4 protein-coding genes (2 of these 4 only partly in view) are annotated in these 57,671 nt (G+C 71.8%); all 4 read left to right on the forward strand.

Annotated features, from left to right (window positions below; all coding sequences use genetic code 11):
- A protein-coding gene (locus WS92_RS05440; protein ID WP_059931878.1) for an SDR family NAD(P)-dependent oxidoreductase crosses the window boundary here: on the forward strand, positions 1–11,638 show its 3' portion. The gene continues 3,314 nt to the left of window position 1, outside the view; the window shows 11,638 of its 14,952 coding nt (coding positions 3,315–14,952); its start codon lies beyond the left edge, outside the window; its stop codon occupies positions 11,636–11,638.
- A 105-nt stretch (positions 11,639–11,743) separates the two neighbouring features.
- Positions 11,744–35,752 carry a non-ribosomal peptide synthetase gene (locus WS92_RS05445; protein WP_059931974.1) on the forward strand — a complete coding sequence of 8,003 codons (24,009 nt, stop codon included), beginning with the start codon at positions 11,744–11,746 and terminating at the stop codon, positions 35,750–35,752.
- A 56-nt stretch (positions 35,753–35,808) separates the two neighbouring features.
- Positions 35,809–50,307 carry an SDR family NAD(P)-dependent oxidoreductase gene (locus tag WS92_RS05450; RefSeq protein WP_059931880.1) on the forward strand — a complete coding sequence of 4,833 codons (14,499 nt, stop codon included), beginning with the start codon at positions 35,809–35,811 and terminating at the stop codon, positions 50,305–50,307.
- Between the two features lies 1 nt (position 50,308).
- Positions 50,309–57,671 carry the 5' portion of an alpha/beta fold hydrolase gene (locus WS92_RS05455; RefSeq protein ID WP_059931882.1) on the forward strand. 1,814 nt of this gene lie beyond the right edge of the window, so 7,363 of the gene's 9,177 nt are visible here — the first part of the coding sequence; the start codon lies at positions 50,309–50,311; its stop codon lies beyond the right edge, outside the window.

The following is a 57,671-nucleotide window of genomic DNA, read 5'->3' on the forward strand; positions in this document are numbered from 1 at the left end:
ATTGCACGCTGCGTTCGACGCGCTTGGCCCGTCGGGCGACTCGACGTCCGACGTCGCGCCGGGCGTTGCGCGCGCGTCCGAAACGGGTGTCGCGGCGCGGCGCAGCGCAGGCTCGACGCGCATCGCGAGCGGGGCGGAGCGTGAGGCGGCGTTGTTGCGTGAAGTCAAGCTGCGTTACGCGCGCGTGCTGGCAATCGACCCCGACACGCTGTCCGAATCCGAGGAGCTCGAACGATACGGTCTCGAATCGATCGACATCGTGAACCTGACCGTCGAACTCGAGCGGCTCGTGCCGGGACTCGCGCCGACTTTCCTGTTCGAGCATCGCACGCTGCGCGACGTGGTGCGCGCGCTGATCTCCGAGTACGGCGCGGCGGCGTCCGGGCTCGCGCCGGCGCCGGCCGCGACGCCGCCGCGCCAGGCGGTGCATCCGGAGCGGCACGATGCACATGACGCGCCAGACGCGCATGAGGCGGACGAAACCCGCGACGAGATCGCGATCATCGGACTGCACGGCGTCTATCCGGGCGCGAGCGACATGCACGCGTTCTGGCAATTGCTGCAGGCGGGCGAGAGCCGTATTGCGCCGATGCCCGACGCGCGGCGGCAGTTGATCGATCGGGCGCTGCCCGGAGTCGCGGCGACGTTGCACGGCCACGTGGACCGCGCCGGCTATCTCGACGGCATCGAGCGTTTCGAGGCGGATCTGTTCGGCATCACGCCGAAGGAAGCCGAGCTGATGGACCCGCAGCAGCGCCTGTTCCTGCAGGTCGTCTGGGGGCTGCTGGAGGATGCCGGTTATACGCGGCACACGCTTGACCGCGCAACCGGCGTGTTCGTCGGCGTGCTGTCGAACGACTACGCGATGTATGCGAATCTGCATGCGCTGCGGCAACCGGAACAGTATCGCCATACCGACTACTATCAGATCGCGAACCGCGTCTCGTACCACTTCGATCTCAGCGGGCCGAGCATGTCGATCGATGCGGCCTGCGCGTCGTCCGGCACGGCGTTTCACCTGGCCTGCCGGGCGATCCGCCACGGCGACTGCGAGGCCGCGATCGTCGGCGGCGTCAACCTCATTCTGCATCCGAGCCGCCTGATCCAGTACACGCAGACCGGCATGCTTTCCGGCCGCGGCAGTTGCACGCCGTTCGGGCGCGACGCGGACGGCACGTTGCTCGGCGAGGGCGTCGGCGCGGTGCTGCTCAAGCCGCTGTCGCGCGCGCTCGCCGACGGCGACAACATCCATGCCGTCGTGAAGGCCTCATCGGTCAACAGCGGCGGCAAGACCAACGGCTTCACCGTGCCGAATCCGAATGCGCAGGCGAGCCTGATCGCGGGCGCGCTGCGCGCTGCGCGCGTGCCGGCGGCGCGGATCGCCTATGTCGAAGCGCACGGCACCGGCACGGCGCTTGGCGATCCGATCGAGGTCAGCGCGCTCGGCCGGGCGTTTCGTGAGCTCGGCGCAACGGGTGAGCGGCGCATCGGCTCCGTGAAGGCGAACGTCGGCCACGGCGAGTCGAACGCGTTCCTCGCGAGCCTGAGCAAGGTGCTGCTGCAATTCCGTCACCGCCGCTGGGTGCCGACGCCGACCTCCGCGGAGGACAACGCGGCGATCGATTTCGCCGCGGCCGGCTTCGCGGTGCAGCGCACGCTGGCCGACTGGTCCGAGACGGGGGACGAGGGGCCTGTTGCCGCCTGCATCAGCAATTTCGGCGCGGGCGGATCGAACGCGCATGTGGTGCTCCAGGCGTGGCCCGCGAGCGTCGCGCAGGGCTGCGCGGGCCGCCATCTCGTGCCGCTGTCCACGCATCGGCCGGAGTTGCTGCCGCGCCTCGCGGGCCGCTTGCGCGAGCGCTTGTTGCACGACGCCGCGGCCGAGATCGATCTCGGCGCGCTCGCGTACACGCTGCAGGTCGGCCGTCAGCATCTCGATCATCGCGTCGTGTTCCTCGTTGACGACCGCGACACGCTGCTCGATGCGCTCGAACGGTTTCAGGGCGGCGCCGCCGCCGATGCGCGTTGGATGTGCGGCAGCACGGCCTCGCGCAACGCGCTCGGCGACTTCCTCGACGGGCAGGCGGACATGCGCGAATTGCTGCGCAAGTGGGCGCGCGAGCACGAACACCATCGGATCGCGCAGGTGTGGCTGCACGGTTTCAGCATTCCCTGGGAGGCGCTCCACACGGCGCGCAAGCCGGCGCGGATCAGCCTGCCGACCTACCCGTTCGACGGGCGTCCGCACTGGCTCGAACCCGGCGAGGCCATGCCCGGCCTCGCCGCAGCGCCGGCCGCCATGCCCGCCGGCGACGCCGTGCTGTTCGCTCCGGTCTGGGTCCGTGCGGACCTGCCCGCCGCGCGCGAGCCGGCGCCGAGCGTCATCGCGCGCCACGTCCTGTTCTGCGGGCTCGACGCCGCTGCGCGCGAGGCGTTGCGCGCAGCGAGCCGGGCGAGCGACGCGTCGATGCATTTCCTCGCGTTGTCCGCAGGGACACGGGAGGATGCTTATGCCGATTGCGCGGCCGCGCTGTCGACCTGGCTGCGCGAACTGCTCCGCAGCGGCCTGCGCGAGCCGCTTCGCGTGCAGGTCACGGCGGCCGGAGCGCGGGACGAGGTCTGGACGGGCCTCGCGGCCTTGCTGAAATCGGCGATGCAGGAAAATCCCATGTTGTCGGCGCAATTGATCGAATTCGACGATGCGCCGGATGCGGCGGCATGGTTCGCGATACTGAACGACGAGATGCGCGAAGGCTGCGACGTGTCGGTCCGCTACCGCCCCGGGCGGCACGTGCGGGCCTGGCATCCGCTGGCGCCGCCGGCACGGCCGGCCGCGTCCACAGGCGGCGCGGGCGTCTACCTGATCACCGGCGGCTCGGGCGCGCTCGCGCTGCAATGCGCCGAATGGCTCGGCGCGCGCGATCGCGGCGCGACGATCGTCCTGCTGGCGCGTCGCGACGAGGCCGCGCTTGCCGGCTCGCCGCGCGGGCATCGTCTCGCCGCGCTGCGCGAAGCCGGGATGCGGATCGTCTATCGCAGCGTCGACGTCTGCGACGGGCCGGCGCTGGAGGACTGCGTCGCGACGATCGTCGCCACGCACGGGCCGCTCCGAGGTGTACTGCATTGCGCGGGAATGGTCCGCGACACCTATCTGATCCACAAGTCCGAAGACGATTTCCGGGCCGTGCTGGCGCCGAAGGTGGCCGGCACGCTGAACCTCGACCGCGCGACGCGCGGCCAGCCGCTCGCGTTCTTCGCGCTGTTCTCGTCGATCTCGGGCGTGCTCGGCAATGCCGGCCAAGCCGACTACGCGGCGGCCAACGCGTTCATGGACGCGTTCGCGCACCGCCGCGCCGCGCGCGTGCGTGCCGGCGAGCGGGCGGGGCACAGCGTTTCGATCAACTGGCCGCTCTGGCGCGACGGCGGGATGGCGCTCGACGCCGAACTCGCGGCGCTGCTGCGCGAGCATCACGGCCTCGACGCGATCGCGAGCGAGGCCGGGATGCGCGCGCTCGATCGGGCGCTCGCCGGCGCCGCGCAACAGGTGTTCGTCGGGACGGGCGCCGGCGAGGCGGTGGCGCGCACGCTGGCGGCGTCGGCACGCCGCCAGCCGGACGCGGTCGCCGGCGCGCCGGCGACCGCAACCGCCGGTGCCGCGCCCAGCCCGGCGGCGCTGTACCCGTATCTCAAACGCGTGCTGGCGGACGCGACGAAGCTCGACCCCGCGACGATCGACGAACATCGCCCGCTCGCGGACCTCGGCCTCGATTCGATCCTGCTCGCGAAGCTGAACAAGGCGTTGGCCGCCAACTTTCACCAACTGCCGAGGACGTTGTTCTACGAATACCCGACGCTCGAGGCGCTCGCCGCGTACCTGGCCGAGCAGATCCGCCTCCAGGGAATTCCGGCCGACCGCTTCGTGCCCGTGTGCGGCGAGGCGCAACCGGCCGCGCCAGCGCGCGCCGCGCATGACGCGGCGCCGGCGCCGAAGCCGGCGTCCGCGGCCGTCCACGCCCCGGGGGACGCGGCGCGCGACATGCCGATCGCGATCATCGGCATCGGCGGGCGCTATCCCAATGCGCCGTCTTTCGACGCGCTCTGGCGGAGCCTGAAGAATGCGTCGAGCGAGATCGGCGAACTGCCGGTCCGCCGCTGGCACGGCCCGCACGCCGATGCCGGGCGCGATCTCCATCCGGCGCTGCGCGGCCGCAAGGGCGCGTTCCTCGACGACTTCGCCCAGTTCGATCCGGCGTTCTTCCAGATCGCGCCCGTCGATGTCCACGCGATCGATCCGCAGGAGCGGATGGTGCTGATGTCGTGCTGGGCCGCGCTCGAAAGCAGCGGCTATACGCGCGAGCGGATCGCGGCGCGGCATGGCCGCAACGTCGCCGTCTGCGTCGGCGCGACCAAGAGCGGCTTCAATCATTTCTCGTCGGGCGCGGCGGCGCACGCGGATGTCGGCGTCGGCGCGCGCGAGGCCGTCACCTCGACCTCGTTCGCGAACATGGCGAACCGCGTTTCGTACTTCCTCGACCTGCGCGGGCCGAGCATCGCATTCGACACCATGTGCACGTCGTCGCTGACGGCGATCCATCACGCCTGCCAATACCTGCGGCAAGGCGAAGCCGAACTCGCGATCGCGGCCGGCGTGAACCTGCACCTGCATCCGAACGACTATCTCGTGCTGGAGCGCCTCGGCATGTTGAGCAACGAGGCGGACGTGAACTGCTTTTCGCTTGGCGGCAACGGCTTCATTCCCGGCGAGGCGGTGGGCGCGGTCGTGCTGAAGCGGCTCGACGCGGCGCTCGCCGACGGCGACCGGATCGACGCGGTCATCACCGCGACGGGCCTCAGCCACAGCGGGCACACGCATGGCTATACCGCGCCGAGCCTCGCGCAGCAGGAAGCGTTGATTCGCCGTGTCATCGCGCGCGCCGGCCGGCGTGTCGACGACGTCGCCTACGTCGAATCGGCCGCGAACGGTTCCAGCATGGGCGACGCGATCGAATGGGGCGCGCTGAAGAACGTGTTCCGCACGCGCGCGCAGCCGTGCGCGATCGGCTCGGTCAAGCCGAACCTCGGCCATCCGGAGGCGGCAGCCGGCATGGCGCAACTGAGCAAGGTCGTCGCGCAGTTGCGGCATCGCGCGCTCGCGCCGACCCTGGTCGACCCGGCGCGGCTCGACCATGCGTTGCTGGCCGACAGCGGGCTGCGGCTCGTTACGGCGTATGAGCCGTGGCCGGAGCAGGGCGATGCGTCGGCCTGCCTGATCACGGCCGCCGGCGCCGGCGGCACCTACGCCGCGATGGTGGTCGAGCGGGCGCCGGTGATCGGCGCACCGCCGGCCGCACGTGCCGCCGTCGTCGCGATCGCGCTGTCCGCGCGGTCCGGGGATGCGCTGCGGCGCATGGCCGCCGAGCTGCACGACCACCTCGCCGCCTATCCCGAACTGCGCATTGAGGACGTGGCCCGGACGCTGCACATGGGCCGCGAGGCGATGACGGTGCGCGCCGGCTGCCTCGTCGAGAGCCGCCGCGAACTGATGGGCTGGCTGCGCGAGTTCGCCTCGGGCGAGCCGCCGGCCCCGGCCCGCACCGCTGCGCCGCAAGCGCCGGCAAGCGCGGCGGCGCCGTTGCGCGCCCGGCTCGACGAGGCACTGCAGGCCTGGCTGGCCGCGCGCGATGTCGACTGGCCGGCCGCCTACGGCGATACGTGGGCGACGATGCGCGTCGCGCCGCTCGCGCTGCCCGCCTATCCGTTCGATACGCGCGAGTTCTGGCGCGAGACGCCGCGCGCGCGCCGCGCCGGCGAGCGCACGGCCGCCGGCATCGAGGCCGCCTCGACCCCGGCGGACACGGCCGCGCCGCCGCCCGTCGCACTGTCCGCGCCCGGCTGCGCGGCGCCGGACGAGACGGTGGCCGAGGTGAAGGACGCGATCCGCGCGCTGCTGCATGTCGAACCGACCGAGGCGATCGACGACGCGACGTTCTTCGAGCTCGGCATCGACTCGATCCGGATGGTGTCGTTCGTGAACGAGATCGCCGCTCGCTTGGCGCTTCCGCTCGAAGAAACGGTGCTGTTCGATTGCCCGACCGTCGCGCAATTTTGCGTACACGTCGCGCGTCTGCGCGCGGCGTCGAATAGGCCCGACGGTCGCGCAGCCGCATCCGCCGCGCCGCCCGGAACCGGCGTTGCCGCGCCCGCCACGCCTCGCGCGCTTGCCGCCGCGCCAGCCGCGCGCGCGGATCGCGCGAGCATTGCGGCGGCTTCGCACGATGACGACGGCGCGGTCCTGCTGCAGTTGAAGGCCGCCGTCAGGGCGATCCTGGACTATCCCGATTCGGAACGGTTCGACGACGGCGCGACCTTCTTCGAGCTCGGCGTCGATTCGATCCGGATGGTCGGCTTCGTCGCGGCGCTTTCCGCGCGGCTCGGCCTCGAACTCGAGGAAACGGTGCTGTTCGATCATCCGACGCTCGCCGCGCTGGCCGGCCACGTCGCGGCGCAGCGGCGCTCGCGCGTCGGGGTGCCGGGCATGGCGGCGGCCGTCACGGTCGAGATGCCCGCCGATGCGGTCGCCGCCCCGGCGGCCGGGCGGCAGCCGCCGCCGCTCGATCACGCCGCGCTGCTGGACAACCTGCGCCGCCACGGCCGCACCTACGAGGAAATGGTGCCGCTCCAGACCGAAGGCGATGGCCCGCTGCTGTTCTGCCTGCATCCGGCATCGGGCGACGTCGCGATGTTCGGCAAGCTCGCCGCGGCCGTCGGCACGCGCTGCCGCATGGTCGGCATCAAGGCGCGCGGCTTCCTGACCAAGCAGCCGGCCTGCGCCGACGCGTATGAGATGGCGCGCCACCACGCCGAGATCATCCAGGCGGTCGATCCGGCCGGGCCGTATCACGTGATGGGCGCTTCGATGGGCGGCGTGGTCGCCTACGAGGTCGCGCGCGTGCTGCAGAACGCGGGCCGGCGGGTGAGCTCGGTATTCATGCTGGAAACGCCGCTCATCACGTGTGAACGCGATTCGGACATCTTCGCGCTCGACGAACTGCAGAATTGGCTGACGAACGCGAACTTCCTGATGATCGCGATGCTGCACCTCGATCCCGCGTTCCGTCAGCGCAAGCAGGACGGGCTCGTCAAATGGGACGACCTCACGATCACGGCGCCCGAGCTGGGCCTCGACGAGGACGGCGCCCGCGACGCCGAGCGGCTCGAGTCGCGGCTGGTCGAGCTGATCGTCGAGCGCGGCGTGCGTCAGGCGCCGCAGATCCTGAGCACGCGTCTGCGCTCGATGTCGGACACGCATCGCAACAACCTGCGCTGCATGCGCGAATACCGCTGGCAGCCGCTCGCGCGGCCGGACGAAGTCGAGATTCTGATGTTCCGCACGGCGTCCGCGCGGGCGACCTCCGATCAGGTCTACAACCCGAACTACCTCCACAGGCTCCAGCGAGTGCACGGCTCGATGATCCCGCTGCTCGACGCGTGGGTCGAGAGGATGCCGCAAGTGCGAACCGTGGTGGTCGGCGGCGAGGATCACTTCGATCTCTGCAACCGGACCCTCGGCGACGAGGAGGTGATCGGGCCGGTGCTCGCATCGATGCGGCGGCCGCCGGCTGCGCAGCCGGCCGCCGCCGCCGTGGCGGCGGGCGGCGCGGCGACGGCCGGCCCGGGCGACTCGAATGCGGCGAACGTGCCGAACGCATCGAACGCATCGAACGCGCTGGCTGGCGCCGCATCCGACGCGTTGCGCGTGGCCGTGATCGGCATCTCGGCGCGCTTTCCCGGCGCCGGCGACGTCGATGCGTTCTGGCGAGTGCTGGCCGAGGGAAAGAGCCTGATCGGCGCGGTGCCGGCCGGGCGCTTTCCCCCCCGCGATGGCGCGCTGGATCACGGCTGCCTGTTCGAGCGCATCGACGAGTTCGACCACGCGTTCTTCCATCTGAGTCCGAACGAGGCGCAGATGATGGAACCGGCCGAACGGATGTTCCTGGAGGAAGCGTGGCGCGCCGTCGAGGACGCGGGCCTCGTGCCCGACCGGCTCGCGGGCGCGAACTGGGGCGTGTTTGCCGGCAGCGGCGGCGACTATGATCTGCACGTGCAGTCGGTGCTCGGCGTCGCGCCGCAGGTTTCGGCTTCGACCTTGCCGGGCCGGGTCGCTTATCACCTGAATCTGCACGGGCCGGTGATGGCAATCGACGCCGGTTGCGCGTCGTCGCTGCTGGCGGTGGGACAAGCCTGCGACAGCCTGCGGCTCGGCCAGTGCGAGATCGCGATCGCGGGCGGCGCGATGGTGTATTCGACGCGCAACCTGATCGAAACAGGCCACTACTACCGCTTGCTCAGCGAAACGGAACGCGGCGCCGCGCTCGGTGCCGCCGCAACCGGCATGCTGCCGGGCGAGGCGGTCGGCGCGTTGGTGCTCAAGCCGCTGCAGGACGCCGTGCGCGACGGCGACCGCGTCTACGCCGTGCTCGATGCATGGGGCAGCGCCCACAACGGCCGCACCCAGGGCATCGCGGCGCCGAGCGCCGCCTCGCAGGCGGCGCTCTTGACGTCCGTCTACCGGCGCTTCGGCATCGATCCCGCTTCGCTCGATTTCTTCGAGGCCAATGCGAGCGGCTCGCCGCTCGGCGACAAGGTCGAACTGCAGGGCCTTCGCACCGTGTTCGGCGGGCGAGCCGTCGGGCATCCTCCGCTCGCGCTCGGCACCGTCGAGAACAACGTCGGCCACTCGTTCGCCGCCTCGGGCATCGCGCACCTGCTGAAGGTGATCCTGGCGCTGCATCGCGACACGCTGCCGCCGACGGCGAACGTCGATGCCGCGACAGCCGCCGCGGGCGCCGACGGCGGACCGTTCGAGATTCCGGCGCACGCGAGGCCCTGGCCGCGCCGCGCGGGCGCCGCGCGGCGCGCGGGCGTCAGCTCGTATAGCGCGACGGGGATCAACGTGCATCTGGTCGTGTCCGAGGCGCCGCCGGCCGCGGTTCCGACGCCGGCCGCAGGGCCGGCGTTGCTGGCGTTCTCGGCGCCGACGCCCGAGGCGCTGCGGCAGCGCGGCCGGGACCTGCTCGCCTACGTGCGAGCCACGGACGATAGATCGTGGTCGCCCGCGCGGCTGTCGGCGAACCTGCTGTCGCGGCGCCATCACTTCCGTCATCGCTGTGCGCTGATCGCTCGCGATCGTGCCCACGCGGAGCAACTGCTGGCGCGCTTCGTCGCGAACGCGGGCGATTCCGAGGTGCTGACGAACCCGGCCGGCGCGGCATCGAACGACGACGACATCCGCGCGGCGCTGCGCGGCGAGGCGGCGGCGTTCGACGCGGGGCGCGCGCCGCTGCCGCTCGAACGCGCCGCGCACTGGTACATGCAGGACATCGCATTCGACGCGCGCCGCGGCTTCGCGCCGGCCGATCGCGTGCCCCTGTCGCTGCCCGGCTATCCGTTCGCGCGCACGCGCCACTGGCTGCGCGAGGCGCCGGCGAGCGGGCCGGATATGGCTGCGCAGCCGGCCGGCGAAGATACGCAGCGCTGGCTGCTGCGCCAGGTCGCGACGATCACCGGCGAGGCCGCGGACGCAGTGAGCGCTGAAGCGAACTGGAGCGAGATGGGTTTCGATTCGCTGATGAGCCTCCGCCTGCTGTCGGCGATTCGCGAGCGGACCGGCGTCGAGGTTCCGCTTGTCGAACTGCTGGACCGGCGCACCCCGGCGGTGCTGCACGCGCATCTCGAAGCGCTTGGCGCCTTCGCGGCCGCACAGGGCGATGGCGTGACGCGGGCCGACGCGCCGCCGCTGCCGGCGGTGCAGTATCCGTGGTTCGGCGAACGCCTGTCCGCGCTGCGGGCGGCGGAGGAGGTCGTCGCGGTCGCGCTGGCGCAGCAGGCGGCGGCGCCGGCGTCGCGGCAGGATCGCGACCGCGTGCTGGCCGAGCTGCTCGACGCCGGCATCGCGGTGTTCCGCGACACCGACCAGGCGGTGTTGCTGGCGGCGCGCTCGGTCGGCATCGACGCGCATCTGCGGCGGTTCGAGCCGGACGCGCTCGCCGCGGGCCTCGGCGCGCTTGCGCCTGGGCAGCTCTGGGCGCCGCTGTCGCAGGAACAGGCGCGCCACCTGCATCTGACCGAGCGAATGGGCAACACGGCCTGGAACGTGTTCCACGTGTTCCGCCTGTACGCGGCCGAGGTCGATGTCGAGCGCCTGCGGCATGCGCTGATCCTGCTCGCGCGGCAGCAGGACCTGCTGCGCACGCGTTACGTGGCGGTCGGCGACGGCCATGCGCAGTGCGTATCGGAGCTCGTCGGCGTCTCGTTCGATTCGATCTCGACGCGCAGCCGCGAGGATTTCCATCAGTTCATCCAGAGCAGCCGAAGCCATGCGCTGCTCGAGGAGCACGGCGGCCCGGCGATCCGGATATGGCTCACGGAGGCGGACGGCGCATTCCATCTCGGCCTGGTCGCGCATCATGCGCATGCCGATGCGTTCACGCCGGGCCTGCTGTTCTCGCAACTGATGGCGCTCTACGGCGCTTTGGGCGGCGAGGCGGCCGCACGCGACGACGACTGGCGGCAGCCCGATCAGTACTGGCTCTATGCGCTGCGCCAGCACGACGCGCGCGGCGCCGGCGCGGATGCGCACCGCGCCTGGTGGCGCGACGCGCTCGCGGGCGTCGACGTCGAGATGCGGCTGCCGTACCGCCGGGACGTGATGTCCTCCTCCTCGCCGTCGCGCGAGCTCGCCGCGAACCAGATCGTGCCGGTGCCGCCGGCGCTCGGCGAGCGGATCGCGGAACTGGGGCGCGCGCATGGCATCTCGTATCCGCAACTGTTCGCGGCCGTGCTGGCCATCGTGCTACGCGAGTTCTTCGGCAACGATCGCCCGGTGCTGCAGGTGATCCACAACCAGCGCGACAGCGCGGCATTGGCCGCGTGCCTCGGCGATTTCTCGAACGTCGCCTTCGTGCCGTTCGAGCTCGATCCGGGCCGCAGCGTGATCGATACGTTGCACGCGGTGCGCCGAACCCTGCTGACCGCGCTTCAGCACGCGCGCATTCCGGCGGCCGATCTGCTGCGGATCGCCGGAGTGGACGGCGAGGCCGGTTGCGGCGCGATGGTCGGCGATGTCGTGTTCGACAGCGCCGACATCGATACGGCCAGGGTAAGCATCGCCGGCGAGCACGGCGTCTCGACCTACATGGATGCGGTGCTCGAACAGCGCCGCATCCATTTCCTCGATCAGCCGCTTGCGTCGCTGTTCTTCCAGTTCCTGCGGATCGACGGGCGTCTCTACATCTTCCACGCATACCGCCGCGCGCTGTTCGAGCACGAGACGATGCAGAAGCTGCCGCTGCGGATCGTTGAGCTGGCCGACGCGATGCTGCGCGCGCCGGACGCGCCGGTGGCCGGCCTCGTCGCGTCGTTCGCGCCGCGCTTCGACGAACTGGGGCGTGGCGTGCACGCGCCGGCGGCGCGCATGGCGCCGGCAAGCGAAGCGGGACGCGATACGGCGAGTGGTGCGCAGGGGGAGGCGTCGGGCCTGCTCGAACGCTTCCTGGGCGGCGACCTGTCGATCGCGCAGTTACGCAGCACGCTGCGCGCGTCCGGGGGCCACGACGGCATGGGAGCTGTCGCCGAATGATGCGGGGCGAAACGCCAAGGTGGCCCGGCCGGTGCGCGTGCGACACGCGTCGCGGCCCGGGCAAGGGAGAGTGGGATGAAGCGGGAGCGTGACGGGAGCAAATCGATGAGCGAGGCAAAAGGGCTGGCGGCTTCCGGCGGCGGCGGTGCGGCGCGCGCGCTGACGGGGAACGACGTCGAGACATGGCTGAAGCGGCACCTGATGGTCGACGCCGAGGCACCGCTGTCGCGCAATCAGCGGGGCATCTGGTCGCGGCAGATGCTGTATCCGGCGGACCCGCTCTACAACGTGGCCGTCGCCTGCACGGTTGGCGCCAGCTTCGATCGCGCGCTGTTCCGGCGCGCTTGTCAGCGGTTCGTGAATTGCCACCAACTGCTCAACGTGCGCATCGTCGCCGACGGGCGCGAGCTGGTGCAGCGCGTCGACTCCGCCCGCGAACTCGCGTGGCGCGAATTCGATCTCGGCGAGACGCTCGAGGCTTGCCGCGAGCGCGCGCGGCGCGACGCCGACGTTCCGTTCTCGCTCGACGACGGTCCGATCTATCGGATCCATCTGCACGTCGCGGCCTCGGGCGAAACCGTCGTGCTGCTGGCGGTGCATCACATCGTTTGCGACGGCGCTTCGGTCAGCCGCTGGCTCTCGACGATCTGGCAGGACTACCGCGCCATGAAGCGGCAGTGCGCGCCGTCGGCGGCGCCGGACGGCGCGAGCTTCGTCGATTTCGTGAAGCACGAGGCCGACTATCTCGATTCGGCGGCGGGGCGCAAGAGTCTCGCCTACTGGCGCATGCAATGCCCGAACGGCCTGCCGCCTCTCGACGCGGCGCTCGATCCCGCGCCCGCCGCCGCCGATGCCTCCGTGTTCGCGACCGAGCGGCTGTCGTTTGCGATCGATGGCGCGCTGGCCGGGCGCGTCCATGCGTTTCGCAAGACCGGCTCGTCGAGCCCGTCCACGTTGCTGATGGGCGCTTTCGCGCTCGCGCTGTCGGCCTGGCGCGGCAAGCGCTGCTTCACGCTCGGCTTGCCGACGCTCGGCCGCCCCGGCAGCGGTTTCGCGTCGAGCATCGGCAATTTCGCGAATCTCGTGCCGGTGATTTGCGACCTCGATCCGGCGCAGCCGTTCTCGCAATGGCTCGACGGCTGCCAGCGCTACGTCTATCGCGCGCTCGACCATTGGTATCCGTTCGCCGAACTGCTGCGTGCGCTGCCGCGCCATGCCGGTGCGCCGCCGTCGATCCAGGCCGTGTTCGCCTACCAGAAATTCGGCGATGCGATCGACATCGGCGCGCTGCCGGAGCGGCTCGCCGACACCATCGAGCTCGCATTCGCCGACGATGTCTTTCAGCGCGACGAGTATCCGGTGACGTGCGAGGCCGTCGAAGCCGGCGACGCCTGGACAGTGAACCTCAAGTACAAGAGCGCGGTGATCGGGGGCGATGCCGCGCGCGCGTTGCAACGGACGTTCGTCGCCGTGCTGGACGAGGCGCTCGCGGATCCGGACCGGCCGGTGGGCGCGCTGACGGCGCGCGGCGACGTCGGCGAGACAGGCGCGCCCGATGTCCCGCACGGCGACGCCACGCGCGAGCCCGCCGCCTGCGCGGGCGCGAGCCTTGGCGCGCGTTTCGCGGCGCGCAGCCGGCGCGACCCCGCGCGGCGCGCGCTGAGCTTCGCGGGCCGCCACATCGCCTACGGCGAACTCGACCGCGACAGTGACGCGCTCGCGCGGCATCTCGCGGCAAGCGGCGTGCAGCGCGGCGATCTGGTGCTGTTGTGCGTGGCGCCGTCGCCGGCGTTGATCACGGCGATCCTCGCGATTCTGAAGGCGGGCGCCGCCTACGTTCCGGTCGATCCGAGTGCGCCGCCGCAGCGCGTCGCGATCATCCGCGAGGACAGCGGCGCGCGCTTTGCCGTCACGACCTCGGATTGCGAGGCGCCGGTCGCCACCGTCGCGCGGCGCATCGTGCTCGATCGTGACGGCGCGGCGATTGCCGCGTCGGCTGCGCGCGAGCCGGCCCTCGCGCTACCCGAGGTCCGGCGCGACGATCTCGCCTACGTGATCTACACCTCGGGCACCACCGGCAAGCCGAAGGGCGTGATGATCGAGCACGGCAACGTGCTGCGCCTGTTCGACCGCACGGACCCCTGGTTCGGCTTCGGAGAGGACGACGTCTGGACGCTGTTCCATTCCGCGGCCTTCGATTTCTCGGTCTGGGAGATCTGGGGCGCGTTGCTGTATGGCGGCCGTCTCGTGATTCTCGACGCGGCGCAGCGCAAAGACACGGCGCGGCTGCTGGAAGTGCTGGCCGACGAGCAGGTGACGGTCTTCAACCAGACGCCGGCCGCGTTCTACGCGGTTGTGCGTGCGGCCGAGAGCAGCGTGCCGCGGCGTCCGCTGGCGCTGCGCTACGTGGTGTTCGGCGGCGAGAAGCTCGATTTCGCACAACTCGCGCCCTGGATCGCGCGCCATGGCGACAGCCGCCCCGCGCTCATCAACATGTATGGCATCACCGAGACCACGGTCCACGTCACCTACGCGCCGGTGACGGCCGCGGACGTGGCAGGCGCGAGCGCGTCGGTGATCGGCCGGCCGATTCCCGACCTCGACGTGCTGCTGCTCGACGAGCAGCGCGCGCCGGTGGCGGATGGCGACATCGGCGAAATGTACGTCGGCGGCGCAGGCGTCGCGCGCGGCTACCTGAACCGGCCGGAACTCACGCGCGAGCGCTTCGTCGAGATCGCGGGCGCACGCTGCTACAGGACAGGCGACTTGGCGCGGCGCAATGCACGCGGCGAACTCGAGTACGTCGGCCGCAACGATGCGCAGGTGAAGATTCGCGGCTACCGCATCGAGCTGGGCGAAATCGAGGCCGCCGTCAACCAGCATCCGGACGTCGGTCAGAGCGTGGTCGTCGCGCACGAGCATGCCAACGGCACCCGGCATCTCGTCGCCTACTACGTGGCGCGCAAACCGGGGGCTCACGACGACGCGCGCACGCGGGACTTGCGCGCCTTCGTCGCCGGAAAGCTGCCTGACTACATGGTGCCGGCTTTCTTCGTCGCGCTCGCGGAACTGCCGGTGACCGGCAACGGCAAGTTCGATCGGCGCGCATTGAGCCTGAGGCCGATCGTGCTCGCGTCAGCCGGGCACGACGCGGCCGACGCGAGCGAGACCGAGGCGCGGGTCCGCGAGCTCTGGCGGCAGGTGCTCGGCGTCGCGCCGGCGCATCTCGACCAGGGCTTCTTCGAGGCGGGCGGCGATTCGCTGTCCGTGGTGCTGCTCGCGCGCGCGATCGAGCAGGCGTTCGACTGCGCGTTCTCGCCCGCGAACCTGTTCCGCTTTGCGACGGTGCGCGAAATCGCGGGCCATCTGGTGGCGAGCCAGGGCGCGGGCCGCGCGGCGGCCGCCGCAAACGAGGCGGATGCGTCCCCCGTCGTGCCCGACTATTACGACGACAGCCTCGCGATCATCGGCATCTCGTGCGAATTTCCGGGCGCGACGGACCATCAAGCGTTTTGGGCCAATCTGCTGGCCGGCCGCGAGAGCGCGGAACGGCTTTCGCGCGCCGCGCTCGACGAGGCGGGCGTCGCGCCGGACCTCGCGAGCCATCCCGACTACGTGCCGGTGCGTTTCACGATTCCCGGCAAGACGAGCTTCGACGCCGATTTCTTCAAGCTGTCGGCGAAGCTGGCCGAATTCGCCGATCCGCAGTCGCGCCAGTTGCTGATGCATGCATGGAAAGCGCTCGAGGATGCCGGTTATGCGCCGGGGCGGCTCGATGCGACCGGCGTGTTCGTCTCGACCGGCAATAGCGGCTACCAGAGCCTGTTGGACAACGCCGCCGACATCGAGCACAACGACCGATATCTGGCCTACGTCATGTCGCAGGTCGGTTCGACGGCGGCGTTGATCTCCTATCACCTCGGCCTGACCGGGCCGAGCATGCATATCGGCACGAACTGCTCGTCGTCGCTGGTCGCGATCGACGCCGCGTTCAAGAGCCTGCGCGCGGGCGAATGCCGGCAGGCGATCGTCGGCGCGTCGACGCTGTTTCCGCACGCCAATGCCGGCTTCCTCTATCAGCCGGGCCTCAATTTCTCGAGCACCGGCCATTGTCGGACGTTCGACGCCGATGCCGACGGCATGATGGCGGGCGAGGGCGTTGCCGTGATCGTGCTGAAGAACGCGCGGCAGGCCGTGGAAGACGGCGACGCGATCCACGCGATCCTGCGCAGTGTCGCCGTCAACAACGACGGCTCGCAGAAGAGCGGCTTCTACGCGCCGAGCGTGCAGGGCCAGGGCCGCGTGATTCGCGCCGCGCTCGAACGCGCGGCCGGCGTCGAGGTCGCGTCGATCGCCTATGTCGAGGCGCACGGCACCGGCACGCGGCTCGGCGACCCCGTCGAGGTGATGGCGATCGACGAAGCGTACCGGCAGCGAACCGAGGCGCGGCAATTCTGCGCGATCGGCTCGGTGAAGCCGAACATCGGCCATCTCGACACGGCGGCGGGGCTCGCGGGCTGTATCAAGGTCGCACTGGCGCTGCAGCATCGCATGATTCCGCCGACCATCAACGTCGTCACGCCGAATCCGGCGATCGATTGGGCCGCGTCGTGCTTGCGCGTGCAGCGCGAGGCGTCGCCGTGGCCCGAGGGGGCGCATCCGCCGCGCGCGGCGCTCAGCTCGTTCGGCCTCGGGGGCACCAACGCTCATGCGATTCTCGAGGCCGGCCCCGAGCTCCCCGTCGCGCCGCGCGATGCCGATGCGCCGGCGGCCGAACCGCAACTGGTGCTGCTGTCGGCGGCCGTGCCGCGGCTGCTGCCGATCATGGCGCGCACGTTGTCGGCGTACCTCGCCGCGCATCCGAATCTGCCGTTCGGCGCGGTGGCGGCCACGCTGCAGCTCGGCCGCCAGCCGATGAGGCACCGGCTCGCGATCATCGCGGCCGACGCGCGCGAGGCGGGCGCGCTGCTCGAACGTTATGCCGATGCGGCTCAAGGCGCGACGGCGGCGCTGCCCGCCGCGATCGCGTGCTCGCGGCCCGGCGATGCGGCGCCGGAACCGGACGCCGCGAACGCGGCGGCGCCGGCGATTGCCGAAGGCCTCGCGCGTCGCGACTTGGCCGCGCTGGCCGCTCTGTGGGTCGAGGGCCACGACGTCGACTGGTCGCCGCTGCATGCCGGCGCGCCGGTGCGCCGCGTGCATCTGCCGACCTACCCGTTCGCGCGCCGGCACTATGCGGTGGCCGGTGTGCCGGCCGCACCGCGCACAGCCGCCGCGGCTCGGCCGGCGGCCGGCGCGCCGGCCGGTTTGCAGCTCGACGTGCAGCTTGGCGACAACGGCGCGCGGCAGGTCCATGTTCGGCTGCGGCGCGACGATTATTACCTCGACGAGCATCGCGTCGACGGCCGCCGCGTGCTGCCAGCCGTGATGACCTTCGAGCTGCTGCGCGCGGCCGCGATGACCGACGCCGCGGTGCCTGGCGCGGCCTGCCTGCGCATCGAGCGCGTCGTCTGGCTGCGGCCGGTGGTGTGCGACGACGAGACGCTGCCGCTTTGCGTCGAACTGGCCGCGCGCTCCCCCGGCCAGGACTGGCGTGCGCCCGTCCCGTTCGCGCTGACAGGCGTCGATGCCGCAACGGGCGAGCCGATCGTGTTCGCCGAGGGCGGGCTCGCGCTCGACACGCGCGCCGACGCCGACGATGAAGATGCCGCCAGGCGCGTCGCGCCGGCGATGCTGCGGCAGGCGCTCGCGGAGCAACGGATCGACGGGGCGGACTGGTATCGCTGGATCGCGGCAGGACGCGTTCGGTACGGGCCCGCCTACCTCGGCCTCGTCGAGGCCGGATGGAACGACGCCGGACTGACTGCCCGCGTGCGCTTACCCGAGTCGGGGTGCGGCTCGCTCGCCGCCTTCCCGTTGCACCCGGCGCTGCTCGATTGCGCGCTGCAGGCGAGCGTCGCGCTGGATCTGGTCCGGCGCCACGGCGGGAATCCCGCGAAGTGGCCGCGGGCGGCGCTGGCGGAACAGAAGCTGCCGTTCTTCGTCGAGCGTGTCGACGTGTTCGCGCCGCTCGAGGCGGACGTGTGGGTGCGGGTGCAAGATCACGAGACGGCCTCGATGGCGCGCGAAGCGCGGCACGACATCTTCATACATGGCGCGTCCGGCGCGCTGCTGGTCGCGATTCGCCATTTCGTCACGCGCGCGCTGCCGGGCGCGACGGCGCACGAGGCGACGGCCGATCACACTGATCATACTGATGCCGCCGATGCCGCGGCAGCCGCCGAGCTTCGCACGCTGACGATCGGCTGGACCCCGCTCGACGACGCGGACGAGGCCGGCGTCTCGACGACGCCCGTCGTGCTGTTCGGCATCGGCGAAACGCCGCCCGCGGCGCTTGCCGCGTGTTTCGCGGGCCGGCTCGCGCGTTACGTGCCGCTGCGCGCGGAGCCGGACGGCACGGCGCTGGCGGCCTTGCCCGCTGATGCCGCGCTGGTGTTCGCGCTGCCGGCGCTGGCCGCGCGCGTCGACGACGCGGCGCTGATCGACGCGCAGCGCGACGGCGTGATCGCGGCGTTTCGCTGGTTGCAGGCGCTGATCCGCCACGGCTTCGAACACGCCGACCTCGACTGCACTTTCATTGTCGAGCGCACGCAACGAGTGCGCGACGATGAGCCGATCGCACCGGCCCACGCCGGCGTGATCGGACTGGCGCAGAGCCTTGCCGGCGAATATCGGCACTGGCGCGTGCGCCTGCTCGATGTGAGCGCGTTCGCCGCGCTGCCCGCGCTGGCGCGCTGGCCGCGCGCGAGCCAGCAGGTGGTGTTCGCCTGGCGCGACGGCCGTTGGCATGCGCGCGGCCTCGTCGAGACGGCCGCGCCCGCGCCGCGCCCGACGCTGTATCGGCAGGGCGGCCACTACGTGGTGCTGGGCGGTGCGGGAGGCATCGGCCGCACCTGGACCGAAACCATGATTCGCCGTTATCGCGCCCGCGTGGTCTGGCTGGGGCGCAAGCCGCGCAATCGCGAGATCGAAGACGAGATCGCGCGCCTCGGCGCGTTCGGCCCCGCGCCGATCTACCTGCAGGCCGACGCGACCGATCTCGCCTCGCTGCGCCGCGCGCGGCACCGCCTCGCGGAGCTCGGCGTGGACGCGCTGCACGGCGTGGTCCATTCGGCGCTCGTGCTGGACGATCACGGCATCGCGAGCATGAGCGACGCGCAGTTCGCGCGCGCGCTCGACGCCAAGGTCGCGACTTCCGTGAATCTCGCGCGCGCGTTCGGCGGCTGCGACCTCGATTTCATGCTGTTCTTTTCCGGAACGATCTCGTTCGCGAACGCCGCGGGCCAGTCGAACTACGCGGCCGGCTGCAGCTTCCAGGATGCGTACGCGCTGGCAATGGCGGACGAGTGGCGGTGCGCGGTCAAGCTCGTCCACTGGGGGTACTGGGGGAGTGTCGGAGTCGTCGCGACGCCTGAATATCGTCGCCGCATGGCGGCGGCCGGCGTCGGCTCGGTCGAACCTGAACTCGCGATGCAACGGCTGGCTCAATTCATGCAGGACAATCACATGCGGCAAATGGCTGTCGAATCCCGTCCGCGCGCCTCCGGCGCCGCAGTCGCCACGACCCCGCCGGCGGCGGATGCGCCGCACGGCGGCGCCCCCGCGGCCGATTACCGGCAGCATCGGCTCCGGCATGGCGCGAGCCCGCTCGCACGGCGTGCGGACGCGCTGCGCGAGCATAACGGCCTGCGCGATCCGGCCGTCGAGCGCGCAGCGCTGCTGAAGGTGCGCGAGGCGCTCGGCGCGCTCGACGCGCTGCCGGTCGGGCGCGCGCCCGACGGCGCCTGGCTGCCCGCGTCGGGCAGCCGTCTCGCGGCGGCCTACGAGCGCTGGTACCAGGAAAGTTGCCGGCAGTTGCTGCGCTACGCGCTCATCGACGCATCGGGCGCCGTCGCGGCGCAGGCGCTCGACGATGCCGACGAGGCCTGGGCGCAGGTGCGCGACCGCTATCGCGCCCATCCGAGCGTGCGCGCCGGCATCGAGTTGATGGACACGTGCCTGCGCAGCCTGCCGGCGATCCTCGGCGGCGGGATCGCGGCGACCACGGTGATGTTTCCCGATTCGTCGATGCAACTGGTCGAGAACGTGCACCGCAATCATCCGATCGCCGACTACTTCAACGAGGGCGTCGCCGCGACGGTGACCGACTACGTGCGCCACCGCGTGGCGCGCGAGCCGGGCGCGCGGCTGCGAATCCTCGAGATCGGCGCGGGCACGGGCGGCACCAGCAGCAAGGTGCTGCCGGGCCTGTTGCCGTGGCGCGAGCATATCGACGAGTACCGCTACACGGATCTGTCGAAATCCTTCCTGTTCTATGCCGAGGACACCTACGCACCGGCCGCGCCGTTCCTCAAGACCGCGATCCTCGACATCGAGGCGCCGCCCGCGAATGGCCATCCGCATGCGGACAAGTTCGGCAGCTACGACATCGTGATCGCGGCCAACGTCCTGCATGCGACGCGCAACATCGGCCGCACGCTGCGCAACGCGCATGCGTTCATGCGCGACGGCGGGGTGCTGGTGCTGAACGAGATGAGCGAGAACTGCACCTTCTCGCACCTGACCTTCGGCTTGCTGGAGGGCTGGTGGCGCTACGACGACGAGCCGGCGCGCATCCCGGGTTGTCCGGGCCTGTTCCCGGCCGAATGGCAGCGCCAGCTCGAGCGCGTCGGTTTCGACGACGTGCATTTCCCGCTCGACAGTGCGCTGCCGCTCGGCCAGCAGGTGATCGTCGCACAATGCCGGCAGGCGGGCCGCCCGGCTCCGGAGCGCGATGACGCGGCCGGCGAGGCCGTGGCGCGCGACGGCGGCGCGCTCGAGCCGACGCTCGCCGCGCTGCTCGCCGACGTGCTGCGAATGGATGCGGACGGCATCGATCGGGCGCGCAGTTTCTCCGACATCGGGCTCGATTCGATCCTCGCGATCCAACTGACCAACCGGCTCAATGCGTACTTCGGGATTCGGCTCGGCACGATCGAGTTGTTCGACCACAACACGGTTGCGCGCCTCGCCGCTCATCTGGCGGGCCAGCATCGCGTGACGAACGAGGCGAGCGGCGCGACGCAGGCGGCGGCGCCGAGTGTGCCGGGTGCGCCGGCGGGGCCAGTGGCGCTCGCGGCACCGGCACCGGCTCGGCAAGCCGCGCCGGTGGCCGACGACGCACTGGAGCGCATGACGGCCATGGTGCGGGAGCAGGTCGCGAGCGCCGTGCGCGCCGGGGTGGACGAGATTGATCCGCATCGCAGCTTCGCGGACCAAGGCGTCGATTCGATCATCGGCGTGCAACTCGTGAACCGGCTCAACAAGCGGCTCGGCTTGCGCATCGCGACCACCGTGATCTTCGATCACAACACGGTCGGCCGACTCGCGGCCCATCTGTGCGAACGGCACGGCGCGGCGCTTGCGGCGCCGGCCGGGATGGAGCCGTCGCCGCGCGCCGGCCGCGCGGCGGCGCTCGATGTCGCACCCGCGTGCGCGATCGCGAGGGCGCCGGCCGCCGCGCCCGATCCGCTGCCGCGCGTGCCGCCGGCCGACGGCACGCGCACGATCCACGCGGTCACGATCGACGGCCCCGGCGAGATCGAGGACCTGTCGATCGCCAAGGTCGCGCCGCGCGAACTCGCGCACGACGAGGTGCGCGTCGCCGTGCGCGCGTTCTCGCTGAATTTCTCGGATCTGCTTTGCGCGCGAGGGCTTTACCCGAACATGCCGCCGTATCCGTTCGTGCCCGGCAACGAGGCGGCCGGCGTCGTGATCGAGGTGGGCGCGGGCGTCACCGCATTGCGGCCCGGCGACGAGGTCGTCTGCCTGTGCCAAGGCTGCCATGCCGAGCAGCTTGTCTGCTCGGCCGGCCAGGCATTCGGGAAGCCCGCGGGCTGGACCTTCGAGGAGGCCTGCGCGCTGCCGATCGTCGGCATCACGATGATCGATGCGTTCCGCAAGGCCGCGCCGGCGCGCGGCGAGCGGATCCTGATCCAGACCGCGACGGGCGGCACCGGGCTGATCGCGGTCCAGCTCGCCATGCACCACGGCATGCAGATCTACGCAACGGCGGGCAGCGAGGCGAAGCTGCGTCATCTGCGCGAGCTGGGCGTCGCGCACGCCATCAACTATCGCACGCACGATTTCGCGCAAGAACTGGCGCGGCTCGCGCCGGGCGGCGTCGATGTCGTGATCAACACGCTCGGCGGCAACGCGTTGCAGAAGGGGCTCGACTCGCTCGCGCCCGGCGGGCGCTACGTCGAGATCGCGATGACCTCGCTGCGCAGCGCGCGCAGCGTCGACCTCTCGTCGCTGTCGGACAACCAGACCTTCTACAGCGTCGATCTCGCGCGCATGGGCGCGCGCGCACCGCAGCGCATCGCGCAGCACTGGGACGAACTCGTCTCGCTGACGGCGCGCGGCATCATCCGTCCGACGATCTCCAAGGTGGTCGCGTTTCGCGACGTGCACGATGCCTATCGCCGCCTCGCCGACCGCGAAAACATCGGCAAGATCGTGGTTCGCGTGGGCGAGCCGGATGAGCCCGCGCCGCGCAGCCGCGCGCATGGGACGACCCGGCCGATGCGCGGCGATGCGTCGCGCGGCGCGGCCGAAGCGGGCGGGGCCGCGCGTGCCGGCGCGCGCGCGACGCATGACGACGACATCGCGATCATCGGCATGAGCGGGCGCTTTGCGCGTTCGCCGGACCTCGATGCGTTCTGGTCCCACCTCGCGTCGGGCACAAGCCTGATCGGGCCCGTGACGCGCTGGGATCTCGGCGGCGGCGAGGCGCGCTGTGAGACGGGCAGCTTTCTCGACGATCCGTCGTTGTTCGATCCGTTCTTCTTCAAGATCTCGGGCACCGAGGCGCGCTATATGGATCCGCAGCAGCGCGTGTTCCTGGAGGAGGCGTGGAAGGCGCTCGAGGACGCCGGGTATGCGGGCGAGCCGGGCGGCGAGCGGCGATGCGGCGTCTATGTCGGCTGCTCGGGCGGCGATTATCCGTTGCTGTTCCCCGGCCCCGGCGCGCCCGACAGCGACACGCGAGCGCGCCCGCCGATCCAGTCGTACTGGGGCAACGCGGTCTCCATCATCCCGGCTCGCATTTCCTATTTTCTTGATCTGCACGGCCCGGCCGTCGCGATCGACACGGCTTGCTCGAGCTCGCTCGTCGCCCTGCACATGGCATGCATGGCGCTGCGCAACGGCGAGATATCGATGGCGCTGTGCGGCGGAGTGTTCGTGCAGTGCACGGCCGGCTTCTATCAGCAGGCGCAGCGCGCCGGCATGCTGTCGACCACGGGCAATTGCTATGCGTTCGACGCGCGGGCCGACGGCTTCGTGCCCGGCGAGGGCGTCGGCGCGATCGTGCTGAAGCGCCTTGCCGACGCGATCGCGGACGGCGATCACATCGACGGCGTGATCGTCGCATCGGGCATCAACCAGGACGGCAGCACGAACGGCATCACCGCGCCGAGCGCGCGCTCGCAGGAGGAACTCGAGACCGGCGTCTACGACCGCTATGGAATCGACCCGCGCGGCCTGCAGATGGTCGAGGCGCACGGCACCGGCACGCCGCTCGGCGATCCGATCGAATTCACCGCGCTCGCCAATGCGTTCGGCCGCTATACGCAGGATCGCGCTTTCTGCGCGCTCGGCTCGGTGAAGACCAACATCGGACACACCACGACGGCCGCGGGCATCGCCGGCGTGCTGAAGATCCTGCTCGCGCTGCGCCATCGCCAACTGCCGCCGTCGTGCAACTTCGAATCCGGCAATCCGGCGATCGACCTGGACGCCAGCCCCTTCTACGTCAACACACGCCTGCGTCCGTGGAGCGTCGAGCCCGGCCGGCGCCGGATGGCGGCCGTGAGCTCGTTCGGCTTCAGCGGCACCAATGCGCATGCGGTGATCGCCGAGGCGCCGCCCGTCGCAGCCGAGGGCCGGCGGCTCGCGCGCGGCGAGCCCGAACTGCTCGTGCTGTCGGCGCAGACGCGCGAACAGCTCGACCGGCAACTGGCGCGGATGGCCGAGTTCTTGTCCGGCGAGGCCGCACGCGACCTGTCGCTCTCCGACATCGCCTTCACGCTGGCCGTCGGGCGGCGGCAGATGCGCTATCGCTGGGCCTGCGTCGCGAGCCGCGTCGAGGACTTCATCGCGCACTGCCGTGCCGGCGTGCCGGCGTCGCCGTCGTCTTCAGGGCCGGTGTTCCACGGCGACGCCAACGCGTCGTTGTCGCCGCGCGACGCCGACGAAGGCGCGCCAGCCGATCCCGCCGCGCAGGCTTGCCACTTCGTGGCGGGCGGCCGGCTCGATCCGGCGCGCTGGGCGGGCCGCGGTTGTTGCCGCGTGCGCCTGCCCGTCTATCCGTTCGCGTGCGAATCGTACTGGGTCGAGATGCCCGCGCCGGCGCGCAATCCCTGGCCGCCGCTCGAGGCGGGCGAGGCGGACGGTGTCACGCGGCGTTTCTCGCGTCGTCTCGACGGCAGCGAGCCGTTCCTGCGCGACCATCGCGTGCACGGCGAGCCCTGGCTGCCCGCCGTCGTCTATTGGGAAATGACGCGCTGGTCGGTCCGCCAGGCCGCGCCCGACGCGCCCGCGACGGACCAGGTCGTGCTGCGCGACGTGATCTGGCGGCAGCCGTTGTCGCTCGGCGCCGGTCCGCGCATCGTCGAGGTTCGCCTCGATCGCGATGGCGTCGCGGCGTCGCGCTTTCGCTTCGCGATCGAGAGCCGGCCCGACGGCGCGAACGGCGCCGCGGCGGCGCTCACACATTGCAGCGGCTTGGTCGAGATCGCGCGCACCGACGATGCCGGCGCTTCGTGCCTGCTCGATCCGGCTGCGTTCCGCCGTCAAGCCGAGGAACTCGATGTGGCCGATTGCTACCGCGCGTTTGCCGCGCTCGGCATCGAATTCGGCCCGAGCCATCGTGGCCTGAAGAAGCTCTACCGCTACCGTGGCCAGTTGCTCGCGCAGGTCGGCCGCACGGGCATGGCCGGGATCGACGACGGATACCTGCTGTCGCCGACCATCACGGATGCCGCCCTGCAGGCCAACATCGGCAACGTGCTCGGCGCCGAGCCCGACGCGCTGCCGGTGCCGCACGCGATGGACAGTCTGACGATCGTCGACGCGCCGCGCGATCCGAGCTGGGTCTGGGTACGCCCCGGCCTCGACGGCGAGCGCGGCGCGGCCGGCACGCGCCACGACATCGAGGTGTTCGACGACGGTGGCCGACTGCTGCTCGCGATGCGCGGCTGCCGCTCGGCGCCGGCGCGGCGCCGCCGCGGCGCGACGCCGGCGCACCCGCTCGTGCATGCGGCGGCCGACGGCCCCGAGCCGCGCTATCGCAGCGAATTCGACGGCACCGAGTTCTTTCTCGACGGCCACCGGATCGCCGGCATGAAGGTGCTGCCGGCCGCGTGCTACCTCGAAATGGCGCGCTACGTGAATGCGCGCGCGAGTGCGCCCGGCGGCGTGCTGCGCGAGCTCGTCTGGCTTGCGCCGTACCAGGTCCCTGACCTGCCGGACGGCGCGCGGCCCGCCCCCGTCACGACGTGGGTGGATGCGGGTGCCGAGCGGCGCTGCCGCGTCGCGAGCACGCGCGAGGGCGGCGAACAGGTCCTGCACTTCGTGGGGCGCTGGGAGCCGGCGCCGGATGCGGCGCTCGCCGCGGTCGACGTCGATGTCGACGCGATCGCGCGCCGCGCCACCGAGCGTCTCGACCATGACGCGCTGGCCGCGCTCGTCGAGGGAGCCTCGTCGTTCGGCGAGCCGTTCCGGGTGATGACGTGGCTGCGGCTCGGCGTCGACGAGGCGCTGGCCGCGTACCGGCTGCCGGCCGGGCGCAGCGAGCCGTTCCATTGGCATCCGGGGATCCTGAGCGCGGCGTTCGGCGCCGTCGAGATGTGGATCGCGGCGCGCGGCGAGACCGGCGTACATCGTCTGCCGTACGGTATCGACAGCGTGACCGATTACGCACGGCCCGCCGACGCCGGCTATATCCACGTGCGCCGCGTGTCGGGCACGGGCGCGAAGCTTGAACGCTACGACATCGATCTGCTCGATGCCGACGGGCGGATCGCGACGGCGTTGCGCGGCTATTCGGTGCGGCCCTGGCTGCCGGGCGAGCGCCCGGACGCGACAGGCGCCGTTGAGCGCGCCGCCGTCCCGGTGACGACAGGCACGTCACGCTGGTGCGACGCGCCGCTGTCGGCCGCCGCGCCGGCACGCGCCGGCGCGGACGTCGACAGGTTGTTCATTGCGCCGGATCACGACGCGGCGCTGCACGCCTGGCTGCGCGAACTCGATCCGGCGGCGCGGCTGTGCCGGCTGCCGTGCGAGGCCGGCGCGGGCGATGACGACGGTCCGGCGCGCGCCCGCCGCATCGAGGACGCGTACCGGCAGGCCTTCGAGGCGATTCGCGCGATTGCGGATGCGGCAGGTGCGCGCGACGCGCATCTGCTCATGCTGATTCCCGATGCGTCGCACGATGACGTGATGCCGAGCCTGCAGGCGCTCGCCGCGACGGCCGCGCTCGAATACGGCCGCGTGGCGGCGAAGACCGTGCGCTACGCTGCGGCGGGCATTGCCGATGCGTCGGCCGTCGCCTATCGCGAGCGCTTGCGGGGCGAACTGCTGCACGTCGACGCGCACGAGCCGGAGGTGCGCGTCGCGCTCGATGGCGGCCGCCAGGCGCGCCGCGTTGCGACGGCCGCGCTGCCGGATCGGGCGGCGGCCGGCGAGCGCGGCGGCGGCGCACTCGCCGTGCGTCCGCTCGAAGCGGGCGATGTGGTCTGGCTCGTCGGCGGGATGGGCGGCATCGGGCGACATGTGGCGCACGATCTGGCGCGGCGCGGGCTGCGCGTCACGATCAGCGGGCGCCGTATCGATCCGGCGGGATGGGCGGCGTTCACGGCGACGGCCGGCGCGGCGCGCGCGCGGCTCGACACGCTCGCGGTCGACGTCGCGAACCCGCGTGACGTGGAGCGCGCCGTGGCCGCGATCATGGCGAAGCACGGCCGCCTCGACGCCGTGATCCATGCCGCCGGCGTGATCGACGACGCCTACCTGCGGCACAGCAGCGCGGCCGACGCGGGGGCCGTGTTTGCCTCGAAGCTGCACGGCGGCGCGAATCTCGACCATGCGACGCGCGACCTGGACCTGAAGTGCTTCGTGCTGTTCTCGTCGCTGTCGGCGCTGGGCAGCCCGGGGCAGGCCGCCTACGCGGTCGCCAACGCCTACCTCGGCCGGCTGGCCGTGCGCCGCAATCGCGAAGCGCTCGCGGGGACGCGGCGCGGCCGCAGTTTCGCGATCGGCTGGCCGCTCTGGCTCGACGGCGGCATGGCGATGGCGCCGGCCCGGCGCGCAATGATGCGCGAGCGAACCGGACTCGACGCGCTGACGACGGCACAGGGTCTCGCGGTGCTCGATGCCGTGCTGAACGCGTGCCCGGTCGCGACGCCGGAGGACAGCGTGCTGCTGGTCGCGCCGGGCGTCGATCGCAACCGCATCGTGCGCGCGCTCGACGCTCGCTTCGCCTTGGCCGCGGCCGACGCCGGGACTGCCGCAGGGCGAGCGGCGCGGGAACCCGCCGACGTCGATTTCGCGGCCCGCGGAGCTTGCGCCGGTTCCACCCGCGATTCGGCGCCGGAGCCGACGCAGCTTCGTGCGGCCGTGCTCGACGCGCTGAGGGCGACCGTCGCCGCGCAACAAGCCATCGACGCCGCCAAGATCGACGACGGCGCGCTGTTCCTCGATCTCGGCTACGACTCGATCAGCCTGATCGGCCTCGCACAGGATCTCGGCGCGCGGATCGGCTTGACTCTGCAGCCGACGTTGTTCTTCGAATATCCGGTGCTCGGCGCGGTCGCCGACCATCTCGTCGAGACGCAGTTCGACCGGTTGGCCGCGCATCTCGGCGGCCGGCCGGCGCAAGCCGAAGTCGCGGCGGATGTCTCGCCGGCGAGCGATTCGGTGCGGGCGGCGAAGCCCGACGCCGACCCGCAGCCGCCGTTACTCGACGCGCTGCTGGCGATCGTCGCCGAGCGTTGCGGCAACAGCGCGCGGGCCGTCGCGGCCGACAGCAGCGTTCAACGGCTCGGCCTCGCCTCGCTCGACATCATCGCGCTCGCCGCGATGCTGAGCGATGCGCTGTCGATCAATGTGCGGCCGACGCTGTTCTACGAATGCGCAGATCTTCGCGCGCTGGCCGAGCAACTCGCGCACGCCCGTCCGGACCTGCCGCCCGAAACGCTGGCCGCGCTCATCGCTCGCCCGGCACGCCCGGCGCAGGCCGCCGGAGCGGCGGCATCCGTCGAACCCGGGCCGCGGACCGGCGCGGCCACGCCACGGGAGCACATCGCCGTGATCGGCATGAGCTGCCGCTTCCCCGGCTCGAATACGCCCGGCGAATTCTGGCGCAACCTGGTCGACAATCGCGACTTGATCGGTCATGTGGCGGGGCTGCGCGCCACGTCGTCGAGCGGGGCGGCCGCACCGCTCGAAGGGGGCTTCGTCGACGATATCGAGCGCTTCGATCCGCAATTTTTCGGCTTGACGCCGATGGAGGCGGAGTTCATGGACCCGCAGTTCCGTCAGTTCCTGCAATGCGCATGGCGCGCCGTCGAGGATGCAGGCTATCGGATCGGCGATCTGGCGAAGCGGCGCGTCGGCGTGTTCGTCGGCGTGACGACGAGCGACTACCGCGATCTGTGGCTGAGCCGGATCGGCGCCGAATCGGCGGGCCATCTCGGCCTTGCGCACTTCATGATCGCGAACCGCGTGTCCTACCAATTGGACTTGCGCGGCCCGAGCGAGGTGATCGACACCGCGTGCTCGAGCTCGCTCGTCGCGATCCACCGCGCCTGCGAGAGCCTTGCCGGCGGCAATTGCGAGATCGCGATCGTCGGCGGCGTCAACGTGATCGCGAACCCGGCCGTTACCGAGGCGGCGGCGGCGGCCGGCATGCTGAGCCCGGACGGGCGCTGCAAGACGTTCGATCGCAGCGCCGACGGCTTTGGCCGCGGCGAGGGCGTCGGCGTCGTCGTGCTCAGGCGCGCGGCCGAGGCGATCGCCGCCGGCGATCATCTCGACGCCGTGATCGTCGCGAGCGGCGAGAACCACGGCGGGCGCGCGAGCTCGCCGTCGGCGCCCAACCCCGACGCGCAGCGCGAACTGATCGTCGATACCTACCGGCGCGGGGGCATCGATCCCGCCAGCGTCGGCTACATCGAGGCGCACGGCACAGGCACGGCGCTCGGCGACCCGATCGAGATCAAGGCGCTGGTGCGCGCGTTCGCCGAATTGGCCGAGGGCCGGCCCTGCGCGGCGCCACATTGCGCGATCGGCTCGGTCAAGGCGAACATCGGTCATCTCGAGGCCGCCGCCGGCATTTCCGCGTTCATCAAGACCGTGCTGATGCTCCGGCACGGCCGGATTCCCGGCAATCCGCACCTGAAGCAGCCGAATCCGTATCTCGAGCTCGCCGGCAGCCCGTTCGAGCTGGTTCGCGAGACGCGCGACTGGCCCGCGTCGCGCCGGCGCGCCGGCGTCAGCAGCTTCGGGCTGGGCGGCTCGAACGCGCACATCGTGCTCGACGCGGCCGACGCCTACCTGCCGGCGGCCGCGCGCGGTGCCTCACGGTCTGCGCCGGGCCCGGTTGCGATCGGGCTGTCCGCGCGGCGGCCGGCGGAACTCGATGCGATCGTTCACGCGCTGCACGGCTGGCTGTCGTCGACGACGGCCGCCGTGCCGTCGCTGCAGGATCTCGCGTTCACGCTCGATCGCGGCCGCGACGCACATCCGTGCCGGCTCGCGTTCGTCGCAGCCGATCTCGACGAAGTGCGGCGCAAGCTGGCGCGCGCCGGCGCGGGCGGCGACGCGGCGGCGCTGGCCGCGCACGGCATCGCCGTCGGCCATGCCGGCGCCGCGCGTCACGAGGCCGAACTTGCCGCTGCCTATCGCAGCCTTGGCGGCTTCGCAGCCGAGGTGCCGCGCGAGCTGGATGCGTGGGCGCACGGCGAGATCGACACCTGGCGCGGCGCGCTCGCCGCGCAGGGCCGGCGGATCAGCCTGCCGACCTATCCGTTTGCCGGCAAGCCCTACTGGCTGCCCGACGCGCAGCCGACGGCGGCCGAGGGGGCCGCCCGTGTCGACGCCGTTGCCGCGCCGGCCACGCTGCATCCGCTGCTGCACCGCGAACTGCCGGCCGAGGCGGGTGCGCGGCGTTTTGCCGCCACCTTCAGCGGCGACGAGTTTTTCCTGGCCGATCACCGCGTGCGGGGGCAGCGACTGCTGCCCGGCGTCGCGAGTCTCGAAATGGCGCTGGCGGCGGCCTGCTTCGCTGCCGGCGAGACCGGCGAGCACGGTGAAAGCGGTGCCGTGCTGCGCAACGTCGTCTGGTCGCGGCCGCTCGTTTGGGACGCGGCGCGTCCGGGCGTGGTGATGAACCTGTCGGCCGGGAGCGCCGCGCGCGCGTGGCGCTTCAGCTTCGGCACCGGCACCGGCACCGGCGACGACGCCTGCGGCGAGGGCGAGATCGCGCTGACCGGGCCGCTGCCCGCGCGCGCGCTCGACCTCGAGCGGATGCGCGGCGAGCGGGACGGCACGCGCATGCCGGCCGAGGCCTGCTACCGGCGCTATCGCGAGGTCGGCATCGAGTATGGGCCCGGCCATCGCGGGCTCGAAAGGCTTTATCTCGGTCGCGACGACGTGCTGGCCGAACTGGTGCTGCCGGCCGGGCTCGCGGACGGCGCCGGCGCGTTCCGGCTGCATCCCGGGCTGCTCGACGCCGCCTGGCAGGCCGTGATCGGTCTCGCGATCGATCGCGGCCCGCGCGAGGCGAGCCTGCCGTTCGCGCTCGACGAAATGCGAATCGTGCGGCCGCCGCGTGCGTCGCGGCTGTGGGCGTGGATTCGTCCGGGCCGCGACGGCGAAGCGAGCGTCGACATGGATATCGCGTTGCCCGACGGGCGCATCGCGATCGAGCTGCGCGGGCTTCACACGCGCAAGCAACCCGCACCGGCGCCGCGCGAACTCGCGGCCGCGTGCGCGGACGGCCTGCTGCCCGTCGGCGAGGTCACGCTGAGCCCGGTCTGGGAGCCGCTGCCCGTGACGGCGCACGATGCGGCATGGCCGGCCGGACCCGGCGAGCTGTGGGTGTTCGGCGGTGACGACGCGGTGCGCGCCGCGCTGGGCGGCACGCGCGCCGTCGTCTGCTTCGACGGCCTCGACGGCCCGGAAGACGCATTGCACCGCGTCTTGCGCTCGCGTAAGGGGACGGCGGCCGCGCCGCATCTGCTCTGGATCAGCGCCGGCGGCGACGATCCGGGCCTCGATCCCGACGCGCTGGTCGCGCGCCAATCGCGCGGCATCCTGCCGCTGTTCCGGCTGCTCGGCACGCTGATCAACGCCGGATTCGACAGCGCGCCGCTCGCGCTGACGGTGGTCACGCGCAACCTGCACGCGCTTGGCGGCGGTCACACCGACGTGTCCGATGCCGGCATCGTCGGTCTCGCGGGCGCGGTGGCGCACGAGTATCCGCACTGGACGGTGCGGCACTGGGACATCGATGCGCCGGCCGGCGACGATGGCCGTTTCTTCGGCGGGCTGGACGCGCATCTGGCGGCGACGGCGGATGCCGACGGCGACGTGCGCGTGCATCGCGACGGCCGCTGGTATCGCCAGCGTCTCGCGCGCGTCGTCGATGAGGGCAGCGCCGAGCCGGCGTATCGCGAAGGCGGCGTCTATCTGGTGATCGGCGGTGCGGGCGGGCTGGGCCGCACCTGGTCGCGCCGCATGATCGAGCGTTTCGGCGCGCAGATCGTCTGGCTCGGCCGGCGCGCGCCGAACGACGAGATCCGCGCGCATCTCGGCGCGCTCTCGGCGCTCGGGCGCGGCGGCGTCACCTATTTGCAGGTGGACGCGGCCGACCCCGTTGCGCTGAAGCGCGCTCACGCCGAGATCGTCGAGCGTTTCGGCGGGCTGCACGGCATCGTGCACGCGCCGATCGTGCTGGCCGATCGCTCGCTCGCGCAGATGGACGAGGCGCAATTCCGCCTCGGCTATGACGCCAAGCTGAAGACGTGCGTGAATCTGTACCCGCTGTTCGCGCGCGAACCGCTCGACTTCGTGCTGTTCTTCTCGTCGCTGAACGCGTTCTCGCGCTCGGCCGGACAGAGCAACTACGTGGCCGGCTGCACCTTTGCCGATGGCTACGCGCGCAAGCTGGGCACGCTGCTGGACTGCGACGTCAAGGTGATCAACTGGGGCTACTGGGGCGACGTCGGCATCGTGGCCGGCGGGCGTCACCGCGAGCGCGCGCTGGCCTCGGGTCTCGATTCGATCGGCGCCGAGGACGGTCTGCGCGCGGTGGACGCACTGCTCGCGCGGCCCGGCGTGCAGGTCGCTTACGTGAAGACGGCCCGGCCGATCGCTGCGCGCCATTACGATCCGGCCACGGTGATTCGCCGCTATCCGCGCACGATTCCGGCCGTCGCGGCCGGGCGGCTCGCGCCGCGCGCGACGCCTGCGGCCGATCTCGATGCGCTGAGCCGCGAGACGCTGACGTTCCGGCGCCGCGCCGGCGCGCTCGTCGAGCGGCTGATGCTGGCGACGCTGCAGCAGGCCTCGCTCGCTCCCACGAGCGGCGCAAGCGTCCCGGCAAGCCGTTTCGACGCGCAACTGCGCGCCTGCGCGCCGCCGCATGCCGAGGTCTATGCGAAGTGGCTCGCGCAGAGCCATCGGCTGCTCGTCGCGGCCGGTCATCTGGCCGCCGACGGCGACAGGCTGTCGTGCCGCGCGCCGGAGGACTCGCTCGACGCGCTATGGCAGGACTGGCGCCGGCTCGCCGACGAGCATGAGCGCAGCCCCGGCTGTGTCGCGCAGCTTGAACTGCTCGAATCGTGCCTGCGCGCGCTGGGCGAGATCCTGCGCGGCCGCGTCGCCGCGACCGATGTGATGTTTCCGGACGGCGGCATGTCGCGCGTCGAACGCATCTACCGGAACAACCCGGTGTCCGACCATTTCAACGCGGTGCAGAGCGAGGTGATTGCCGCCTACGTCGAGGCGCGGGTGAGGATGCAGCCGGATGTGCAACTGCGCCTGCTCGAGATCGGCGCGGGCACGGGCGGCTCGACGGACGGCCTGCTGCGCCGGCTCGAACCGTGGCGCGCGAATATCGCCGAGTACGGCTACACGGATGTCTCGAAGGCCTTCCTGATTCATGGCGAGACGCGCTATGGCGAGCGTCATCCGTACCTGAGGACGCGGCGCTTCGACATCGAGCAGGCGCCGGCGGCACAGGGCATCGGCGAGGATCGCTACGACGTGGTGCTCGCGACCAATGTGCTGCACGCGACTGCGTCGATGCGCGACACCCTGCGCCATCTGAAGGCGACGCTGCACCGCTTCGGCATCGCGGTCGTCAACGAGGTCAGCGAGGTGAACGTCCTCGGCCATGTCACGTTCGGTCTGCTGCCGGGCTGGTGGCTCAGCGCCGATCCCGAGCTGCGGATTTCCGGCGGCCCCGCGCTGTCGCCCGATACTTGGGCCTCGCTCGGCGCGGCCGAGGGGCTGCGCGCACTGGCGTTCCCCGCGCGCGAACAGCATGCGCTGGGGCAGCAGGTCATCGTGTTTGAGAGCGACGGCGTGGTGCGCGTGACGCAGCCGGCAGCCGCGTCACGCGATGCGGCTGCGTCTGAAACGCAGCCGGCGCTCGCCGCGTTTGGCGAACCGGCGCCGCGCGCGCACGCTCCGGACGACGCGGCGTCGCCGCCGTCGGACGGCGCGCTGTTCGACGCCGCGCTTGCGTTCGTGCAGCGGCTCGTCGCAGACACGCTGAAGCTCGACGCCGACGAACTGACGCCCGACGAGCATTTCCAGGCGCTCGGACTCGACTCGATCCTTGTCGTGCAATTGACGAAGCAGTTGCGCGGCTATTTCGACGACGTCACGAGCCCGCTGCTGTTCCGGGTCTCGACGGTCCGCGCGCTGACCGAGCATCTGCTGCGCACCGAACGGGACAAGCTGCTCGGACACGTGCGGGGCGCCGCGCCACCCGCTCGGGTTCCGGCTCACGCCGCGGGTTCGGCCGCCGGCCCCGCGGCCGAACCCGGCGAGCGCCGCGCCGCCGTCCCGGCGGACGCGGACGACGGCATCGCGGACACCGACGTCGCGATCATCGGCATGAGCGGCCGGTTTCCGCGCGCGCCCGACCTCGCGGCATTCTGGCGCAATCTGCGCGACGGCGTGAACTGCATCGGCGAAGTCCCGCCGTCGCGCTGGCGCTGGCAGGACTACTACGATCCCGAGCCGGGCAAGGCGGGGAAAATCTATACGCGCTGGGGTGGTTTCCTCGACGGCATCGACCGTTTCGATTCGCTGTTTTTCCGGATTTCGCCGAAGGACGCGGAAAAGATGGATCCGCAGGAACGCCTGTTCCTCGAGGAGGCGTACCGCGCGATCGAGGATGCCGGCTACACGCCGCACGGCCTCAGCGAGGCGGGCAGCGTCGGCGTGTTCGTCGGCGCGATGAACGGCGCCTACAACGCGCAGCCGAACTTCTGGTCGATCGCCAACCGGGTTTCGTACTGCTTCGATCTGTCCGGGCCGAGCATGGCGATCGATACCGCCTGCTCGTCGTCGCTGACGGCGCTGCACACGGCGCTCGAAAGCCTGCAATGTGGTTCGTGCGACGTTGCGATCGTCGGCGGGGTCAGCCTGATCGTCGATCCGGTCCAGTACCAGGGGCTGTGCGCGATGACGATGCTCTCGCGCGGCGATCGCTGCAAGGCGTTCGGCGCCGGCGCGGACGGCTTCGTCGACGGCGAAGGCGTCGGCGCGTTCGTGATCAAGCCGCTGCGCAAGGCGCTCGCCGACGGCGACGCGATCCACGGCGTGTTGAAGGGCAGCGCGATCAACGCGGGGGGCAAGACGCTCGGCTACACCGTGCCGAGTCCGGTCCGGCAATCGGACACTTTGCGCCGCGCGCTGGAACGTGCCGGCGTGACGCCAGCCGAGATCGGCTACATCGAGGCGCACGGCACCGGCACGGCGCTCGGCGATCCGATCGAGATCGCGGCGCTTACCGACGTGTTCGGCGGCGAGCAGGGCGGCGCGGGCGCATCGTGCGCGATCGGTTCGGTGAAGTCGAACATCGGCCACCTGGAGAGCGCGGCCGGCTTCGCCGGCGTCGCAAAGGTGCTGTTGCAGTTGCGACATCGCCAACTGGTCCCGTCGCTGCATGCGGCCGAGGGCAATCCGGAGATCGATTTCGGCCGCACACCGTTGCGTGTGCAGCAGCAGCTCGCCGACTGGGCGCCGCGCGTGTCGCGCAGCGGCCGGCCGGTGCGCATCGCGGGCGTGTCGTCGTTCGGCGCCGGCGGCGCGAATGCGCACGTGATCGTGACCGAGGCACCCACGCGCCGCGACGTCCCGGCGCCGCTCGCGAAGGGGCCCGCGATCCTCGTGCTGTCGGCTCGCAGCGCCGATCGCCTGCATCGGAAGGTGGCCGATCTCGTGCATCACCTCGAGACGGACGGCGCCGGCGTGTCGCTCACCGATCTGGCGTTCACGCTGCAAACCGGGCGTGAGCCGATGTCGTGGCGTGCCGCCTGGGTCGCCGACAGCGTCGAGGCGGCGCTCGACCAGTTGCGCGCCTGGCTCGCGCGCGAGGATGCGGCCGGCGCCGACACCAGTGCGCGCGGCTTGCGCGGCGCGGCGCAGGCCGACGTCGATGCGCGGCGCCTCCTCGAGCGGGACGATCCGGCCGCGCTCGCGCGCGCCTGGCGCGACGGCGCGCAGGTCGATTGGGCGCGTCTGTACGACGGCGCGGCCGCGCGGCCGCGCCGGGTCCATCTTCCGACCTATCCGTTCGCTGGAGCCTCGTACTGGCGCGTCCCGGCGGAGCCCGACACGGGACGTTTCGCGGGCGACGGCGGCGGCGCGGACGGCGCGGACGGCGGGCAGGCCCAGGCCTTCGACGAGGATCTCTACGCGTCGGTCATCGACGCGCTGATCGACCGGACCCTGGACTCGCGAACGGCATGGCAGACCGTCCGATCCGGGCGCTGAACACGGCCGCGCGGCGGCCCTTCGGGGCCGGCCCGCGCGCCTCCCACGGAAATCTCATGGCTAATTATCATCTCGACATCTTTGGGCAGGTGGAGCGCAACGGCCTGCCGCGCGATGCGGCGCTCGATCTGCTGCGCCATTACCGGCGTTCGGGCTGCGTCGACGACACGGGCGCGGTGCGCTGGCTGCATGCGCCGCCGGCCGACGCGGCACGCCGCGCGAACGGCGGCGCGCGTGCGCTGCTGTACTGCGCGCTGACCGGACGCGAATTTTTCCTCGCCGATCATCGGGTCGACGGCGTGCGCGTGCTGCCGGCCGCCGCCTACTTCGAATTCGTGCGCGCCGCGCTCCGGCATGCGGGCTTCGCGTCGGCGGAAGGTTTCGCGCTCACGCACGTGAGCCTCGAACGGCCGCTCGCGATCGACGGTGACGGCGACGATGCGGACCGGCTGCTCGTCGTCGAACTGCTGGCCGACGCGCGCGGACGAATCGGCTTCACGCTCGCCTCGACCGGGCGCGCGCTTGCCGAGGTCGCACCATGTCTCGACGCGAGTCCGCGCGCGGCGCTGGCCGCCGACGCGGGCTTGAGCGTGCACTGCACCGGCGTCTACCTGCCGGAACCGATGCCGGGCGTCGATGCCGGTACGGAGGCCGAAACAGGGGCGGATACCGAAGCCGATGCGCCCGACGCGAGATCCGGCGCGCCCGTCTACGACGCCGACGCCTGCTACCGCTTCTTGGCCGCACGCGGCTTCGAATACGGCGCGCGGCAGCGCGCGCTGCAACGTATCGTGCTGCACGGGCCGCACCGACTGCACGCCGATCTCGCGCTGCCGGCGCCGCTCGCGGCGAGCCTGCCTGCCATGTGGCTGCATCCCAGCCTGCTCGACGGCGCGCTGCAGGCCGCCGCCGGCTTCTATCTGGCGGAGCCGGTCGGCGCCGAACCGGGCCTGCCGTTCGCGGTCGACGAGATCGCCGTTTGGCGCGCCTGCGAACCACGGATGCGGGTGCGCGTGACGCGCCACGCGGCGGACGCCGGCGCGACGACGCGCCTCGACGTCGCGCTGTACGGCACGGACGGCCGGCTTTGCGTCGCGCTGAAGGGGCTGACCTCGCGCACCCGGCGCGCGCGCGCCTCGCGCGACGACGCGTTGCTGCTCGCGCGCCCCGAATGGCGCGACGAGCCGCTCGCGGCCGACGCGCGCGCCGCGCGGCAACCGGCGCGGCACCGGATCCTGCTGGTCGGCGATCTCGGCCGGGACGGCGAAGGCATCGCGCCCGGTGAGGCCGGCGCGGCGGACCCGCTCGCGGCAGCGCTGCAGGCGCGATGGCCGGCCGGATCGGCGCGGCCGGAGATCGTCCGCGTCGAGTGCGGCCCGGCCCCGGAATGCGACGATCCGATCGAAACCAGCCTGCGCCTCAAACACTGTCTGCAGGACTGCTTCGCAACGCCGTTGCAGTTATCCGAACGATTGCTGGTGGCGATCGACGATGCGTCGCCGCTCGTGCGCAGCGCGCATGCGATGCTGAAATGCGTCGCGGCCGAATATCCCGAGTGCGAAACGCGGTGCGTCGCGTGGGCAGCGCGCGCCGGCGTCGGCGAGATCGCCGACGCGCTCGTCGACGAGGCGCTCGCGCGCGACAGCGCCGACTACGTGCGCTACGCGGCGCGCCGCGAGGCCAGGCGCTGGGCGCCGCTCGCAGCCGATGCGCCCGCGCATGGATGGCGCGACGGCGGCCGTTACCTGATCAGCGGCGGCGCCGGCCATCTCGGCCTCGCTTTCGCGCACGACATTGCGACATCGGTCGCCGCGCCGCGCCTCTTCCTGCTCGGCCGGGGCGACCCCGACGCGCTCGACGCGCGGCAGCAGGCGCGTCTGCGCGAGATTGCCGACGCGGGCGCCCACGTGACGCGCTACCGTGTCGACGTGACCGATGCCGACGCGCTTGCCGAGGTGGTGGCGCGCATCGAGCGCGAGCACGGCCCGTTGCACGGCGTGCTGCATGCGGCCGGCGTGGCTGAGGACGGCCTGCTCGTGAACAAGACCGACGAGACGTGGCGACGCGTGATGCGGCCGAAGGTGCTCGGCGCCGCGAACCTCGATCGCGTGACGCGACATATGCCGCTCGACTGCTTCGTGCTGTTTTCGTCCGGCAGCGCCGTATTCGGCAATGTCGGACAAAGCGACTACGCGGCGGCGAACGCATATCTGGCCGCGTATGCGGAACGGCGGCACGCGGCGGTCGAGTCCGGGCGCGCGCGCGGCCGATCGCTCTGCATCCACTGGCCGCTCTGGGACGGCGGCATGGCTGCCGCGATGGCGGATGCGGAGCGGCTTCATCGCGCAACCGGCATGCGGCCGATGGATGCCGCGCTCGGCGTCGAAGCGCTGCGCCGTGCGCTCGCGGCGCCATGCGTCGAACTGGTCGCGGCCGCCGGCGATCGCCGGCGGCTCGAACGGAGCCTGACGGGCGCCGCCGATGCGCAGCTCGCCGAGGCCGGCAGCGCGAATGCCGGCGCCGCGCCCGCGCCGGAACGGTCACGCGCCGATGCGGCGGCCCTGCGCGGCGCCGCCGCGCGGCTGCTTCAGCGGATCGTAGCCGGCGAGTTGAAGCTGCCGCCCGAACAGTTGCGGACCGACCAGCCGCTCGACCAATACGGCATCGATTCGGTCGACATGATGAAGGCGACGCGCGAGCTCGAAAAAACGTTCGGTATCCTGCCGAAGACGCTGTTCTTCCAGTACCCGTCGATTGACGAACTCGCCGTACATTTCGCCGAGCGGCATTTCGCTGTGCTGGCCGCAATGGCGGCGCCGGGCGCGGCCTCGCGCACCGCGCCGACCGCCGCGCCTCGCGCGGTCGAGGGGCTGATCGAAACGCCGGCTGAAGCGCCGGCCGAAGCGGCGGCTGAAGCGCCGATCGCCCGGCGCGCCTTCGACGCCACCACGCCGGGCGACGCGGCGCGTTCGGACATCGCGATCATCGGCCTGTCCGGACGCTACCCGCGATCGGCCGATGTCGCCGAGTTCTGGGACAACCTCGCGGGCGGCGTCGACGCGGTCCGCGAGATTCCGGCCGAGCGTTGGGACTGGCGCGCATTTCACCGCGACGGCGACGGCCATCGTCCCGGTGCGCACGCGAGCCGGTGGGGCGGTTTCATCGACGGCGTCGACGAATTCGATCCGCTGTTCTTCAACATCTCGCCGAGCGAGGCGGAGATCATGGACCCGCAGGAGCGCCTGTTCCTGCAGCATGCGTGGGCCGCGCTCGAGGATGCCGGCTACTCGCGCGGCCGCCTCGCGCGTGAGAGGCGTGAGCGCGAGGCGGCCGGCATCGGGACCGGCGCGGGCGAGACGGGCGTCTATGTCGGCGTGATGTATAGCGAATACATCCAGTGCGCGAACAACGATCCGGAACGACTCGTCGGCAGCAGCTACGCGAGCATCGCCAATCGCGTGTCCTACGCGCTCGATCTGCGCGGCCCGAGCCTCGCGATCGACACGATGTGTTCGAGTTCGCTGACGTGCCTGCACCTCGCCTGCGGCGAACTGGCCTCGGGTGGCATCGGCATGGCGCTCGTCGGTGGCGTCAACCTGAACCTGCATCCGAACAAGTACCATCTGCTGAGCCGCGGCCGATTCGTATCGCCGCGCGGCCGCTGCCACAGCTTCGGCGCGGATGGCGACGGCTACGTGCCGTCGGAGGGCGTCGGCGTGGTCTGCGTGAAGCGGCTTGCCGATGCGCAGCGCGATGGCGATCCGATCTACGCGGTGATCCGGGGCAGCGCGATCAATCACGGCGGCAAGAGCCAGGGCTACAGCGTGCCGCAGCCGCAGCGCCAGCAGGACGTGATTCGCCAGGCGCTGAAGCAGGCGCAAGTCGACGCGCGCGCGATCAGCTACGTCGAGGCGCACGGCACGGGCACCTCGCTCGGCGATCCGATCGAGATCGCGGGGCTCGCCGGCGCCTTCTCGCGCGATACGGCCGACACGCAGTTCTGCGCGATCGGCTCCGTCAAGTCGAACGTTGGCCATTGCGAGGCGGCCGCGGGCATGGCCGCGCTCACCAAGGTGATCGGCCAGATGCGTGCCGGCGAGCTGTTCCCGTCGCTGCACGCGCAACGGCTGAATCCGCATATCGATTTCGCGGCGAGCCCATTCGCCGTGGTGCGCGAACGGCGGCCGTGGGCCGGCGTGGCGGGGCGCCGGATCGCCGCCGTCTCGTCGTTCGGCGCGGGCGGTTCGAACGCCCATTTCGTGCTGCAGGACTATGCGCGGCCCGGCGACGATGCCATCGACGACGAAGGCGGCGGCGCCTGCCTCGTGCCGCTGTCGGCACGCACGCCCGAGCAACTGGCGCAGCAGGCCGGCGCGTTGGCCCGCTATCTGGCCGACTGCGCGCGGGCGCCGGGCGGCGCACGTCACTGGCATCGCCCGCCCGCGGGACTCGCGAGCATCGCCTATACGCTGCAGACCGGGCGCGAGCCGTGGGAGGCGCGCGTCGCATTCATCGCGACGTCGCGCGACGAACTGCTTGCGCTGCTCAACGGCTATCTCGACGGCCGGCCTGACCCGCGCCGCGTGTTTTCCGGCACGCGCGCGAGCGGCAGCCGACTGCTGCCGCTGTTCAGCGCGGACCAGGACAGCCACGCGCTCGTCGAAAACTGGTTCGCCAAAGGCAAGCACGCGGAGCTGCTGACGGTCTGGGCCGAGGGCGTCGATCTCGACTGGGCGCGCTTGTATGACGGCGTCGGGCGGCGCCGGCCGCGCCGCGTCAATCTGCCGACCTATCCGTTCGCGCGCGAGCGCTACTGGCTGCCGGTGCCCGACGTCGATACGCCGCATGCGGCGCCGGAGCGCAGCGGCGGCGCCGGCATCGCGGCTGCGCCGAGCCTCGGCTACCGCGTGCCGGACTGGGAACGCTTGCCGGACGCGGCGGCAAGCGACGCGCGCGCGCGCATGGCCGAATCGGAGCCCGACGTGTTGCTGTGCGGTTGGGACGCCGACGCGGCGCAACGGCTCGCGGCGTGCTGGCCGGCGGATTGCGGCCACATCGTCGGCGCTGCGGCTCATGCCGACACCGAGGCCATCGACGAGGCGTTTACGGAGCTGGCGCTGGCGGTGTTCGCCAATCTGCAGGCGCGGCTCGCCGCCGCATCCGGCGCAGCCGTGCGCGTGCAGTTGCTCGTGCCGCCGGGCGAGCGCGGCGAACTGCTGAGCGCGCTGGAAGCGATGCTGCTCAGTCTCGCATTCGAATACCCGGGCTTCGCCGGCCAGCTCGTGCTGTGCGGCGAGGTGATCTCCGATGCCGCAGCGCGCGCGATGCGCGAGCAGGCCGAGCTGGCCGCACGTCATCCGCACGCCACACTGGTCCGCTTTCACGACGGCGAGCTGTCGCGCCGCGTGTGGCGCGAGACTGACGCGAGGGAGCCGGCCGGGTCGCCGTGGCGCGAAGGCGGGGTCTACCTGATCACGGGCGGCGGCGGCGCGCTCGGCATCGTGCTCGCGCGCCATCTCGCGCGTGAAATGCCGTCCGCGACTCTGGTTCTGGTCGGCCGACGCGCCGCGTCCGAACTGGCGGGCACGCCGGCCGGCGCATCGCTCGACACGCTGCGCGCGCAAGGCGTCGCGGTCGAATACCGCGCAGCCGACATCAGCGATCGCGCGGCCTGCGAGCAACTCGTGGCCGACGTCGCGCGCGCGCACGGCGCGCTGCACGGCGTGTTCCACGCGGCCGGCGTGGCCCGCGACGGCGCCGCGTCGCGCAAGACGGCGCAGACCTTGCGCGAGGTGCTCGCGCCCAAGGTGGCCGGCACGGTGAATCTCGATCGCGCGACGCGTCATCTGCCGCTCGATTTTTTCGTGCTGTATTCGTCATTGTCGGGCGCGATGGGCAACGCGGGCCAGAGCGACTATGCGACGGCCAACGCTTTCCTTGACCGCTACGCGGCGCGGCGCGAGGCCCGCGCCGCGGCGGGCGCCTGTCGAGGCCGCACGATATCGATCGGCTGGCCGTGGTGGGACGGCGACGGCATGGCGCCGGACGGGCATGCGGCGCGGCTGCTGCGCGAGGCGGGCATGTTGCCGCTCGGCGCCGACGACGGCATGCGTGCGCTGAAATGCGCGCTCGCGCATGCGGGCGAGCACCTGCTGGTGGTCCATGGCGACGCGGCGCGCATGCGTGCGGCCGCGCAGGCCGGCGAAGCGAGCGCCGTGCCGGCCGGGCGCGGCACATCGCCCGCGGCGCGCGACGGCGCCGATCTCGACGAGCGCGTCACCGACCGGCTGCGCGAACTGCTCGGCCGGCTCTGCAAGCTGTCGCCGCAGCGCATCGACCCGCGCGCCCAGTTCGAGAACTACGGTGTCGATTCGGTCCGCGTGATCCATCTCCAGCAGGCGCTCGGCAAACACTATCCGGGCATCGGCAGCGCGTTGCTCTACGAACACACGACGCTCGCGAGTCTGGCCGCGCATCTGGTCGCGCAGCATCCGGCGCAAAGCCGCGCTTGGGCCGGCGAACCGGAACATGCCGATGCGCCCGCCGCGCCGGAGGCCGAGCCGCCTCGCGCAACGGGCGGCGACAACGTCCGCCGCGCGATCGGCGGCGATGCGGCGCGCGCCGCCGCGAACCCTGGCGACGAGGATCTCATCGCGATCATCGGCATCGCTGGCCGCTATCCGAAGGCCGCGAACCTCGCAGAATACTGGCGCAATCTCGCGGGCGGCGTCGATTGCATCGACGAGATTCCGGCCGAGCGCTGGTCGCTCGACGGATTCTACGTCGCCGACAAGGACGAGGCTTCGCGCACCGGACGCAGCTACAGCAAGTGGGGCGGCTTCCTCGATGGGTTCGCGGATTTCGATCCGCAGTTCTTCTCGATCGCGCCGCGCGACGCCTGGCTGATGGACCCGCAGGAGCGCCTGTTCCTGCAATGCGCGTGGGAGGCGCTCGAGGACGCGGGCTACAGCCGCGAGGCGCTCGTCGAGCGTCATCGGGCGCGCGCGGGCGTGTTCGTCGGCGCGACCAAGACGGGTTTCGAGCTGTATGGGCCGCAATTCTGGCGTCAGAACAAGGCCTTTCTGCCGCGCACCTCGTTCGGCTCGATCGCGAATCGCGTGTCGTACTGCCTCGACCTGACCGGGCCGAGCCTCGCGATCGACACGATGTGCTCGAGTTCGCTCGTTGCGATCCACGAGGCCTGCGAACGGCTGCGCCGCGGCGATTGCGACATCGCGATCGCGGGAGGCGTCAACCTGTACCTGCATCCGGCCAACTACGTCGCGCTGTGCTCGGGCCACATGCTGTCGCCCGAAGGGCGCTGCCGCAGCTTCGGCGCCGGCGCGGACGGTTTCGTGCCGGGCGAGGGCGTGGGCGCCGTGATCCTGAAGCCGCTCGCGCTGGCGCGGCGCGACGGCGATGCGATCCATGCCGTGATTCGCGCGAGCGGCATCAATCACTCGGGCAAGACGCACGGCTACATGGTGCCGAGTCCGGCGTCGCAGCAGGCGCTGATTCGCCTGACGCTGGCGCGGGCCGGCTGCGATGCCGCATCGATCGGCTATCTGGAGGCGCACGGCACGGGCACGGCGCTTGGCGATCCGATCGAGTTTCGCGGCCTCGTGCAGGCATTCGGGGAACGCGGCGCCGGCGTGCAGTGCGCGCTTGGCTCGGTGAAATCGAACATCGGGCATCTCGAGGCGGCGGCGGGTATCGCCGCGCTGACGAAGGTCGTCCTGCAACTGCGCCACCGCAAGCTCGTGCCGACGCTGCATGCCGCCGAGTTGAATCCGGAGATCGCGCTCGACGGCAGCGGCTTCGTGATGTGCGACATGTTGCGCGACTGGACGCCGCAGCCCGGCGCGGATGCGCCGTTGCGGGCCGGCATTTCGTCGTTCGGCGCGGGCGGCGTGAACGCGCATCTGATCGTCGAGCAGTACCGCGACGCCGAGGCGGACGCCGCCGCGCGCAACGGTGCGGACGAGGGGGCAGCGCCGGCCGTGTTCGTGCTGTCCGCCCGCAACGCGGATAGGCTCGACGCGTACCTGGACCGCATGATCGCGTTTCTCGCCGATGGCGGCGGCCCGCTCACGGCGCTATGCCGCGAACTGCAGACAGGCCGCAGTGCGATGGCGGAACGTTGCGCCGTCGTCTGTCGTTCGACGACGGAACTGCTCGAGGTGCTGCGCGCGCATCGGCGCGGCGAGCCCGTCGAGGGCTTCCACCGCGGCCGTATCGTCGATGTCGATGTCGCCGCCGATGCCGATGCGGTTGCGCCGGACGATCTCGATGCCTGCGCGCGCGCCTGGGTGCGCGGCGCCGACATCGATTGGCGCGTCGGGCAGGCTCCGCCGTGCGCGCGGCCGGCTCGTGCGATCGCCGTACCGACCTATCCGTTCAAGCCGCAGCGTTTCTGGCTCGATACGCTCGCGCCCGCGCTGGCGCTCGATGTTGCGGCGGGTGACGCCGTCGCGCGAGCCGCCGACGCCGCGACGGGCGGGCCGCACGCGTCTTGCGCCGGCGCGATCCGGCTGCCCGCGCCGCGCCGCTTCATCGCGCCGGGCGGCATGCTGTCCGACGCGCGGATCACGCTGATGTCGCCGGCCGAAGCCGCGCGCTCCCGATCGGCTGCGCATTCTCCCCAACCCGACTCGACGGCGCGACGCGCGCCGGCCGCCGAGCCGCTCATCGCGCGGCGCGACGACGCGCATCCCTCGCTGCGCCATGTCGATCTGCCCGCCGGTTGGAGCGCGGCGGATCTGGTGGCGCGGCTCACCGAGCTGTTCGAGCTGTTCGAGCGCCCGGTGTCGGGCGAGCCGGTCGACGCCGTGCTGCTGCACGGCCCGCGCGACGGATTTCACCACGCCCTCGACGATGTGCCCGACGGCGCGCTCGCCCGGCTCGTCGCCGCGATCGGAGGCGCGCCGCCGGTCGTGCTGGCCGCGCTCCCTGGAGATGCGATCGGTCTCGGCTGGTTGATCGGCGCCGCCTGTGATCTGCTGATCGTCGACTCGGGCAGCCGCTACGGCTGCGCGACGCCCCCGTCCGGTGCGGCCGAAGAACTGCTGAGCGCGCGCTTCGGCGCGCGGCCCGGCGCCGCCGCGATGCTGTCGGGCGCGGTGCGCACGGGCGAGACCTGGCAGGCGGCGAATCTCGGCCTGCATGCGGTGCCCGCGCAGGCGATGGGCGGCGAGGCGCTCGCGGCGACGCAGGCGCTCGTCGCCGGCGGCGGCCGCGCGGCCAGCCTGCTCAAGGCGCACTGGCGCGGCGCGTTCTTCTCGGAGGCGGGCGCGCTCGGCGCGCCGTCGTCGTGGCCGGTGCTCGCGGATCGCGCACACGAGCCCGAACTCGCGGACGTCGCCGCCGCGGCCGATTCCGGCCGGCCAGTGGCGCTGCCGCATTCGTGCGTCGAGCTGACGCTCGACGATGCCGGCGTCGCGGTCGCGCGAATCTCTGATCCGGCCACCCGCAACGCGTTCACGCCGGCGCTCGTTGCCGCGATGGAGGCGGTCGTCGCTTGGGCGAGCGAGACACCCGGGTGCAAGGTGCTGATCCTGACGGGCCACGGCCACTATTTCGCGACGGGCGGGACCCGTGAGGGCCTGCAGGCAATCCAGCAGGGCAACGCGAAATTCACCGATGCGCGTCTCTACGAGCTGCCGCTCGCCTGCCCGGTGCCGGTGATCGCGGCGATGCAGGGCCACGCGATCGGCGCGGGCTGGGCGATGGGGATGGCTTGCGACGCGGTGCTGTTCGCCGAGGAGAGCGTCTATCACAGCCCGTACCTGTCGTATGGCTTCACGCCGGGCGCGGGCTCCACGCTCGTGTTCCCGATGCGGCTCGGCCTCGACCTGGGCCGGGAAATCCTGCTCGGGGCGCGGCCTTACAAGGGGCGCGAGTTGCGCGAGCGGCTGCCCGGCCTGTCGGTGGCGCCGCGCGGCGAGGTGCTCGCGCGGGCGCGCCGGATTGCTGCGCAATGGTCCGCGCAGCGGACACGCAACGAGCTGATCCGCGACAAGCGGCAAGCGCTTGCGGCGCTCGCGCAGGCCATGCCTGCGGCGATACGCAAGGAACTCGCGATGCACGAACAGACGTTCCATCACAACCCCGACGTGGCGCGGCGGATCGATCGCGCGTACGGTGTCGGCGCGACGCCGGCCGCCGACATGCCGAGCGCGCCCGCGCGCGATCTGGCGGCCTTGCTGAAGTCGACGCTGGCCGCGGAAATCCAGCTATCCGCCGACGAACTCGACGACGAGGCGGGCTTCGTCGATCTCGGCCTCGACTCGGTGACCGCCGTGACCTGGGCCCGCACGCTCGGCCGGGCGTTGTCGATCGAGCTGACGCCCGCGCACGTCTATCAGTATCCGAGCGTCGCGAAGCTGCTCGCGTACCTGCGCGAAGCCACGGATGGCGTGCCGGCCGCCGCGCCAGCGCCCGGGCCGAAACCCCAGCCAACGCTCGAGCCGACGCCCGCGGCAGCGGCCGGCATCGCGATTGTCGAGATCGTGCGGCAGACGCTTGCAGCCGAGCTGCAGCTCGACGCGCAGGACATCGACGCGCACGCTAGCTTCGTCGACATGGGGCTCGACTCGGTGACCGCGGTGACCTGGGCGCGCAAGCTGCATGAGCGGCTTGCCGTCGACCTGTCGCCGACCCAGCTCTACCAGCATCCGAACGTGGCTGCGCTGTGCGCCCATCTATCCGACGCGGGCGCGTCGGCCGGGCCGGACGCGGCAGCGCACGCGGCTGCGGATCGCGCCGCGCGGACAGCGGCATCGGAACCGGCGTCTCGGCCGGCGCTTCAACCTGCGCCGCCCAGCATCGCTGCGCAGGCGCCGGCACTCGCGACCGTGCAGGCGCCGCCCGCCGTCGGATCGACACCCGAGCCGCCGCCGACGCCCGCGGATGCGCCGCGTCGCGCCGCGTCGGCCGAGCGCGTCGACATCGCGATCATCGGGATGGCCGGCCGCTTTCCCGGCGCGGCCGATCTTGACGCGTTCTGGCGCAACCTCGTGGAAGGGCGCGACAGCATCGTCGAGGTGCCGCCGCACCGCTGGTCGCTCGACCGCCACTACGACCCCGATCCGCAGGCAAAAGGCAAAACCTACAGCCGCTGGATCGGCCTGCTCGACGACGCCGACGCGTTCGACGCCGAATTCTTCGGCATCTCGCCGCGCGAGGCCGAGCATATGGACCCGCAACAGCGCGTCTTCATGGAGAACTGCTGGCACGCGATCGAGCACGCGGGCTACAACCCGTTCAGTCTCGCCACGCAGCGCACGGGCCTGTTCGTCGGCTGCGCGACGGGCGACTACGCCGATCTTGGCCGGCGCGACGAGGCGGGCGCCCAGTCGTTCATGGGCGGCGCGAGTTCGATCCTGTCGGCGCGCATGCCGTACTTCCTCAATCTCGACGGCCCGTGCCTCGCGATCGATACCGCCTGTTCCTCGGCGCTCGTCGCGGTCAACGAGGCATGCAACAGCCTGCTGCTCGGCAACTGCGACCTCGCGATCGCGGGCGGCGTCTGCGTGATGGCCGGCCCGACCCTGCACATCCTGTCGAGCAAGGCCGGCATGCTGTCGCCGACCGGCCGCTGCCGCACTTTCGACGGCGCCGCGGACGGCTTTGTCCCGGGCGAGGGCGTGGGCACCGTGCTGCTGCGCCGGCTCGACGAAGCGCTTGCCGCCGGCGACACGATCCACGGCGTGATCCGCGGCTGGGGCATCAACCAGGACGGCCGCACCAACGGCATTACCGCACCGAATCCCGACGCGCAGCGGCGTCTCGCGAGCGGCGTCTACCGCCGCTTCGGCATCGATCCGAAGCGGATCATGATGGCCGAGGCGCACGGCACCGGCACCAAGCTCGGCGATCCGATCGAGGTGCGGGCGCTGACCGAAGCGTTTCGCGAATTCGATGCCGGCACCGGCTACTGCGCGATTGGCTCGGTCAAGAGCAACATCGGACACCTGGCCCTCGCGGCGGGGATCGCGGGGCTGCTCAAGGTGGTGCTGAGCCTGCGGCATCGAACGATTCCGCCGACGCTCCATTGCGAGTCCGTCAACGAGCATATCGATCTCGCGCGCTCGCCGTTCCACGTGCCGCGCGTGGCGCAGGCGTGGCGCACGGCCGACGGCGCGCCGCGGATGGCCTGTGTGAGCTCGTTCGGCTTCAGCGGAACCAACGCGCACATGGTGGTCGAGCAAGCGCCGGCGGCCGCGCCGCCCGCGATCGCCGACGCGGCCTCGCGCGAGCAGTTGGTGGTGTTGTCGGCACGGCGCCCCGAGTCGCTGAGGGCCGCCGCCGCGCGGCTGCGCGATGCGCTCGTGGCGCAGGACGCGGCCGTTTCGGCGCCCCGTCTCGTCGACGTGGCCTATACGCTGCAAATCGGCCGCGCCACCTTCCGGCATCGTCTGGCGATCGTCGCTTCGTCGCTCGCCGGCCTGATCGAGCGGCTCGATGGCTGGCTCGCCGGCGGCGTTGATCCGCGGGCCGGCATCCACGAAGGCGCGGCGCCGGCCGCGCAGGCGGCCGACCGCTCGGCGCGCATTGCCCGGGCGCTTGCCGATGGCGATCCGCATGCGGCGGCGGCCCTCTGGGTCGCGGGCGGCGAGACGGGCGGCGAGGCGCGCGCGTTCGACGGCCTGTCGCCGCGCCGGATCGCGCTGCCGGGCTACGCATTCGTGAAGTCGCGCTACTGGATCGGCGGCGCGCCGCCGGTGATCGACCCGCCGCATTCGGCCGCATCGATTGCGTCGCCTGCATTGACGGCATCGACAGCGTCGACAGCATCGACAGCATCGACAGCGCGCGGCCTCGGCAAGCGGATCGCCGTGATCGGCGCCGGACCGGCCGGGCTCGTGATGGCCAAGTCGCTGCTCGAGGAGGGGCACCGGCCGGACGTGTTCGAGCGGCAAGCCGATCTCGGCGGCGTCTGGCTGCTGCACACGGAGAACAAGCGCGCGGGCGCTTACCGCAAGACGCGCTTCCAGACGTCGAAGTACACGAGCGCGTTCTCGGACTTCGACGGCGCGCCGGTCGACGGGCACTTTCATGGCGTCGCCGACATGCATCGCTATCTGCGCGACTACGCCGAATGTTTCGGCGTGACGGAGCGGATCCGCTATCGCACCGTAGTCCGCCGCGTCGAGCCGCACGGCGAGCAGTGGCGCGTCACCACCGAACGCGACGGCGTCGCGCATACCGGCATTTACGACGGCGTCGCGCTGTGCCAGGGGCTGTACTGGAAGCCGTGGCGGCCCGAGTTCGCCGGCCTCGATACCTTCCGGGGCACGATCCTGCATTCCGCCGAATACGTCGACGAGCGCTGCCTGAACGGCAAGCGCGTGCTGATCGTCGGCAACGGCATCAGCGGCATGGACATCGCGGAGGAGGCCGCGCGCGGCGCGAGCCAGGTGATCTGGACCATGCGCCGGCCGAAATTCATCATGCCGCGCATGACGGGCTTCGTGCCGAACGATTTCCAGTCGCCCGCGAGCCTGCTCGCGAACGTTGATCCGGCGCAGATGATGGAGCGCGTGCGCTATTCGATGCCGGAGTATTTCCGCCAGTACCAGGACAGCGGTCTGCTGCCCGATCTCGACGATTTCCGTCGCCAGCCGGTCGTGCAGATCAACGACGGCATCGTTTCGCTCGTCGCGAGCGGGCGCGTGGAGGCCGTCATCGACGAAATCGAGGCGTTCGACGCGCACGGCTGCCGCTTCCGGCGCAGCGGGCGCTACGTCGAGATTGACGCCGTGGTGTTCTGTACCGGCTACCAGATCGACGAACGGCTCGATTGCCTGCCGGACGTATCGATGCGCGCCGATTTCGCGATGGGGATCTTCCATCGCGAGCGGCCGAGCCTTGTCTCGACCTCGTGCCCGCTGCCCGTCGCGTACTCCGGCACCTTCTTCTTCCCCGAAATGGTTGCCCGCTGGTACGCGCGCGTGATGTCGGGCCGTGCGGATCTGGCCGGCAGCGAGCTCGACTATCGTCTCGACCGGCGCCATGCGGCGATCAACGGACCGATCGCGAACGTGGTGTTCGGGCTGCGGCTCGGCCTGTTGCCCGATCCGGCGCGCGAATTCCGCGAGTTCTGGCGGCTCGTGAATCTGCCGCCGTTTCCGCCGATCTATCGGCTGCGCGGCGAGCATGCGGACCCCAACGCGGCAGCGCGCCTGGCGGCGCTGAACCGCCGCAATCTGACGAGCGGCAGTGCCGGTGCGGCGCTCGACACGGTCCGCTACCGCCTGCTCGCAGGGCTAGGCGACGCGGCGCTGCGCGAGCTGCTCGCGCGCGGCGAGATCGACGAGGACGACTGCCGCCATGCCGGCCGGCACGCGGCCGACGCGATCACGCTCGACTGGAAGCGGCAATACATCCTGCGCGATGACGGCGCCGCGCCGCCCGGCGGCGAGCCGGCGGCGGAACGCGCGCCGAGCCCGGGCAGCCCCGAGTGGGACGACTACCGGACGCTGTTGGCGCGGCTCAGGGCCGGGGAGCTGGACATGCAGGGCGTGCTGCACGCCCTGGCGAAACAGGACGACTGACATGAGCGACAACTTCAAGGCGTTATTCGATCGGCTGCGCAACGGCGCGCTCGACGAGGCTGACGGGATCGCGTTGCTCGCGCGTCTGCGCGATGCGTTGCGCGCCGACGACGCGGGTCGTGCGGGGGGCGCGGCCCCGGACGCGACCGGCGTCGATGCGGCGCGCCTGCCGCGTTTCGCGACGCCGCACTGGCATGCGCGGCCGTATCGCGAGGCGTCGGCGCAGGCGTTCGACACGGTGCTGTTGGTCGGCCAGGCGTGCGTCGCGGCTGCCTGGGGCGACGAACTGGCCGCGACCTTTCCGGGGGCGCGGATCGTGCGGATCGAGGCCGATGCGCAGGCGCCCGACGCGACGCGGCCGGAACCGGCGTTTCGCGCGCTCGACGCGGTGGGCGATGGCGCGCGCGTGGCCGTGCTGCTGATCGACGATCTCGCGCCGGAGCGCGCCGAACACGACGCCCACGCGCCCGATCGCTATCTGGCGTGCGTGCTGTCGGCCTTTGCGCTGGTGCGCGACCTGCTCGGCAGGCCCATCGCGCGCTGTCATCTGCTGCATCTGACGCCGCTGCGCCATGCGTTGCCGATCGGCGCCGCATGGCACGGGCTCGCCAAGAGCGCCGCGCTCGAAAGCCCGCGCTTCGCGAGCGGCGGCGTCTGGCTGTCCAACGCGGACCTCGGTCGCGCAACGCCCGCATTGGCCGCGCGCGAGCTGGCCGAGTTGGCGCCGGGGCAGTATCGCGACATCGGATGGATCGACGGCCGGCGCTGCGAGCGCGCGCTTGCCGCGAAAACCGACGCGCTGGTCGCGCCGGCGGCCGAGCCGTTCTCGCGCGGCGAGACGGTCCTGATCACGGGCGGGGCGGGGGCGCTCGGTCTTGCGATCGCGGCGCGCCTGACGAGCCGTTTCGCGCTGCGCGTCGTGTTGTGCGGGCGCCGCTCGGCCGACGCGCTCGATGCCCGCCAGCGCGACTGGCTCGCGCGGCATCCGGCGGTCCGTTATGTCTGCGCCGACGTGAGTGATGCGACCCGGGTGCGCGCGCTGCTGGCGGAGTTCGGCGGTTCCGCGCCGCTCGCCGCGATCTTTCACGCCGCGGGCGCCATCGACGATGCGCCGCTGCGCGCGAAGCCGCTCGACGCCATCCGCTCGGTGCTCGCGCCGAAGGTGCTCGGCACGCAACTGCTCGACCGCCACGCGGCTCGTCTCGGCGTGCGCTACTTCGTTTGCTTTTCGTCGATCGCATCGTTGGCCGGCAGCGCCGGCCAGGCGGATTACGCGAGCGGCAACGGCTTCATGGACGAATATTGCCGGCTGCGGCAAGCGGCCGCCGACGCCGCGGGCGGCTGCCGCTACCTCAGCATCAACTGGCCGTACTGGCTCGAAGGCGGCATGCATGCCGATCCGCGTCGCCTCGAGCGGCTTGCCGCCGACAGCGGCCTTACGCCGCTCGGCATGGACGAGGGCATCGACAGTCTGCTGACCTTGCTCCAACGTCCGGCGCCGCAGGTCGTCGTGCTGCCGGGCGAGCGTGCGGCGATCGACCGCGTGTTTCTCTCGACGCCGCAGCCTCCGCAGCCTCCGCAGACGCCCGCCGCGCGCGGCGCAGCGGACGATCTGCAGGACGGTCTGCGCGAGCTGGTCGCGCGGACGCTGAAGATGGAGACGGAGGCGATCGACGCCGACACGCCGTTCAGCAACTATGGCTTCGACTCGATCCTGCTGACGGAACTCGCGACCACGATCGGCCAGCGCTATCCCGGCCTGGCACTCGAGGTCGGCGTGTTCCTCGACCATCCGACGCTGCGCGAGCTGGGCGACTGGCTGCGTGCGCGCCTGCAGGCCGCCCGCGCCGGCGATGGCGACACGAGGGCGTCACGGCCCGGCGCCGCGGCGCCGCGGGCGGCCGATACGCTGCTCGACGGCTTACGTGCACAGGCCTCGGCGATCCTGAAGCTGCCCGTGGCCGACATCGGCATCGAAACGCCGTGGTCGGAATTCGGTTTCGATTCGATTAGCCTCAACGAATTCGCGACGCTGATCGCGCGCGACTTCCCGACCCGCCCGCTCGCGACGGATCTGTTCCTGTCGTGCTCGACACTCGCCGAGCTGGCCGCGCATCTCGCGGCGCGCCCGTCGCCGGCCGCGCCTGGGGCGCATCGCGCGCACGAGTCGGCGCCGCCGCATGCCGATCCCGCGCCGGCCGCGGCCGAGGAGATCGCGATCATCGGCATGGCCGGGCGCTTTCCCGGCGCGAACGACCTGGCCGGCTTCTGGCGCAATCTCGTCGAGAATCGCACCGCGGTGACGACGATTCCGGAGGACCGCTGGCGCTGGCAGGATTACGCGGCCGGCGAGCCGGGCAAGACTGATTGTCGTCACGCAGCGTTCCTGACGGCGATCGACCGCTTCGACGCCGCGCATTTCCGCATCTCGCCGCGCGAGGCGGAACTGATGGACCCGCAGCAACGGCTGCTGCTCGAATGTGCGTGGGAGGCGTTCGAGAACGCGGCGATCGCGCCCGATTCGATCCGCGGTCGGCGGATCGGACTGTTCTTCGGTGCGGAGAAGAACGACTATTTATCGCTGATCGCCGACGCCGATGTTGATGTCGACCCCTACATCAACACCGGCAACGCGCATGCGATGCTGGCCAATCGCGTGTCGTTCTTCTTCGGCCTGACCGGGCCGAGCGTCACGCTCAATACGGCGTGCTCGAGCTCGATGGCGGCCATCCGGGCGGCGGTCGCGAGCCTGCGCAGCGCGGAGTCCGAGATGGCGCTCGCGGGCGGCGTGAACATCCTGCTGAGCCCGGGCCTCTTCGTGCTGAACCGCAAGATGGGAATGCTGACCGCGAGCGACCACATCAAGCCGTTCGACCGCGACGCGTCGGGGCACTTGTTCGGCGAAGGGCTCGGGCTCGTGCTGCTGAAGCCGCTCCGCCAGGCGTTGCGCGACGGCGATCCGGTGCACGGAGTGATCCGCGCCGTCGACGTGACGCACGGCGGCCAGGGCCGTTTCCTGACGGCGCCGCATGCGCCGTCGCACGAGGCGCTGATCCGGAGCGTGCTGGCCCAGGCCGGCGCGTCGCCCGCCGAGGTCGATTACCTGGAGGCGCAAGGCAGCGGCGATCAGTTGACCGACCGCATGGAGCTGGAGGTCTATCACGCGCTGTACGGCGCCCGCGCGGGCGGTGAGCCGCTGCCGATCGGCAGCGTGAAGGGGCACATCGGCCATCTCGGCGCGGCGTCGGGCGTGACGGCGCTGATCAAGGTGCTGCTCTGCCTGAGCCATGACCGCTTGTTGCCCGTGCTGCACCACCGGCATCTCAACTGGCGGCACGACGAACCGTTTGCGGGCCGGCTGCTGACCGAGCATGCCGAGTGGCGCCCGAAGCAGATCGACGGACGCCGCGTGCCGCGCGTCGCCGCTGTGCACAATTTCGGCTATGGCGGCGTGAACGGGCATCTGCTGGTGCGCGAATCGCTGCCCGCGCTTGCCGTCGACGCGTGCTGGCCGGCCGTCGCGCGACTGTGGGTGATGTCGGCGCGCACGGCCGTTCAACTGCGGCAGAGCGTCGAGCGGCTTGTCGCCTATCTGCGCGACGGCGGTCATCGATTGCACGGCCAGCGCGAACCCGGGGTCGAGTCGATCGCCTGGACGCTGCAGGCCGGCCGGCAGCCGCTCAATCACCGGCTTGCCTTGCTGGTGGACGATGCGCCCGCAGCCGACGCGCTGCGCGCGGCGCTCGCGCGGCTCGAAGCCTGGCTCGAGGACGGACGCGGCGACGCGCGCCTGCTGACCGGCATCGCCGACGGTGTCGGTCCGGCGCACGGCGAGGCGTGCGATGACGTGATGCGCATCGCCGCGCGCTGGGTCGGCGGCGCGCGGATCGACTGGGCGGCCTGCTATGGCGACACACGGCCCATGCGTCTCAGCCTGCCGAGCTACCCGTTCGCGGCGACCCGGCACTGGGTCACGCCGCGCGGCGGCGACGGCGCGGGCGCCCCGCGCGGCGGCCCGGCGGCGCCGATGGCTGCCGCGATCCGCGCGGGCGCGGCGCCGGGCGCACGCCCGCGCGCCTTCGCCGCGCTGCATCCGCTGCTGCATGGCCTGAGCGGGGCCGACCGCTCGCTGCGCTTCGTCAGCACCTTCTCCGGGGATGAGCCGTTCTTTCGCGACCATCGCGTGCGGGGCGTGCCGACGCTGCCGGGTGCGGCGTACTGCGAAATGTTCGTGGCCGCAGCCGCGCTCGCGACGCCGGAATGCGAGCGGCACGCGATCGGCTACCGGCTCGACAACGTTGTCTGGACCCGGCCGCTCGCGGCGGCCGACGGCATGGCCGGGATCGCAGTGACGATGGAGCCCGTTGCGACGCAGGGCCGCCAGACCGGCGTGGATGGTCGCGATGCGTTCCGCTTCACGGTCGGCAGCGCTCGCGCCGATGACGCGCAGCCGTATGCCCAAGGCATCGCCGTTCGGGAGCGGATCGACGCGATATCCGCGCCGCCCGCCGTCGTCGTCGAGCAGTTGCCCGTCTATACGCGCGGCGCACAGATCGACGGGGCGCGGCTGTATCGGCGCTTCGCCGAGCTGGGTTTCGATTACGGCCCGAGCCACCGGTGCATCGACGCGCTGTTCCACGACGGCGAGGAGGTGTTGGCGCGCATGCGTGCGCTCGAGCCGGACGCGCCCGGCACCGCCGGCTACCTGCTCGTGCCGGGCCTGCTCGACAGCGCCTTGCAGGCGTCGATCGGCTTCGGCCTCGCGGCGCTCGACGCCGCCCGCGGCAGCGCCGCCGACGGCGCCGCGATGCCGCTATTGCCGTTCGCGCTCGAACGGCTGCGTTGCCATCGCGCCCCCGGCCCATCGGGGCAAGTGCGCTGGGTGCGTTTGCGCCGGCGCGCCGGCGCGGCAGGCAGCCCGGTCGTGAAACTCGATGTCGATCTGCTGGACGCCGACGGCCGGGCTTGGGCGAGCCTGGAGGGATACAGCGCGCGGCGCGTGAAGCCGGATACCGCGGCGAGCGTCGCACCGGCGTCGAGCCACGGCGCGGACAAGGCGACGACGGTGCCGATGCGTGCGCCGGCGGCCTGGCGCGACGACGGCGGCGCGCGCGTCTACCCGTGCCGCTTCGCGCCGGACGACCGCTACCTGCGTGCTCACCGGATCGACGGGCAGGCGCTGTTGCCGGCGGTTGCGCTGCTCGACCTGGCGCGGATCGTGGCCGAGACGCTGCCGCATGATTCCGCCGAGGTGCTGCGCATCGGCCGCGCCACGTGGCACAAGCCGCTGTTCGTCAGTGCGCCGGGGCGCGACGCGGTGCTGCATGTCGTCGCGCGCGACGACGCGTGGGCCGTCACGCTCGAAAGCGGCGAAGGAGAGGATGAGCCGGCGAGCGCTCATGCGCAGTGCGAGCTCGGCTGGGTCGCGGCCGCGCCGGGCGCGGACGTCTGGCACGATCTCGCGCACGGCGCCGCCGCGCCGCATGGGCTCGCGGGCGTCGTGCGCCGGTTCGGCGGCTCGCTCGCCGGCGAAACCGGCGATGTACCGCGGTTGCCGAACCGCGTGCGGATCGTCGACGGCGACGCTGATGGCGACACCGTCCGCCTGACGCTCGCCTGCGAAACGCCGGCCGACGCCGCCGCCGACACTGCGGGCGCGTCGATGTTCGATCTGCTGTTCGCGATTGTCGATCTGTGCGGGCGCGACGGTGCGGCCAACGGACTCGCGGTGCCCTACGGAATCGACGAATGCCTGCTGTACCGGGCCTTTCCGCGCCAGGTGCGGGTGGCGATCCGCACGGCGCCGGGCGTAGCCGGCGCGCGCACGCGCAGTTGCGACATCCGTGTCGCCGATCTCGACGGCCGACCGGTGATGCGGCTCAAGCGGCTCGTGATGGTGACGCTGCGCGAGGACGCGGCGCCGTCGGCCGCGAGCCGGGCCGCCGACATCGCCGACGCGGCCCATGACGCGCATGACGCGCGGCCGGCATTGCAGTGCCGCTTGCGCGAGCTCATCGGCGCGTTGCAGAAGATCGATCCGGACGAAATCGGGATCGACGACGATCTCACGCAGTGCGGCCTCGATTCGTTCAGCTTCACGGAGCTGTCGAACCGCCTGAACCGCCGCTTCGCGATCGACACGATGCCGACCATGTTCTTCGAGCACGGCACCGTCCGCGCACTGGCGGACGGGCTGCTGCGCGCGTATCCGAACCTCGCGGTCGGCCTGCTCACGGAGTGCCGCGCCGAACGGCGGGATGCGTCGCGTCCGGCCACGGCCGCGCCATCCGTTGCGCAAGGCGCCGAGGCGGCCGATTGCGCGCTGTCTCCGGCGCGAGCGCCGGGCCGCGCCGCTGGCGATGGCGAGGCGATCGCGATCGTCGGCATGGCGGTTCGCTTTCCCGGTGCGCGGACGCTCGATGCGTTCCGGCAGCGCCTGATCGCGCCGCACGGCGCGGGGAACGGCGCGGCGGACGAGCTCGATGCGGCCGCATCGAATCCGGCCGGCGCGGCAGGCGACGACGCTACCCCGGCGGCGCGGCCCGACGCCGGGACGTCGAACTGGTTCGGCGCCGATCCGGCGGCGTTGCCGGCCGACCGGCCGCTCGTGGCGGTGCTCGAAACCGCCTGGCATGTGTTCGAGGACGCGGGGATGGCGCCCGCCGCGCTGCACGGCAGCGATACCGCCGTCTACCTCGGCGTATCCTCGCCGGCGAAGCACGACGTGCAAGTGGGTGACGCAGGCCTGCCCGCGGCAGTGCCCGCGCTGCATGCGTTGCCGAACCGGATCTCGTTCGAATTCGATTTCCGCGGCCCAAGCCACGCCATCGACACCGGCTGCTCGAGTTCGCTGGCCGCACTTGCGCGCGGCGTCGAGCATCTTCGGCAGCGACGTGGCGCGCTCGTCGTCGCGGGCGGCGTGGGTCCGATCGCATCGCATGACGCCGATGGCGCCATCGGCATGGTTCTGCTCAAGCGCATCGACGACGCGCTGCGCGACGGCGACCGCATTCACGCGGTGATTGCCGCGGTCGCGGAGAACCACGGCGGACGCACGCTGTCGCCGGCCGCGCCAAGCGTCGACGCGCAGCGCGAACTGCTGGTCGCAGCATACCGGCGGGCCGGCGTCGACGTGGCCCGGATCGGCCATGTCGAGGCGCATGGCGCCGGCACGGCGTTGGCCGATGCGATCGAGCGCGAAGCGCTGTGCGACGCGTTCGCCGAGTTGAGAGGGGGGCAAGCCGTACCGGCGGATGCCCCGCGCTGCACGGTCGGCTCGCTCGGCCGGCGGTTCGGGCCGCTCGGGGCGGCGAGCGGCATGGCCGGCGTGATCAAGACCGCACTGATGTTGCGGCTCGCAACGA

Source organism: Burkholderia sp. MSMB1588 (assembly GCF_001546925.1).
Lineage (GTDB): Bacteria > Pseudomonadota > Gammaproteobacteria > Burkholderiales > Burkholderiaceae > Burkholderia > Burkholderia humptydooensis.

What these genes read in the sequence shown, in the direction of transcription:
- WS92_RS05450 (WP_059931880.1), top strand. Translation starts at nt 35,809, where the DNA reads ATGGCTAATTATCATCTCGACATCTTTGGGCAGGTGGAGCGCAACGGC.
- WS92_RS05445 (WP_059931974.1), top strand. Translation starts at nt 11,744, where the DNA reads ATGAGCGAGGCAAAAGGGCTGGCGGCTTCCGGCGGCGGCGGTGCGGCG.